This is a genomic window from Variovorax sp. Root473, assembly GCF_001426505.1.
GTDB lineage: Bacteria > Pseudomonadota > Gammaproteobacteria > Burkholderiales > Burkholderiaceae_C > Variovorax.
Genome location: NZ_LMEV01000015.1, coordinates 1 through 56,003 on the forward strand (window position 1 = coordinate 1; position 56,003 = coordinate 56,003).

At 69.2% G+C, this 56,003-nt stretch carries 48 protein-coding genes (1 of these 48 running past the window's edge); 21 read left to right on the top strand and 27 right to left on the bottom strand.

The genetic code is table 11. From position 1 onward, the window contains the following. Positions 1 to 279: 279 nt before the first annotated feature. Both ASD34_RS09600 and ASD34_RS09605 read left to right on the top strand, forming a co-directional pair. The gene (locus ASD34_RS09600; RefSeq protein WP_056576260.1) at positions 280 to 2,187 is read left to right on the top strand and encodes an ATP-binding cassette domain-containing protein; all 1,908 of its coding nucleotides are present in this window, start codon (positions 280 to 282) and stop codon (positions 2,185 to 2,187) included. A gap of 106 nt (positions 2,188 to 2,293) precedes the next feature. After that, positions 2,294 to 4,015 carry a phospholipase D family protein gene (locus tag ASD34_RS09605; protein ID WP_056576263.1) on the top strand — a complete coding sequence of 574 codons (1,722 nt, stop codon included), beginning with the start codon at positions 2,294 to 2,296 and terminating at the stop codon, positions 4,013 to 4,015. A gap of 32 nt (positions 4,016 to 4,047) precedes the next feature. Here ASD34_RS09605 and ASD34_RS28535 read toward each other — a convergent pair whose 3' ends face one another. The 4 genes from ASD34_RS28535 to ASD34_RS09625 all read right to left on the bottom strand — a co-directional run bounded on the left by ASD34_RS28535 (position 4,048) and on the right by ASD34_RS09625 (position 9,021). Then, positions 4,048 to 4,974 carry a copper chaperone PCu(A)C gene (locus tag ASD34_RS28535; RefSeq protein ID WP_056576266.1) on the bottom strand — a complete coding sequence of 309 codons (927 nt, stop codon included), beginning with the start codon at positions 4,972 to 4,974 and terminating at the stop codon, positions 4,048 to 4,050. Positions 4,975 to 5,006: 32 nt separating this feature from the next. Beyond that, entirely contained in the window at positions 5,007 to 7,292 is a 2,286-nt protein-coding gene (locus ASD34_RS09615) for a TonB-dependent receptor (RefSeq protein ID WP_056576269.1), read from the bottom strand. A gap of 119 nt (positions 7,293 to 7,411) precedes the next feature. Beyond that, positions 7,412 to 7,783 carry a DUF2946 family protein gene (locus tag ASD34_RS09620; RefSeq protein WP_056576271.1) on the bottom strand — a complete coding sequence of 124 codons (372 nt, stop codon included), beginning with the start codon at positions 7,781 to 7,783 and terminating at the stop codon, positions 7,412 to 7,414. Positions 7,784 to 7,794: 11 nt separating this feature from the next. Then, positions 7,795 to 9,021, bottom strand: coding sequence for a TraB/GumN family protein (locus ASD34_RS09625; protein ID WP_056577194.1), 1,227 nt, complete (start codon positions 9,019 to 9,021; stop codon positions 7,795 to 7,797). Positions 9,022 to 9,084: 63 nt separating this feature from the next. On the opposite strand from ASD34_RS09625, the gene ASD34_RS09630 reads away from it, so the two are divergent. Further along, on the top strand, positions 9,085 to 9,498 hold the full coding sequence (locus tag ASD34_RS09630) for a VOC family protein (RefSeq protein ID WP_056576274.1): 414 nt from the start codon (positions 9,085 to 9,087) through the stop codon (positions 9,496 to 9,498). Further along, positions 9,495 to 10,700 carry a toxin-antitoxin system YwqK family antitoxin gene (locus ASD34_RS09635; RefSeq protein WP_082548569.1) on the top strand — a complete coding sequence of 402 codons (1,206 nt, stop codon included), beginning with the start codon at positions 9,495 to 9,497 and terminating at the stop codon, positions 10,698 to 10,700. Before ASD34_RS09630 ends, ASD34_RS09635 begins: the two co-directional genes overlap by 4 nt. 114 nt (positions 10,701 to 10,814) lie before the next feature. Here the strand turns inward: ASD34_RS09635 and ASD34_RS09640 are convergent, their stop codons facing one another. Genes ASD34_RS09640 through ASD34_RS09650 form a run of 3 tightly spaced genes read right to left on the bottom strand, consistent with a single transcriptional unit; the run spans position 10,815 to position 13,787 of the window. Continuing rightward, the gene (locus tag ASD34_RS09640) at positions 10,815 to 11,789 is read right to left on the bottom strand and encodes a Bug family tripartite tricarboxylate transporter substrate binding protein (RefSeq protein WP_056576277.1); all 975 of its coding nucleotides are present in this window, start codon (positions 11,787 to 11,789) and stop codon (positions 10,815 to 10,817) included. A gap of 4 nt (positions 11,790 to 11,793) precedes the next feature. Next, positions 11,794 to 12,030 (bottom strand): hypothetical protein, encoded by a 237-nt coding sequence (locus tag ASD34_RS09645; RefSeq protein WP_056576281.1) that lies wholly within the window; start codon positions 12,028 to 12,030, stop codon positions 11,794 to 11,796. Beyond that, the gene (locus tag ASD34_RS09650) at positions 12,027 to 13,787 is read right to left on the bottom strand and encodes an FAD-dependent monooxygenase (RefSeq protein ID WP_056576284.1); all 1,761 of its coding nucleotides are present in this window, start codon (positions 13,785 to 13,787) and stop codon (positions 12,027 to 12,029) included. The genes ASD34_RS09645 and ASD34_RS09650 overlap by 4 nt, the downstream gene beginning before the upstream one ends. A gap of 84 nt (positions 13,788 to 13,871) precedes the next feature. Between ASD34_RS09650 and ASD34_RS09655 the strand changes: the two genes are divergently transcribed. Next, positions 13,872 to 14,669: a helix-turn-helix transcriptional regulator gene (locus ASD34_RS09655; RefSeq protein WP_056576287.1), complete on the top strand. Its 798-nt coding sequence runs from the start codon at positions 13,872 to 13,874 to the stop codon at positions 14,667 to 14,669. Here ASD34_RS09655 and ASD34_RS09660 read toward each other — a convergent pair. The 3 genes from ASD34_RS09660 to ASD34_RS09670 form a co-directional block, all read right to left on the bottom strand. Beyond that, positions 14,656 to 15,783: a zinc-dependent alcohol dehydrogenase family protein gene (locus ASD34_RS09660; RefSeq protein ID WP_056576290.1), complete on the bottom strand. Its 1,128-nt coding sequence runs from the start codon at positions 15,781 to 15,783 to the stop codon at positions 14,656 to 14,658. The two genes, ASD34_RS09655 and ASD34_RS09660, sit on opposite strands and share 14 nt — an antisense overlap. 27 nt (positions 15,784 to 15,810) lie before the next feature. Further along, complete coding sequence (locus ASD34_RS09665) at positions 15,811 to 17,037, bottom strand: ABC transporter substrate-binding protein (RefSeq protein WP_082548579.1); 1,227 nt, start codon at positions 17,035 to 17,037, stop codon at positions 15,811 to 15,813. A 130-nt stretch (positions 17,038 to 17,167) separates the two neighbouring features. Continuing rightward, positions 17,168 to 18,262 (bottom strand): fumarylacetoacetate hydrolase family protein, encoded by a 1,095-nt coding sequence (locus ASD34_RS09670; protein WP_056576295.1) that lies wholly within the window; start codon positions 18,260 to 18,262, stop codon positions 17,168 to 17,170. A 126-nt stretch (positions 18,263 to 18,388) separates the two neighbouring features. On the opposite strand from ASD34_RS09670, the gene ASD34_RS09675 reads away from it, so the two are divergent. Both ASD34_RS09675 and ASD34_RS09680 read left to right on the top strand, forming a co-directional pair. Beyond that, positions 18,389 to 19,570, top strand: a complete 1,182-nt coding sequence (locus ASD34_RS09675; RefSeq protein WP_056576298.1) for a DUF3108 domain-containing protein — start codon at positions 18,389 to 18,391, stop codon at positions 19,568 to 19,570. Positions 19,571 to 19,679: 109 nt separating this feature from the next. Next, positions 19,680 to 19,961, top strand: a complete 282-nt coding sequence (locus ASD34_RS09680) for a DUF3567 domain-containing protein (RefSeq protein ID WP_056577200.1) — start codon at positions 19,680 to 19,682, stop codon at positions 19,959 to 19,961. A 73-nt stretch (positions 19,962 to 20,034) separates the two neighbouring features. Here the strand turns inward: ASD34_RS09680 and ASD34_RS09685 are convergent, their stop codons facing one another. Continuing rightward, on the bottom strand, positions 20,035 to 21,090 hold the full coding sequence (locus ASD34_RS09685; RefSeq protein ID WP_056576301.1) for an AbrB family transcriptional regulator: 1,056 nt from the start codon (positions 21,088 to 21,090) through the stop codon (positions 20,035 to 20,037). Positions 21,091 to 21,154: 64 nt separating this feature from the next. Here ASD34_RS09685 and ASD34_RS09690 point away from each other — a divergent pair, with 64 nt between their 5' ends. Next, positions 21,155 to 21,973 carry a ChaN family lipoprotein gene (locus tag ASD34_RS09690; protein ID WP_056576304.1) on the top strand — a complete coding sequence of 273 codons (819 nt, stop codon included), beginning with the start codon at positions 21,155 to 21,157 and terminating at the stop codon, positions 21,971 to 21,973. Here ASD34_RS09690 and ASD34_RS09695 read toward each other — a convergent pair. After that, the gene (locus ASD34_RS09695) at positions 21,957 to 23,291 is read right to left on the bottom strand and encodes an aminotransferase class III-fold pyridoxal phosphate-dependent enzyme (RefSeq protein ID WP_056576306.1); all 1,335 of its coding nucleotides are present in this window, start codon (positions 23,289 to 23,291) and stop codon (positions 21,957 to 21,959) included. The two genes, ASD34_RS09690 and ASD34_RS09695, sit on opposite strands and share 17 nt — an antisense overlap. A 70-nt stretch (positions 23,292 to 23,361) precedes the next feature. On the opposite strand from ASD34_RS09695, the gene purU reads away from it, so the two are divergent. Beyond that, entirely contained in the window at positions 23,362 to 24,219 is an 858-nt protein-coding gene (gene purU, locus ASD34_RS09700; protein ID WP_056576309.1) for a formyltetrahydrofolate deformylase, read from the top strand. A gap of 22 nt (positions 24,220 to 24,241) precedes the next feature. Next, the gene (locus ASD34_RS09705) at positions 24,242 to 25,486 is read left to right on the top strand and encodes a S1 family peptidase (protein WP_056576312.1); all 1,245 of its coding nucleotides are present in this window, start codon (positions 24,242 to 24,244) and stop codon (positions 25,484 to 25,486) included. A 35-nt stretch (positions 25,487 to 25,521) separates the two neighbouring features. On the opposite strand, the gene ASD34_RS09710 is transcribed toward ASD34_RS09705, so the two are convergent. The 4 genes from ASD34_RS09710 to ASD34_RS09725 all read right to left on the bottom strand — a co-directional run bounded on the left by ASD34_RS09710 (position 25,522) and on the right by ASD34_RS09725 (position 32,536). Then, positions 25,522 to 25,896, bottom strand: coding sequence for a YXWGXW repeat-containing protein (locus ASD34_RS09710; RefSeq protein WP_056576316.1), 375 nt, complete (start codon positions 25,894 to 25,896; stop codon positions 25,522 to 25,524). 112 nt (positions 25,897 to 26,008) lie between these two features. Beyond that, positions 26,009 to 27,346, bottom strand: coding sequence for a GDSL-type esterase/lipase family protein (locus ASD34_RS09715; RefSeq protein WP_235510022.1), 1,338 nt, complete (start codon positions 27,344 to 27,346; stop codon positions 26,009 to 26,011). Positions 27,347 to 27,412: 66 nt separating this feature from the next. Next, positions 27,413 to 30,712, bottom strand: a complete 3,300-nt coding sequence (locus ASD34_RS09720; protein ID WP_056577207.1) for a carboxyl transferase domain-containing protein — start codon at positions 30,710 to 30,712, stop codon at positions 27,413 to 27,415. 189 nt (positions 30,713 to 30,901) lie between these two features. Beyond that, positions 30,902 to 32,536, bottom strand: coding sequence for an AMP-binding protein (locus ASD34_RS09725; RefSeq protein ID WP_235510023.1), 1,635 nt, complete (start codon positions 32,534 to 32,536; stop codon positions 30,902 to 30,904). Positions 32,537 to 32,621: 85 nt separating this feature from the next. On the opposite strand from ASD34_RS09725, the gene ASD34_RS09730 reads away from it, so the two are divergent. The 3 genes from ASD34_RS09730 (at position 32,622) to ASD34_RS09740 (ending at position 37,998) form a co-directional block, all read left to right on the top strand. Then, complete coding sequence (locus tag ASD34_RS09730; protein ID WP_056576319.1) at positions 32,622 to 33,311, top strand: TetR/AcrR family transcriptional regulator; 690 nt, start codon at positions 32,622 to 32,624, stop codon at positions 33,309 to 33,311. A 25-nt stretch (positions 33,312 to 33,336) separates the two neighbouring features. Beyond that, positions 33,337 to 34,602 (top strand): branched-chain amino acid ABC transporter substrate-binding protein, encoded by a 1,266-nt coding sequence (locus ASD34_RS09735; protein WP_056576322.1) that lies wholly within the window; start codon positions 33,337 to 33,339, stop codon positions 34,600 to 34,602. A gap of 177 nt (positions 34,603 to 34,779) precedes the next feature. Continuing rightward, positions 34,780 to 37,998: a bifunctional cytochrome P450/NADPH--P450 reductase gene (locus ASD34_RS09740; protein ID WP_056576326.1), complete on the top strand. Its 3,219-nt coding sequence runs from the start codon at positions 34,780 to 34,782 to the stop codon at positions 37,996 to 37,998. 78 nt (positions 37,999 to 38,076) lie between these two features. Here the strand turns inward: ASD34_RS09740 and ASD34_RS09745 are convergent, their stop codons facing one another. The 5 genes from ASD34_RS09745 to ASD34_RS09765 all read right to left on the bottom strand — a co-directional run bounded on the left by ASD34_RS09745 (position 38,077) and on the right by ASD34_RS09765 (position 42,546). Next, positions 38,077 to 38,850 carry an esterase/lipase family protein gene (locus ASD34_RS09745; RefSeq protein ID WP_056576332.1) on the bottom strand — a complete coding sequence of 258 codons (774 nt, stop codon included), beginning with the start codon at positions 38,848 to 38,850 and terminating at the stop codon, positions 38,077 to 38,079. Between the two features lie 84 nt (positions 38,851 to 38,934). Further along, the gene (locus ASD34_RS09750) at positions 38,935 to 39,570 is read right to left on the bottom strand and encodes a TetR/AcrR family transcriptional regulator (protein WP_056576337.1); all 636 of its coding nucleotides are present in this window, start codon (positions 39,568 to 39,570) and stop codon (positions 38,935 to 38,937) included. Positions 39,571 to 39,600: 30 nt separating this feature from the next. After that, entirely contained in the window at positions 39,601 to 40,062 is a 462-nt protein-coding gene (locus tag ASD34_RS09755) for a phasin family protein (RefSeq protein ID WP_235510024.1), read from the bottom strand. An 86-nt stretch (positions 40,063 to 40,148) separates the two neighbouring features. Beyond that, positions 40,149 to 40,703 carry a hypothetical protein gene (locus ASD34_RS09760; RefSeq protein ID WP_056576345.1) on the bottom strand — a complete coding sequence of 185 codons (555 nt, stop codon included), beginning with the start codon at positions 40,701 to 40,703 and terminating at the stop codon, positions 40,149 to 40,151. 145 nt (positions 40,704 to 40,848) lie between these two features. Then, positions 40,849 to 42,546 carry a WS/DGAT/MGAT family O-acyltransferase gene (locus tag ASD34_RS09765; protein ID WP_056576348.1) on the bottom strand — a complete coding sequence of 566 codons (1,698 nt, stop codon included), beginning with the start codon at positions 42,544 to 42,546 and terminating at the stop codon, positions 40,849 to 40,851. A 244-nt stretch (positions 42,547 to 42,790) separates the two neighbouring features. On the opposite strand from ASD34_RS09765, the gene ASD34_RS09770 reads away from it, so the two are divergent. Both ASD34_RS09770 and rocF read left to right on the top strand, forming a co-directional pair. Continuing rightward, positions 42,791 to 44,842 carry a prolyl oligopeptidase family serine peptidase gene (locus ASD34_RS09770; RefSeq protein WP_056576351.1) on the top strand — a complete coding sequence of 684 codons (2,052 nt, stop codon included), beginning with the start codon at positions 42,791 to 42,793 and terminating at the stop codon, positions 44,840 to 44,842. Next, positions 44,839 to 45,780 (top strand): arginase, encoded by a 942-nt coding sequence (rocF, locus tag ASD34_RS09775; protein ID WP_056576354.1) that lies wholly within the window; start codon positions 44,839 to 44,841, stop codon positions 45,778 to 45,780. Before ASD34_RS09770 ends, rocF begins: the two co-directional genes overlap by 4 nt. 4 nt (positions 45,781 to 45,784) lie before the next feature. Here the strand turns inward: rocF and ASD34_RS09780 are convergent, their stop codons facing one another. Together ASD34_RS09780 and ASD34_RS09785 are read right to left on the bottom strand one after the other, a co-directional pair. Beyond that, positions 45,785 to 46,471 carry a DUF2242 domain-containing protein gene (locus tag ASD34_RS09780; RefSeq protein ID WP_056576356.1) on the bottom strand — a complete coding sequence of 229 codons (687 nt, stop codon included), beginning with the start codon at positions 46,469 to 46,471 and terminating at the stop codon, positions 45,785 to 45,787. 104 nt (positions 46,472 to 46,575) lie between these two features. Continuing rightward, a complete protein-coding gene (locus tag ASD34_RS09785; RefSeq protein WP_056576359.1) occupies positions 46,576 to 47,850 on the bottom strand; it encodes a Glu/Leu/Phe/Val family dehydrogenase in 1,275 nt (424 codons plus the stop codon). Positions 47,851 to 48,094: 244 nt separating this feature from the next. Between ASD34_RS09785 and ASD34_RS09795 the strand changes: the two genes are divergently transcribed. Both ASD34_RS09795 and ASD34_RS09800 read left to right on the top strand, forming a co-directional pair. Further along, a complete protein-coding gene (locus ASD34_RS09795) occupies positions 48,095 to 48,550 on the top strand; it encodes a hypothetical protein (RefSeq protein ID WP_056576364.1) in 456 nt (151 codons plus the stop codon). Between the two features lie 144 nt (positions 48,551 to 48,694). Next, positions 48,695 to 49,162, top strand: a complete 468-nt coding sequence (locus ASD34_RS09800) for an Lrp/AsnC ligand binding domain-containing protein (protein ID WP_056576367.1) — start codon at positions 48,695 to 48,697, stop codon at positions 49,160 to 49,162. A gap of 6 nt (positions 49,163 to 49,168) precedes the next feature. On the opposite strand, the gene ASD34_RS09805 is transcribed toward ASD34_RS09800, so the two are convergent. Beyond that, entirely contained in the window at positions 49,169 to 49,870 is a 702-nt protein-coding gene (locus ASD34_RS09805; protein ID WP_056576371.1) for a YggS family pyridoxal phosphate-dependent enzyme, read from the bottom strand. A gap of 51 nt (positions 49,871 to 49,921) precedes the next feature. Here ASD34_RS09805 and ASD34_RS09810 point away from each other — a divergent pair, with 51 nt between their 5' ends. The 3 genes from ASD34_RS09810 to ASD34_RS09820 all read left to right on the top strand — a co-directional run bounded on the left by ASD34_RS09810 (position 49,922) and on the right by ASD34_RS09820 (position 53,097). Next, positions 49,922 to 50,965 (top strand): type IV pilus twitching motility protein PilT, encoded by a 1,044-nt coding sequence (locus ASD34_RS09810; RefSeq protein ID WP_056576373.1) that lies wholly within the window; start codon positions 49,922 to 49,924, stop codon positions 50,963 to 50,965. Positions 50,966 to 50,990: 25 nt separating this feature from the next. Continuing rightward, positions 50,991 to 52,127: a PilT/PilU family type 4a pilus ATPase gene (locus ASD34_RS09815; RefSeq protein WP_056576376.1), complete on the top strand. Its 1,137-nt coding sequence runs from the start codon at positions 50,991 to 50,993 to the stop codon at positions 52,125 to 52,127. A 61-nt stretch (positions 52,128 to 52,188) separates the two neighbouring features. Then, positions 52,189 to 53,097, top strand: a complete 909-nt coding sequence (locus ASD34_RS09820; RefSeq protein WP_056576379.1) for an NAD(P)-dependent oxidoreductase — start codon at positions 52,189 to 52,191, stop codon at positions 53,095 to 53,097. A 30-nt stretch (positions 53,098 to 53,127) separates the two neighbouring features. On the opposite strand, the gene ASD34_RS09825 is transcribed toward ASD34_RS09820, so the two are convergent. From ASD34_RS09825 to ASD34_RS09835, 3 genes are all read right to left on the bottom strand, one after another. Next, on the bottom strand, positions 53,128 to 53,922 hold the full coding sequence (locus tag ASD34_RS09825) for a BON domain-containing protein (protein ID WP_056576382.1): 795 nt from the start codon (positions 53,920 to 53,922) through the stop codon (positions 53,128 to 53,130). After that, complete coding sequence (locus ASD34_RS09830) at positions 53,919 to 54,569, bottom strand: SIS domain-containing protein (RefSeq protein ID WP_056576385.1); 651 nt, start codon at positions 54,567 to 54,569, stop codon at positions 53,919 to 53,921. The genes ASD34_RS09825 and ASD34_RS09830 overlap by 4 nt, the downstream gene beginning before the upstream one ends. Before the next feature lie 83 nt (positions 54,570 to 54,652). Further along, entirely contained in the window at positions 54,653 to 55,024 is a 372-nt protein-coding gene (locus tag ASD34_RS09835; RefSeq protein ID WP_056576389.1) for a YraN family protein, read from the bottom strand. 47 nt (positions 55,025 to 55,071) lie between these two features. On the opposite strand from ASD34_RS09835, the gene rsmI reads away from it, so the two are divergent. Then, positions 55,072 to 56,003: the 5' portion of a 16S rRNA (cytidine(1402)-2'-O)-methyltransferase gene (gene rsmI / locus ASD34_RS09840; RefSeq protein ID WP_056576391.1), read on the top strand. Its footprint extends 28 nt past the window's final position; only the first 932 of its 960 coding nucleotides appear in the window; it begins with the start codon at positions 55,072 to 55,074; its stop codon lies beyond the right edge, outside the window.

Sequence of the window (56,003 nt, forward strand, 5' to 3'; positions counted from 1 at the left end):
CACAACCAACACCCCTGAGAGCACCAGTCGCTTCGAACACCAGAGGTATTCAGTAGCGAAGCCCACGAGTATATGACAGATTTCGGCTCATGCACGCCAAGCCGAAAGAAACTTGAAGAAGACCTTTGCCGCCGCGCTCGCCGCCCGCTTCGCGCCTCTTCCCTGGCTGCCGGCATCTCTTCCAGGGGACTCCAGCCCCTTCCATATAGAGAGCCACAAAGAAGCCTTCTCCCCCGGCCGCCAGGCGCCGTCACCCGCCCCTCCGATAATCCGTGCCACATGGCACTCATCACACTCCTCGACGCGCAGCTCGCGTTCGGTCACGTCCCGCTGCTGGATCATGCGGACTTCTCTCTTCTCGAATCGGAGCGTATCGGCCTGATCGGCCGCAATGGCGCCGGCAAGTCGTCGATGCTCAAGATACTGGGCGGCCTGGAAAAGCCTGACGACGGCACGCTCCAGCTTCAGCAGAACCTTCGCGTGGCCTATGTGGCGCAGGAACCCGCGCTGGACATGGAAGCTGACGTCTTCACCGCCGCCAGCCAGGGCCTGGGCGAAGTCATCGCCATTCGCGACCTGTACCTCTCCGGCGCAGACGGCCTCGACCTGGACGCCTTGCAGTCCAAGATCGAAGCCTACGACGCCTGGAACTGGGAACAACGCGTCGAAGAAACGCTGCATCGCCTCCACCTCGACCGCAATGCGCGCGTCGGCTCTCTCTCGGGCGGCACGCGCAAACGGGTCGCCTTGGCCCAGGCCCTCGTGGCCGCGCCCGACGTGCTCTTGTTGGATGAGCCCACCAACCACCTGGACCTCGACTCCATCGAGTGGCTGGAACAGCTGCTGATCGACTTCAAGGGCAGCGTCGTCACCATCACCCACGACCGCAGCTTCCTGAACCGCGTCGCCACCCGCATCGTGGAGCTCGATCGGGGCAAGCTGAGTTCCTACCCGGGCAACTTCGAGCAGTACCTCGTCCAGAAGGAAGAGCAGCTCGCCCAGGAAGCGATCATCAGCGCCAAGGCCGACAAGCTGCTGGCGCAGGAAGAAATCTGGATCCGCAAGGGCGTCGAAGCGCGCCGCACGCGCAGCCAGAGCCGCATCACGCGGCTGCAGGAACTGCGCGCCAGCCGCGCCGCGCGCCGGGAGGTGCAGGGCAGCGTCAACATGGATGTCGCCTCGGGCCAGTCCAGCGGCAAGATCGTGGCCGAGCTCACCGACGCCACCAAGTCCTTCGGCGAGAAGACCGTGATCCGCAACTTCAGCGGCACCATCCTGCGCGGCGACAAGATCGGCCTGCTGGGCCCGAACGGCGCAGGCAAGACGACCCTGCTCAAGCTGATCCTGGGCGAACTCGAGCCCGACAGCGGCAAGATCCGCCGCGGCACCAACCAGCAGGTGGCGTACTTCGACCAGATGCGCGACAAGCTCGACCTCGACGCCACGCTGGAAGACTTCATCAGCCCCGGCAGCGAGTGGATCGAAATCGGCACGCAGAAAAAGCACGTCAAGAGCTACCTGTCGGACTTCCTGTTCTCCCCCGCGCGCGCCAACTCCCCCGTGCGCTCGCTCAGCGGCGGCGAACGCAACCGCCTGCTGCTGGCGCGCCTGTTCGCACGCCCGGCCAACGTGCTGGTGCTCGACGAGCCGACCAACGACCTGGACATCGACACGCTCGAACTGCTCGAAGGCCTGCTGCAGGACTACGACGGCACCGTGTTCCTCGTGAGCCATGACCGCACCTTCCTCGACAACGTGGTGACCAGCACGATCGCCTTCGAAGGCGATGGCCGCTGGCGCGAGTACGAAGGCAGCGTGGAAGACTGGCTGATCCAGTCCAAGCGCGCGCGCGAGATCGCCGAGCAGCGCCTCGCGTCGGCGCCACCGCCGCCTCCAGCCGCCGCACCCGCCCCGGCCCCCGCGGCTGCACCCGCCGCCGCCCCCGCGGGCGGGCCCCGCAAGAAGCTGTCTTACAAGGAGCAGCGCGAACTCGAAGCCCTGCCCGGGCAGATCGAAGCCCTCGAAGCCGAGCAGAAGCGCATCAGCGAGATGCTCGAACTCGACGGCGGCGCCATCTACGCGAGTGACGCCTCGCGCGCGGTCGAGCTGAGCGAGCGCCACGCCAAGATCGACGACGAGCTGCTCGCCGCGCTGGAGCGCCAGGAAGAGCTCGGCGCCGGGCGCTGAGCGCCGTCTTCCTGCGCCGGTTGGCCGCCCGTCCCACCCACGGCGAGCGCCAACTCGGCTATACATGCGGCACCGCCTTCCCCGGCCCCCGGAAAGACCCCGTCGCATGCCCCCTTCTTCCTTCCACGCGTTGGTCCGCCGCAGCGTCGCGCTGCTGGCCCTCCTGGTGCTCGGCGCCTGCGCGCAGTTGCCGAAGGCGGTGGACCGTCCCGTCTCGACCGCACTCGCTTCGCCCGACGGCACGGCGCTGGCGACCCTGCTGCGTGAGCGCCGGGCGGCCGACAAGGCACGCTTCGACTCGGGCTTCCTGCTGCTGGGTGGCCCGCAGGCCGCCTACGGCAGCCGGCTGGCGCTGATCGAGAACGCGCAGAAGACGCTGGACCTGCAGTACTACGCCATCCACGCCGACGCCAGCACCGGCCGGCTGGTGCGCGGGCTGCGGGCAGCGGCCGAGCGCGGCGTGCGGGTGCGCATCCTGCTGGACGACTTCCACACCATCGGCCGCGACGCGCTCGTGCTCGGCCTGGCCTTCGTTCCGAACATCGAAATGCGCCTGTTCAATCCGCTGGCGGGCTCGCGCGGCACCGGGTTCAATCGCATGCTCAACGCCGTCGGCGATGTCTCGCGGATCCAGCAGCGCATGCACAACAAGCTGTTTCTGGCCGACAACGTGATGGGCGTGACCGGCGGGCGCAACCTGGGCGACGCCTACTTCGGCAATGCCATCACCGGCAACTTCGTCGATGTCGACGTGCTGGCGGTCGGCCCTATCGTGCAGGATCTCTCGCGCAGCTTCGACAGCTACTGGAACAACGAACGCGCCTACCCCGTGCAATCGCTGGTCTCGCGCGAGGAGTTCCAGCGCATCCGCGAACGCGCACGGCGCGCCGACAAGGAACTCGACGACGAAGCGGCCGAAGCCCGCAACCGCCCGAAACCGCCGGACGGCGAGCCCCGACCCGGTGCGGCGCCCACCGCCGAACAGCGCGCGCGCGCCTGGGACGAGAAACCACTCGACCTGCGCAGCGCCGCCTTCGTCTGGGCCCCGGCGCTGATGCTGGCCGACGCGCCCGGCAAGATCCCGGCCGACCGCGGCCCCGGCGCGATGCGCAACCCCGACCTCGTCGTGAGCCGGCCTGCGCTGCCCTCGCGCAACGCTGCGGCGCTGGCCGACCTGGCATCCAGCGGTGACACAGTGGTCGAAGGCCTGCTGCACCTGATCGGCCAGGCGCGCTCCGACCTGCTGATCATCTCGCCCTACTTCGTACCCGGCCCCGACATGCAGCAGGCCTTTGCCGCGGCGCATGCCCGTGGCGTGCGCATCCGCGTGCTGACGAATTCACTGGCCTCGAACGACGCACCCATCGCCCACGTCGGCTATGCGCGCCACCGCAAGGCACTGCTGGCTGCAGGCGTCGAGCTGTACGAGTTGCGCAGCGAACAGACCGACTTCGGCAATGTGTTCGGCTCCTCGGGCGGCAGCGGCGTGAGCGGTGAATCGCGCGCCATGCTGCACTCCAAGGTGCTCGTGATGGATGGCCGGCTGCTGGTGGTCGGGTCCATGAACCTCGACCTGCGCTCGCAGCTGCAGAACACCGAGATCGCGCTGCTGATCCGCAGCAGCGAGCTCTCGCGCATGGCGGCCGAGCAGATCGAGCGTGGCATGCGCGAGCGCTCGTGGCATGTCGAGCTCGAGAAAGGCTCGCTGGTATGGCACGCGCCCGAAGGCAGCGGCCTGAAGGACACGGACACCGAGCCCGACGCCAGCGCCACGCTGCGCTTCTTGCTGCGGCTGTTCGGGCCGCTGGCGCCGGACCAGTTGCTCTGACGGTCCGGCCGATCCGGTTCGCGTCGACCGGGTCAGTGCTTGTGCTGGTGCGCACCACCCGCTGCGGGCGCAGCAGGAGCGGCGCCTTCCGGCGCACCGACCGGCAGTTTCAGTTCCAGCGTGGTCTTCCCGCCCTTGGCGTCCTCGAACTTCAGGGTCATCGGCACGGTCGCGCCCTTGGCCATCGCGCCCTTCAGGTCCATCAGCATCACGTGATAGCCGCCAGGCTTGAGCTCGACGGTCTTGCCGGCCGGCAGGTCGAGCCCGCCCGACAGTTCGCGCATGCGCATCGTGTCGCCTTCCATCTTCATCTCGTGCACCTCGGCCACGCCGGCGGCGGGCGTCGAGATGCCGACCAGCTTCGTGCCCGTGGGCGCGGTGAGCTTCATGAAGGCGCCCGTGCCGCTCTGGCCCGGCACCGACTGGCGCACCCAGGCGTCGCGCACGTCGACCGTGGCCACGCCCTGCGCGACCACATCGAGCTTGGCCGCGGGAGCCTTCAGGCCGGCCGTGGCGCTGCCCGACGCGGGCACTTCGGCCCAGTCGACGCTGCCGACGTCGCAGTCCTGGCGCACCTTGAACCACAGCGGGCCCGGCGTGGCGGGCACCTTGCCGCGCAGCACGAACTCGCCGCGCTCGGCGCCGGGCAGCGCGTTCTGCGGGGTCTCTGCCGTCCAGCGCACTTCGCCTTCGGCGCTGCCGGCCTTCGGCGCGTCGAGCTTCCAGCCCTTGCGCGCCTGCGCGTCGGTGAGCACGAAACCCTTGGGCAAACGCACCGCGAGGCCGGTGGTGGCCTTAGCGCCTTCGCAGGCGTGGCCGACGCGGAAGGCGGCGTTGTACTCGCTGCCGACGGTGGCGCCGCCCGGGGGCAGGCTCACATGGGCGCCGGCGGCGCTGGCACCGGCCAGCAGGGCGCAGGCGGCGAGGGTGTGGAACGCAGGGGTCGAAAGCTTCGTCATGGCGGGGGTCCTTGAATAGGAAAAAGTGAGGGTCAAAGGTCGAACTTGAGTTCGGCCACGAAGGTGCGTTGCGGGTACGGGTGGAAGGCCCAGTAGGTGCGGTTGTTGAGGTTGTCGATGCCCACGGCGGCGCTCCACTGGCGGTCGATGCGGTAGCGGATGCGCGCGTCGACCACGAAGAACTTCGAGAAGCCCATGAAGGCCATGCCGCTCGGATCGCTGTTGTCGAGCGTGCCGTACTGGCGGCCGCTGTAGCGTGCGCCGACGGTGTAGCTCCACCTGGCGTCGGGCCGGTAGGTGGCGAGCAGCGAGGCGCGCACCTTGGGCACGCGCGGCTGGTCGCGCCCGACGCTGGACGGGAAGCCGCTGTTGGCGGTGATCTTCGAATCTGTCAGCGTGAGGCTGCCGCCGAGGTCCAGCCCCTGGATGCCCGCGTCGACCGTGTTGACCGCCACCTCCAGCCCGCGCGTGCGGATGGCGTCGACGTTCTGCACGGTGCTCACGAGGTTGGTGAGCGCCTGGGTGTACAGCGCGTCCTTCGTGTGCTCGAAGAACAGCGTGGTGCGCAGCACGCCATCGAGCCCCCAACGCTTGAGGTCGCGCTCGGCGCTCAGCTCGGCGGTCCACGAACGCTCGGGGCGCAGGTTCGGGTTGGTGTTGACGATGCGGTTGCCCTCGATCGAGCCCTGGTAGAGCTCGCTCACGGTGGGCATGCGCACGGCGCGCCCCGTCGAGGCCTTGAGGAGCCAGTCGGGCGTGGCCTGCCAGGCGACGGCCGCCTTGGGCGAGACGAAACTGTTCTTGCGCGGCGCGAAATCGAGCAGCTTCGCCGCGTTGCCGAGTTGGCCGCCGTACGCTTCCCACCGCTCGTGGCGCAGGCCCAGCGTGGTCTTCCAGTCTTTGGCGAAGCGCCAGGTGTCCTGCACGTAGAGCGAGCGCAGCCGCGTGTTGCCGTTAAAAGCGGAGAACGGCGACACGGCCGGCCCGCTCATCCAGTCGCGCGTCGTACCGATGGCGCTGCGCAGCCGCGCGGTGTCTTGCTGCAAGCCGAAATCGACCACATGCGCGCCCACGCCTTCGGCCGAGCCGGTGGGCCGCCAGGTGCCCGCGGCCTTGAAGGTGTGCCAGCCGGTGCCGCCCATGTCGGTGATGCGACCCGGGCCACCGTAGAAAGCGCCCGGCAGCGCCACGGTCGGCGTGCGCGAAGTGTCCTTCGCGTAGTCGAACAGGCTCGCCGCCACCTCCCAGTCGAACACGCCGCCCGTGTGGCTCTTCACCGACAGGCCGTGCATGTAGTGCGTGAGCGCCGTTTCGGTCGGCGCGAAGGCGGCGGCCGGCGTGTCGAGGTTGTAGGTGCGTCCGCCGAGGTTCACGCGTCCGCCGTACACCGGCTGCCCGAGCGCATCGCGCAAGTAGCTGTCGGTGCTGCCGTGCGTGGTGTTGTGCCAGGCGCCCAGCGTGTAGGTGGCGCGCACCGAGGGCGAGAAGTCGTAGGCCAGCTTGAGCTTGGCCTGCTCCTGGGTCGTGTCGTAGGCGGTGGTGCCGCCCAGCAGCCACCACAGCTGGTTCGACGGGTTCATCCCCAGCACGGCACCGGTGACGGGCGTGCCCGCGTTGCCCACGGTGCCCGCGCTCACCAGCCGGTTGGCGAACGACAGCGACTGCCCCTTGCTGTGGGTGCGCGAGGCGCCGAGCCACCACGACCAGTCGCCGCTGCGGCTGCCCAGCGACAGGTCGAGCTGCTGGCCGCCTGGCGACGAATGGCTGTTGTACAGGTCGAAGTTCGAGGCGAAGCCGCTGAGCTTGACGTGCGCCTCGAGCTGCGTGGGCATGCGCGTCACGTAGTCGACCACGGCGCCCACCGAGTTGCCCGGGTAGGCGGCCGAGAACGGGCCGTAGAGCACGTCGACGCGCTCGATCTCGTCGGGCGACACCATGCCCCAGCGCGGCGCGAAGGTGGCGCCGTTGCCCAGCGGGTTCGACAGCATGATGCCGTCGGCATAGACCATCGCGCGCGCGCTGTTGCCCGTGCCCGAGGCGCGCGTGGCGAGCACCGCGTGGTTGAAGTCACCGATGTAGCGCTTGCGCACCAGCAGGCTCGGCAGGTACTTGAGCGCGTCTTCCGCGTCGGTCGCGTTGACCGTCTCGGCGATCTGCTCGGCGGTCACGCCTTCGATGGTGGTCGGTATCTGCGTCGGCAGCGAGGTCGGGCGGCCACCGCTGATGGTGACGGTGCCGAGCGCGCGGCCCGGCGCCGTGGCCTCAGGCGGCGATGGCTGCTGCTGCGCCCACACGGGCGCGCTGAGAGGAAATGCCATGGCGATCGCCAGGGCGCGGGAATGCTGTTTCAAGGGGAGCCGGCTCCACGAACTTCAAGCCAGAGGGACCGCCTGCGCGCACCCGGGGTGCGCCGACAGACAGCGAAGGGGCTGATCGCTCAGGCGGAACGCGGAGGCCCGCGGGCCGGCAATGGCGCGGCCGTGGCCACGGCATGGCGCGCGGCGGGAATCGACTGAAGCACGCGCCCCAGCGGCAGGGGCGCATCGAACACGGCGGCCACGGGCGGCGGGGGCGGTGCACCGGTCAGCACGCACAGCGGGCAGTCCAGGTGCGTGGCGCCCATGTCCTGCACGCCGTCTTGGGTATGGACCACCACCTTGATGGTGCCGACGCTGGCGCACACCAGTTCCATCGCCTGCGGATGCACCACGGGCGATGCCACCGCCGCGCCCAGCGACAGCACGAACCACAACAGCACCCACCGGCCGAGACGGCCGATCAGACGGGAGTGGGGGCGCAGCGTGTGCATGGCGGTCGCGATTATCGGCGCACTTTGCTGTTGGCGGCCTTGCCCTTGGACGTGGCTGCAGCCTTCGAGGCCGGCTTGGCCCCGCCCTTCGCGGTCGCCTTCTGGCCCTTGGCCGCCTTCTGCCCTTTGACGTTCTTGCCGCCACGCACCGCCTTGCGCGCCGGCGGCTCGGGCGCCGCGAGCGGTGGCATCGGCAGCGCCATCTGCGCCTTCGCCTCGGTGAGCACCGGCGTCACGGTGAAGCCGCGCGCCGCCATCAACGTGGGCAGGCCCTGCGCGCCGACCATGTGCAGCGCGCCGACCGCGGCGAAGGCGCTGCGCCCGCTCGCATGCAATCGCTCGATGCCGTCGGCCAGCCCGGGGTTGCGGTCGTCGAGCAGGCGCTTCATGAGGCGCTGTTCGGCCGGCGTGTTCAGGCACTCGCACCATTCGGGGTAGCGCGCCAGGCGGGCCGCGTCGCTGCGCGCCCAGATGTCGGCCAGCGTCTTGAGCTGGCCGCGCAGCCGGCCCGATTCCAGCTCGTCAAGCATGGCGTCGATCTGCTCGGCCTCCTCGGCTTCGGAGCCGTTGGTCAGCCAGCGCAGTTGGTCGGCCGCGTTCTCGAGCGCGACGATCGGCTTTTTGCTGTTGCGGGCCGAGACGGCCAGCGTCTCGTCAACGCCGAACTCCGCGTAGAGACCATCGGCGCGCGCCACCAGCGCGGCCAGCGCCGTGACCTGCAGGATGGGCGGCAGCCGCGCGTTCGATCCTGGCGGCACACAGGCCTCGGCGTTCTGGCGCTCGAGTCGGCGGGCGCGTTCGCCGTTGAGCACGCGCGCCACCGCGGCCGGATCGGCCGGCTGGCTCAGGGCGCGCACCGTGGCCTCGTCGCGCGAGTCGAGCTCCAGCGCGAGCGTGTCGCTCTGCGCCAGCGCCTTCTGCACGGTCGGGCCGGGGCGCACCCATTCGCCGCGCCCCAGGTGCATGGTGCCGTAGAGCCAGGAGGTGCGGCCGTCGCGCTCGAGGCGCCACAGCAGGCCACGGTCGACACCGTTGCGCAGGCCGATGCCGGGCTTCTCGAGACTCGCGATGGCCGAGGGCGGGCAGGTGGCGGCATGTGCCGCAACCGCGATGAAACAACCACCGACAGCCGCGAGGGTCTGGTGGGTCAGACGTGCAAGAAGGCGCTGGGGCGCCGGCCCGTCGGTGCCGCGCGACAGCAGGCGCAGCGGTGCGACGAGGGCTCGGAGTATCCGCAAGGCGAGCTCCATGAAGAAAGAAAGTCCGGCATTCTCACAGCACCGCTGCCCATAATCCAAAACATGCAAAGCATCTTTCACCTTGCCATTCACGTGCGTGACCTGGACGGCGCGCGCCGCTTCTACGGCGACGTGCTCGGCTGCGCCGAAGGCCGCAGCACCGACACCTGGGTCGACTTCGACTTCTTCGGCCACCAGATCTCGCTGCACCTGGGCGAGCCCTTCGCCACCACCCGCACCGGCCGCGTCGGCGACGCGATGGTGCCCATGCCGCACTTCGGCATCGTGCTCTCGCTGCCCGACTGGCAGGCGCTGGCCGGGCGCCTCGAGGCCGCCGGCACCGAGTTCGTGCTGAAGCCGCAGGTGCGTTTCGAAGGCCAGCCGGGCGAGCAGTGGACGATGTTCTTCTGCGACCCCTTCGGCAACCCGATCGAGGCCAAGGGCTTCCGTTCGCTCGACACGCTTTACGACAAGTGACCCCGCGCCCGCCCGTTCCCGCCCTTCGGGCGCCCTGGGCGGCCGCGTCCCTCTTCGGTCTGGCCGCGATCGCGTTGGGCGCGCTGCTGGGCGCCCCCGCCGTCCAGGCGCAGCAGGAGTGCGAACTCAACGGCCAGCGCGTGAGCCCGGCCGACGGCAACAGCACCGCCGGAAAAACCGGACTGATGCGCTGCAAGGACCGCGGCAGCGGCGAACTCCAGCGCGAGCAGCAGGTGCAGAACGGCGTGTTCATGGGCCTGGTGCGCTTCTACGAGAAGGGCAAGCTCGCGCGCGAACACACCGTCAACGCCAAGGGCAACATGCAGGGCCGCGCGCGCGAGTTCGCGCCCGGCGGCCAGGTGCTGCGCGACGCCACGTACGACGACGGCCAGGAGCGCGGCCTCGTGCGCAGCTTCTACCCCGGCGGCCAGCTGCGGCGCGCTACCTTCCATCCCGACCGCGGCAGCGAACGCGCCATGGTCGAGTTCACCCCGCGCGGCCAGATGTCGATGCTGCGCTGCGCCGAGGCGCCCGTGCTGGCGCCGGTGGCCGACGATGCCAAGCTGTGCGGCTTCACGGGCGGGCCGTCGAACGTCGACCTGTTCGACGCGCGCGGCACGCTGCGTTCGAAGCTCTCGTACCTGGCCGGCAAGCGCGTGCGCACGCAGGAGTTCTACGACAACGGCAAGCCGTCGGTGCTCGACGAGACCAGCGGCAACCGGCGCGTGGAGCGCAGCTTTTCCTCAGAAGGCGTGAAGCGGCGCGAAACCGTGTGGCTGCTGGTGGGTCGCTCGTCGATCCGCCAGCGCGAGCAGGAGTTTTCCGACCGCGGGGCGCTGGTGCGCGACCAGCGCTGGAACGCCTCGGGCGAACCCGTGAGCGACGACAGCTACCACCTCAACGGCCAGCCGCGCAGCAAGGCCGTGTACAGCGGCACCGGCAGCGAGCGCACGGTCGACGTGACCGAGTTTTACGACAGCGGCCAGCGCGCCGCACAGGGCCGCTACCTCGCGCCGGGGCGTGGCCGACAGGTGCCCGTGGGCACGCACCAGCGCTTCAATGAAAAGGGCGAGCTGCTGGCCGAGTCGAGCTTCGACGACAAGGGCCGTGTGACGCGCGAGCGCAGCTGGGACGAAAACGGCGAACTGCAGCAGGACGACGAAGTCTTCGAAGACGGCTCGCGCAAGGCCTTCGCCCGCTGACGCGCTCCATTCGCGAGACACCGCAGAACCGGCTTTGCCGGGCTGCAGGTGTCGCCCCCGGTAGGGGGTAGGAGAAGCGGTACGAAGTGCGCGCAGCCTGGGGCGAGCTTTTTTCTAGTCCAGCTTGATGCCCGCCTGCTTGATGATCGGGCCCCAGCGCTTCGACTCCGCGCGCGACAGCGCCGCGAACTGCGCCGGCGTGCCGGGCATCGCTTCCATGCCGAAGTCGTCAAACCGCTTTTGCACGGCCGGCGTGCTGAAGGCCTTGTTCAGGTCGCTGTTGAGCTTGTTCACCACGGCGGCGGGCAGGCCGGCCGGGCCGAGGATGCCCTGGAACGCGAACACCTCGGTGTTGGGCACGCCCACTTCGGCCAGCGTCGGCACGTCGGGCAGGCGCTTGCTGCGCGCGCCCGAGCCGATGGCCAGCACGCGCACCTTGTTGCCCTGCATGATCGGCAGGCCCGAAGCCAGGTCCAGGAACATGCACGGCACCTGGCCGCCCATCACGTCGGCCATGGCCGGCGCCGCGCCGCGGTACGGGATGTGGGTGATGAAGGTGCCGGTGCGCGCCTTGAACATCTCCATCGCCAGGTGGTGCGGCGAGCCGTTGCCGGGCGACGCGTAGTTGACCTTGCCCGGGTTGGCCTTCACGTAGGCCAGGAACTCCTTGAAGGTCTTCGCCGGGAAGTCGGGGTGCACCACCAGCGCCAGCGGGAACTTGCCGATGGCGCCGATGTACGTGAAGTCCTTTTCGGGGCTGAACGGCAGCTTGCTGAACAGGTGCTCGTTGAAGGCCAGCACGGCGTTGTCGGCCGAGAGAATCGTGTAGCCGTCGGGCTTGCTCTTGGCGACCAGGTCGGCGCCGATGTTGGTCGACGCGCCGGGGCGGTTGTCGACCACGATCTGCTGGCCCAGCGTCTGGCGCATGGCCTCGGCCAGCACGCGTGCGATCACGTCGGTGCCGCCGCCCGCGGGATACGGCACGACCCACTTGATGAGCTGCGAGGGGTAGTCCTGTGCGTGGGCGAAGGGGGTGGCGGCCACGGCGGCGCCGGAGGCGAGCGTGGCGAGAAGGGTGCGGCGATCCATGAGATCAATCTCCATGTTGTTGTTCGGAAGCGGACAGCGATGGTACGGGCAGCGCGCGCAACGCGTCGGCCAGTGCGGCGCGGCAGCGCGACTCGTCGCCGACCTGCTCGAACAGCAGCAGCGCGAGCCGTGCAAGGAACAGCGATTCGCGTTCGGCGCCGGCCTCGGTGATGGCGCGCGCGCACTCGGCGTACAGCCGGTCGCGGGCGTCGGGGTGGAGCGAGGAGGCGGAGGTCGTCATGCGGGAATGTCCTGTGAGGTGACGGCCGCGGCGACGGCGGCGCGGGCCAGCGCGGCGGGCAATGCGCCGGCCGGCAGACGGCGCCAGCGCGCGGCCACGTGGCCGTCGGGGCGCAGCAGGTAGATGGCGCCGTCGCTGGCGCCGAGTGCGGCAAGCACGGCGTCGGACGCCTGCGCATCGGCGCCCTCGCAGCCCAGGCCGGCGATGGTGCGCACCGCAAAAGGCAATGCGCCCTGCTCCGCCTGCGCGATGTCGACGGCGGGCAGCGACGCCACATCCGGCCTCAGCACCAGCAGCGTGAACACCGGGCCGATCCAGTCCGTCAGGTGGCCTTGCGCGAGCGGTTGCTCCGGCATCGCCTCGCCCGGCAGCGGCCCGGCGGGGAGCGTGTCGCCCGCGCTCGACAGCGCCGAATCGTCATAACGCACGGCCTGCGTCTGGCGCGGGTTGATGAGTTGCGCGATGCCCCGGTGCGCCTCGGACAGCGACAGCGCCGCCTCGCGCAGCAAATCGAAGCCGCGCGACGGCGGCGACATGAACTCGGTGCTGCGCATCGCGCTCTCGGCGTTGATGTGGAAGGCCGCGATGCGCTCCTGCGAGTACGCATCGAGCAGCGCCGCGCCCGACAGGCCCTGGGCCACGAAGGCCAGCTTCCAGGCCAGGTTGTCGGCATCGTCGAAACCCGAGTTGAGGCCGCGCACGCCGAAGATCGGCATCGCGTGCGCCGCGTTGCCCGCGAACACCACACGGCCGTGGCGGTAGCTGTCGAGCGTCATCGCGCCAGCGCGGTAGACCGAGGTCCACACCGTCTTCCACGGCAGGTGGCCTTCGCCGATGGCGTCGAGGTGGCGCTGCACGAACTCGGCCACGGCCTCGGGCTGCAGTGCGTCTTCGGTGCTTTGGCCGGCGCGCAGCTGGTAGTCGATGCGCCAGATGTCGTCGGGCTGGCGGTGCATCAGCACGGTCGAGCCGGGGTTCCACGGCGGATCGAACCAGGCGCGGCGCTCGGTCGGATGGCCGCTGTGCAGCTCGATGTCGATGATCACGTAGCGGCCTTCGTAGCCCGTGCCTTCCAGCGCCAGCCCGAGCGACTTGCGCACGAAGCTCTGGCCGCCGTCGCAGGCCGCGAGCCACTGGCCGCGCAGGCGGTAGGCGCCCAGGGCGTTGCGCACGTCGAGCGTCACGCCCTCCTCATCCTGCGCGAGCGCCGTGAGCTCGGTGCCCCAGCGGATGTCGACGAGCCCCGGCGTCGCCGCGTTGCGGCGCTCGATCTCGTCCAGCAGGTACTGCTCGATGTAGTACTGCTCCAGGTTGATCATGGGCGGCAGCTTCTGCTGCGCGTCCTGCGGCATCTCGAAGCGGAACACCTCGGCCGTCTTGTAGAAACTGCGGCCCACGCTCCACGGCAGGCCCTTGCCCAGGAAGGCCGGCAGCGCGCCCAGGCGCTCGACGATCTCCAGGCTGCGGCGCGAGATGCAGGCCGCGCGACTGCCCACGCAGACCGTGTCGTCGGCCTCGAGCACCACGCTGCGCACGCCGTGGTTGGCGAGCCCCAGCGCGAGCGCCATGCCCACGGGGCCGCCGCCCGCGATCACGACCGGATGACAGCCGGGCTCCATGCCGTCGACACCGAGCGACGGCAGCCGGGGCGCGAAGCGCGTGTAGCGGAAGGCGCCGACCGAGGGCGGCAGCGCGGTCGCGGAGGACGGCGGTGGCACGGGGCCGGTGGCGGCGTCGGCGGTACGGGTGGAGGTCATGGAACGGGATTGTCCCGATGCAGCGCCTGCGCCAATGTCATAACTTTGTAGGAGGTACTTACCCTATCCTTTTCTTCGATCCCCATGAAACGCTGGCGCCTCCACCCTGCCGCCGATGCGCAACTGTCGGCCGCCGTCGTCGGCGACGTGCTCGCGGGCATCGGCACGCCGCACCTGGCGGCCAGCTGCCTCGCGGCGATGCACCGCGTGATGCCCGTCACCTTCTGCACCGTGTTCGGCGTCGACGCCACCGGCCGCATCGAGACCGTCTCCGCCGCCAGCAGCTACGGCAGCACGGCCGAGCGCACCGCCGAACGCTACGTGGCGCAGCGCTTCGACCTGCTCGACCCCAACATGGCCTGGCTCGCCGCGCGCAAGCTGCCGAAACGCGCGCAACTGTGGATGGGCCACCAGCACGGCGACGAAGTAGCCGACCCCGCCTACCGCGCCGCCTGCTACGGCGACGTGGGCATCCGCGAACGCAGCTCGGTGCTGCTGCTGCGCCCCAGCGGCCAGCGCGTGGCCGTGAGCTTCTACCGCAGCCTGGCCCAGCCCGAGTTCGGCGAGGCCGACTTCACCGTCATCGCCGCCCACGCCACGCTGCTGGCCGACGCCGCCAGTGCCCACAGCCGCAGCGCCGCGGCCGTGCACGAAGCGGCCGCGCCCACCCTCGCCTCGCGGCTATTGACGCTGAGCCTGCGCGAACGCGAAGTCATCGGCCACCTGATGGCCGGGCGCACCGCGAAGGACACGGCGCGCGCGCTCGGCGTGGAGCTGAGCACGGTGCGCACACACCAGTACCGCGCGTTCCGGCGGTTGGGGATTCGGACGCAGAAGGAGTTGCTGCGCGGGGCGATGCCCGCGGCCGTCACGGCATCGTGACGATCTGCCGGATGGCCTCGCCGCGCTGCAGGCGGTCGAAGCCCTCGTTGATCTCCTCGAGCTTCAGGCGCCCGGTGAGCAGCCGGTCCACGGGCAGCTTGCCCTGGCGGTACAGCGCGATGAAGCGCCCCAGGTCGCGCCGCGGCACGCAGCTGCCGAGGTAGCTGCCCTTGAGCGTGCGTTCCTCGGCCACGAGGTGCCAGACCGGCGTGTTCAGCGTCTGGATGGCGGCGGGCAGGCCCACGGTCACGGTGGTGCCGCCGCGGCGCGTGACCTTGTAGGCGAACTCCAGCGCCTTGGCCGAACCCACCATCTCGAGCGCATGGTCGACGCCGCCCTCGGTCATGTCGCGCAGCCGCTTGGCCGCGTCGGGGTCGCTGGCGTTGACGCTGTCGGTGGCGCCCAGCGCGAGGGCGAAATCGAGCTTGTCCTGCGCCAGGTCGACCGCGATCACGCGCGCGGCGCCCGCCGCCAGCGCGCCCAGGAGCGCGGCCAGCCCCACGCCGCCGAGCCCCACCACGGCCACGGTCTGACCCGGCCGCACCTGCGAGGTGTTGACCACGGCGCCGACGCCGGTCACCACCGCGCAGCCGAACATGGCGGCGATCTCCAGCGGCAGCTCGCGGTCGATCTTGTGCAGCGAGCGGCGCGACACCGTCGCGTACTCGGCAAAGGCCGACACGCCCACGAAGTGGTCCATCGGCTCGCCGCGGTACGACAGCCGCCGCGCGCCGCCCAGCAGCGTGCCCGCCACGTTGGCCGCGCCGCCCGGCTCGCACAGCGCGGGCCGGCCCTCGGCGCACGGCGCGCAATGGCCGCAGCTCGGCACGAAGACCAGGATCACATGGTCGCCCGGCGCCAGGTCGGTCACGCCCTCGCCCAGCGCCTCGACCACGCCGGCCGCTTCATGGCCCAGCACGATCGGCGTGCGGCGCGGCCGGTCGCCGTTGAGGATGGACAGGTCCGAGTGGCACAGCCCCGCGGCCGCGATGCGCACCAGCACCTCGCCGGGGCCGGGCGGCGCCAGCTCGACCTCCTCGATCTCGAGCGGTCGGCTCTGGGCATAGGGCGCGGGGGCGCCGAGGCGCTGCAGGACGGCGGCACGGATTTTCATGGGGTCTCCTTGGGTTCGGTCAGGCGATCAGGACTTCGCTGCGGCCACCAGCGGGCACTTGCTCTTGGACAAGGGCTGGAAGGCCTTGTCGCCGGGGATCGAGGACAGCACCGTGTAGTAGTCCCACGGGTACTTCGACTCGGCGGGCTTCTTCACGCTCACCAGGTACATGTCGTGCACCATGCGGCCGTCGGCGCGGATCGTGCCGCCCTGCGCGAAGAAGTCGTTCACCGGCATCGCCTTCATCTCCGCGGCCACGGTGGCGCCGTCGTCGGTGCCCGCGGCCTGCACCGCCTTCAGGTAGTGCGTGACCGCCGAGTAGGCGCCGGCCTGGATCATCGAAGGCATCTTCTTCATGCGCTCGAAGTAGCGCCGCGCCCAGGCCCGCGACTCGGGCGTGCGGTCCCAGTAGAAGCCGGTGGCGAAGGTCATGCCCTGCGCCTGCGCCAGGCCCAGCGCATGCACGTCGTTGATGAACATCAGCATCGGCACCACGCGCTGCTTCGGCGACACGCCGAACTGCCGCGCCGCCTTGACGGCATTGACCGTGTCGCTGGTGGCGTTGGCCAGCGCGATGGTGTCGGCCCCCGAGGCCTGCGCCTGCAGCACGTACGACGAGAAGTCGCTCGCGTTGAGCGGGTGGAACACGCTGCCGATCACCTTGCCCTGCAGCTCGCCGACGAACTCGGTCATGTTGGCGGCCATGGCCTTGCCGAAGGCGTAGTCCACCCCGAGCAGGAACCAGGTCTTGCCGCCCTGGCGGCTCACGCCCTGCGCGGCGCCGTTGGCCAGCGCATAGGTGTCGTAGGTGTAGTGGACCGAGGTCGGCGCGCAGGCTTCGTTGGTGAGCGCCACCGAGGCGCCGCCGGTGTTGATCGACAGCTTCTGCCGCTCGCGCGCCAGGTTGACCACCGACAGCGCGACGGCCGAGTTGTTCATGTCGAAGATGGCATCGACGCCGTCGCGGTCGTACCAGGTGCGCGCCAGCGAGGCGCCGATGTCGGCCTTGTTCTGGTGGTCGCCCCAGACCAGCTCGATGGGCCGCCCGAGCACTTTGCCGCCGAAGTCCTCGATGGCCATGCGCGCGGCCTCGACCGAGCCGCGTCCCGCGGTGTCGGCATACAGGCCCGACATGTCCGACAGCACGCCCACGCGCACCTTGTCGTCGCTGAGCTTCTGGGCGGCGGCCTGCCCGGCCAGCGCCATGCCCATCACCCCCCATGCGCACAGCGCGCGCCCCGCCAGCTTCGGCATGCCCATGGACCTGTCTCCTTGCAGTGAACGGATCGCTGCATCCTAGGCAGCGCCCGCCACGCAGGGTTGGGCTTTGCGGAACGGGGGCTTCCGGCCAGCCGAACGGGGGGAAACCCCGACAGGGCCTGCGTCAGCCTTCGGCGGCGGGTTCCGGCGCGGTGCCGGTGTCGGTTCCGGCCTGCGGCTTGGTGAGCGACACCGGCGCCTCCACCGGCCGCCCCGCGGTCGACACGATCTCCTGGTCGATCGCGCCGAACAGCGAGCGTCCGTCCAGGCCCTTCATCTCGATGCGGATGGTGTCGCCGAACTTCATGAAGTCGGTGGCCGGCGCGCCGTCCTGGATGGTTTCGATGCAGCGCTTCTCGGCAATGCACGAGTAGCCCTTGGGCCATTCCATGCGGCCGTTCTTCTCGACGCCCTTGTTGCTCACGGTGCCGCTGCCCACGATGCTGCCGGCGCGCACGTTGCGGGTCTTGGCGATGTGGGCGATGAGCTGGCCGAAGTGGAAGGTCATCTCGGGACCGGCGTCGCACAGGCCGACCTTGCGGCCGTTCCAACTGCTTTGCAGTGCCAGGTGCACGCGGCCGTCCTGCCAGGCCGCGCCGATCTCGTCGAGCGTGACGGCCACGGGGCTGAAGGCGGTGGCGGGCTTGCTCTGGAAGAAGCCGAAGCCCTTGGCCAGTTCGGCCGGAATGAGGTTGCGCAGGCTCACGTCGTTGGCCAGCATCACGAGCCGGATGCCGTCCAGGGCCTGCTCGGGCGTGGCCCCCATCTTCACGTCGCCGGTGATGACGGCGATCTCGGCCTCGAAGTCGATGCCCATGGCCTCGCTGGGCACGATCACGTCGTCGACGGGGCCCAGGAAGTCGTCGCTGCCGCCCTGGTACATGAGCGGGTCGGTGTAGAAGCTCTCGGGCACCTCGGCGTTGCGCGCCTGGCGCACCAGCTCGACGTGGTTCAGGTAGGCCGAGCCGTCGGCCCACTGGTAGGCGCGCGGCAGCGGCGCCATGCACTGGGCGGGGTCGAACGGAAAGGCGTGGCGCGTACGGCCGTGGTTGAGGGCGTCGTACAGGTCCTGCAGCTGCGGGCTCATGAAGCCCCAGTCGTCCAACACCTGCTGCAGCCGATGGGCGATGCCGGTAGCGTAGTGGGCGAGCGTGAGGTCGCGCGAGACGACGACCAACTGGCCGTCGCGCGAGCCGTCCTTCAGGGTGGCGAGTTTCATGATGCGGGCGTGGGCTGGGGAGCAAGGGCGCGGCGGTGCGCCCCCTCCTACTAAACTGGTTGAACGGGCGGCAGTGTACCGAGTGGTCTTCGTGAACCTCGGCGCCGCGGCCCACTCCACACACCCATGTCGACGCACGTCGCGCCCCCACCGCTGTCCCTCGGCCTGCCCGGACGTCCGTCCTGGCGCGCGCTCGCCGGGCTGACGCTGATCGTGGCGCTGGCGCATCTGCTCGTGCTCGGCCTGGCGCCGATGGCCACGGGGCCGGAGCCCTCGCCGCTGGCCAGCAAATTCATCACCCGCACGATCGTGATCGCGCCGCCCGCGTCGCAGGCGCCCGCCGCACCGGCCGCCGCGCCGGTCGAGGCCAGGCCGCCGCCACCGCCCAAGCCCCGGCGCCCGCGCGAGGCATCCGTGCCCCGGGCCAAGCCGACGCCCAAGCCCGTACCGGACGCGCCAGCACAGACGCCCCCCGAGACCCCCACCGAAACGCCTGACCTGACGGCCCAAGCCGCTACAGATTCAGGAGCAACGGCACCCGAGACACCCGCCAGCGCCCCGGCCGCCGCCGCGGGCAGCACGGCCGGCGGAACGCCGGGCGGCACGGCAGCCGCCGGCAACGAAGCCTCGGGCACCATCGCCGGCACCCAGGCACTGCGGATTCCGGGCTCGGTCACGCTCGATTTCGAAGCCACGGGACAGACCGGCGCCTCGCCGCAGCGCGGCGTGTTCGGCGAGCTGGTCTGGCTGCAGGATGGCAGCCGCTACGACGGGCGGCTGACGCTCAAGGCGGTGTTCTTCACCCTGCTGAACTGGCACAGCACCGGCAAGATCGGCCCCTCGGGCCTGGAACCCGAGCGCTATTCGGAAAGCCGCAAGACCGAGGTTGCCTCGCATTTCGTGCGCGACCAGGGGCAGATCGTCTTCAGCAACAACGCGCCGCCCGTGCCCCTTCAGCCGGGCGCGCAGGACCGCATGAGCGTCATGATGCAACTGGGCGGCCTGCTGGCGGCCAGTCCGGCGCGGTACCCGGCCGGCACCCGGATCTCGATCCAGACCGTGGGCGTGCGCGACGGCGATGTCTGGGTCTTCGTGGTCGGCGACGAGGAGCAGCTGACGCTGCCGGCCGGCGACTACACCGCGCGCAAGCTCACCCGCACGCCCCGCAAGGAATTCGACCGGAAACTGGAACTCTGGCTGGCGCCGAAATACGGCTATTTGCCCGTTCGCATCCGGCAAACCGAGGCAAACGGCGATTTTGCTGACGCCCAATTGCGCAAAGCCCTACCCGAAGCGCCCGCCAACTGAGGCAAAAAGGTTCACATGTCAACGGCACGGCGACAACTGTTCTTGAAACTGGCGCGTTGATTGCTATCTACGTCCCATGAACGCCATCGACATCCTCACAGGGCCCGCCATGAACATGCTTTACGACTCCGAGTCCTTCGTCGTCGTGCACGTGCAGCCGAACGACGGCGACGAGCCGAGCACGAAGCCCAACGGCCCCGTGCTGGAGCGTCACGGGTTCGAGATCGTGGACAAGCGCTCCGGCAAGGAGGTCTACCTCGACGGTTCCTGGGCCGAGCTGTTCCAGCAGCAGATCGCCGCGTGGCAGCTCAACACGCCCACGCAGGAAGAGGTCGAGGACACGCTCGAAGGCTACGCCGAGCTGGCGCACACGCCGGTGCTGGTGCATTGACCAGGCACACGGCCTCGCCCGAACGAAACAAGCGCCCTGCGGGGCGCTTTTTCTTTGCCGATGCCCGCCGCCTTCAGCGCTCGGTCCAGCGGTACATCGGCCCCACGATCAGCAGCACCGCCACCAGCCGGCACACCTGGAAGGCCGTGACCACCGGCACGCCCAGTTGCAGCACCTTGGCGGTGATCGACATCTCGGCGATGCCGCCGGGCGAAGTGCCCAGGATCATCGTGGCCGGATGCAGCCCGGTCGCCCCCGCCAATAACCATGCCGCGCCGGCACACAGCACCAGCATGCCGACCGTGCCCAGCGCCACCGAGCCCAGCCAGCGCGGCGCCGTGTGCAGGAACTCGCGGCTGAAGCGCACGCCCAGGCTCACGGCAATCACCAGCTGCGCGGTGTTCGACAGCCAGCTCGGCACCGCCGACAGCGACTGCCCCGCGACGGTGAAACCCATCGCCACCAGCAGCGGCCCCATGAACCACGGATTCGTGCGGCCCAGCGCCCGCATCGCGAGCCCGCCGACGCCGGTGGCCAGTGCGAGCAGGGCCAGCCCGGCCGGGTTCACCTCGCGCACGCCGGGCGGGTTGATCTCCAGGCCGTGCAAACCGCTCCACTGCATCGCGAACGGGATCGTCACCGTCACCACCATCAGCCGAAGGCTGTGCGCGGCTGCCACCAGGTCGGTGCGCGCGCCGGCCGATTCGGCCAGCAGCGTCATCTCCGAAGCCCCGCCGATGGCGCCTGCGAAGTAAGTCGTGGCTCTCATGGATTTTTCCGGCACATGCGGCATGCGCGCCGCATGCACGCGGTGCAGCCAGCGCCCGAAGGCCCAGCCCAGCAGCAACGCCCAGCCGATGGCCAGCAGAATCGCCCACCACACGCCGGCCACGAGCGTCACCACCTGCGGTGTGAAATACAGGCCCAGCGCCGTGCCGATGGCCCATTGCCCCATGTTGCGCAGCGGCGTGTGGCTCGCCGTCGGCAGGCCTGCGATCGAGGCCAGCGACACCGCGAACAGCGGGCCGATCATCCAGGGCAGCGGGGTGCGCAGCGCGACACACACGAGGGCGGCGGCCAGCGCCAGCAGCAGCGTGGCCAGCACGCGAAGGGGAAAACGAAAGGACACGGGCAGAGAAAGCAGCGGAAAAGGACGACAGCCCGGTGCAGGGCGCCGGGCATAGTATGGCGGGATGCCTCCTCGCCCTTCCCGTGCTCCCCGGTTCCTCGCGCCCCTGGTCGCCGCCGCCCTGCTCGCCGGCTGCGCCGCGCTGTCCGCCGAGGCACCCGTCGCGCGCCGGGTCGCGGGGCTGCTGCCGGCCGATGCCCTGCTGCTCGGCGAACAGCACGACGCCCCCGAACACCACGCGCTCGAACGCGAGACCGTACAGGCCCTGGCCGAACGCGGCCAGCTCGCCGCGCTGGCGCTCGAAATGGCCGAGGAAGGCCGCAGCAGCGCCCGCCTGCCCGCCACCGCGACCGAAGCCCAGGTGCGGACGGCCCTCGGCTGGAACGACAAGGCCTGGCCCTGGAAGCACTACGGCCCCAGCGTGATGGCGGCCGTGCACGCCGGCGTGCCCGTGGTCGGCGCCAACCTGCCGCGTGCGCGCATGAAGGACGCGATGGCCGACGTGTCGCTGGACGTGCAGCTCAATGGCGAGGCCTACGCCATGCAGCAGGAAGCCGTGCGCGAAGGCCATTGCAAGCTGCTGCCCGAATCGCAGATCGGCCCCATGACGCGCATCCAGGTCGGACGCGACCGCGCCATGGCGCAGGCGGTGGTGAAGGCGCGCCAGCCGGGCAAGACCGTGCTGCTGATCGCAGGCGCCGGCCACGTCACCAAGGTGCTGGGCGTGCCGCAGCACCTGCCGACGGACGTGTCGGTGAAGACCGTCCGCCTGCAGGCCGGCGGCCCGGCCGAGGACGACACCGCCGCCTACGACGCCACCTGGCGCACGCCGGCGCTGCCGCCGGTGGACTACTGCGCGGGCGTGCTCAAGCGAACTTCTTGATCGAATCCGCCAGCGTGTTGACCAGCGTGTCGATGTGCTGCTTCTCGACGATGTAGGGCGGCGCGATCACGAGCACGTCGCCCGCGGCACGCACCAGCGCGCCCTTGTGGAAGCAGTCGAGGAAGACGTCGTACGCCCGCTTGCCCGGTGAGCCGGCGATGGGTGCCAGTTCCACCGCCGCCGCCAGGCCCAGGCTGCGGATGCCGATCACGTTCGGCAGGCCCTTGAAGGTGCTGTGGAAGGCATCGCCCAGCACCTTGCCCATTTCGCCGGCGCGTGCGAACAGGTTTTCTTCCTTGTAGAGATCGAGCGTGGCCACCGCCGCGGCGCAGGCCACCGGGTGGCCCGAATAGGTGTAGCCGTGGAAGAACTCGACCACGTGCTCGGGCGCGTCGGTCTTCATCATGGCGTCGTAGAGCTTGTCGCGGCAGATCACGCCGCCCAGCGGAATCACGCCGTTGGTCACGCACTTGGCGAAGTTCAGCATGTCGGGCACCACGCCGAAATAGTCCGACGCGAAGTTGGTGCCCATGCGCCCGAAGCCGGTGATGACCTCGTCGAAGATCAGCAGGATGCCGTGCTTGTCGCAGATTTCGCGCAGGCGCTTCAGGTAGCCCTGCGGTCCCAGGTACCAGCCGGCCGAGCCCGCCACGGGCTCCACGATGATCGCGGCGATGTTGCTCGGGTCGTGCAGCGGCAGGATGCGCGTCTCGAGTTCGACCAGCGGGTCTTCGGCCCACACCGGTTCCTGGTTGTGGATGTAGGCGTGGTTCACCGGGTCGTGGATGAAGCGCATGTGGTCCACGCGCGGCAGGAAGGCCGAGCCGAACACCTTGCGGTTGCCCGGAATGCCGCCCACCGACATGCCGCCGAAGCCCACGCCGTGGTAGCCTTTCTCGCGGCCAATGAACACGTTGCGGTGACCCTCGCCGCGCGCGCGGTGGTAGGCCAGCGCCACCTTCATCGAGGTGTCGGCGGCCTCGGAGCCCGAGTTGCAGAACAGCACCTTGTTCAGGTCGCCCGGGGCCAGCGCGGCGATCATCTCGGCCGCCTTGAAGGCCTTGTCGTTGCTGACCTGGAAAGCGGTGGCGTAGTCCAGCGTGTCCAGCTGCTTCTTGATCGCCTCGTTGATCGGCTTGCGGTTGTGGCCCGCGCCCACGCACCACAGCGACGAGATGCCGTCGATCACCTGCTTGCCGTCGTGCGTGGTGAACGTCATGCCGTCGGCTGCCACGAAGACCCGCGGGTCTTTCCTGAAATGGCGGTTGGGCGTGAAGGGCAACCACTGGTTGTCCATGTTGAAGTCCTGGAAGGCCATGTCTCGCTCCTGCGGTTATGTGGGGAGGGAAAATCGCGATTCTGGCACCCCTGCCACAATCCTGCCCCTGATGACGACCACTACGCCCGCCTACATCCTGAACCTCTCCTGTCCCGACCGGACGGGCATCGTGCACGCCGTTTCGGGCTTCCTGCTCGAGCGCGGCGCCAACATCGAAGAGGCCGCCCAATACAACGACCACGGCACCGGCCTGTTCTTCATGCGCGTGCGCTTCGCCTGCGGCGCGCACAGCGAAGCCGTGCTGCGCGAGGAGCTGAAGACCTTCGCCACCGGCTTCGGCATGAGCCTGCAGCTGCACGCCGCCGCCGAGCCGATGAAGACCGTGATCCTGGTCAGCAAGGAAGGCCACTGCCTGAACGACCTGCTGTTCCGCTGGAAGAGCGGCCTGCTGTCGATCGACGTGCGCGCCATCATCTCGAACCACCGCGACTTCTACCAGCTGGCCGCCAGCTACAACGTGCCCTTCCACCACATCCCGGTGACGGGTGCGACCAAGGCGCAGGCCGAGGCCAGGCAGCTGGAGATCATCGAGGCCGAGGGCGCCGAACTCGTGGTGCTCGCGCGCTACATGCAGATTTTGAGCAACGACCTGTGCAAGAGCCTGGCCGGCCGCGCGATCAACATCCACCACTCGTTCCTGCCCAGCTTCAAGGGCGCCAAGCCTTACTACCAGGCGCACGACCGCGGCGTGAAGCTGATCGGTGCCACCGCCCACTACGTCACGGCCGACCTCGACGAAGGCCCGATCATCGAGCAGGACGTGGCCCGCGCCGACCACACCGACACGGTCGAAGACCTCACGGCCCGTGGTCGCGACACCGAAAGCCAGGTGCTGGCGCGCGCCGTGAAATGGCACAGCGAACACCGCGTGCTGCTGAACGGGCACCGCACGGTCGTCTTCCGCTAACCCACGCCATCGCCGCTCCCATATGCGCCTGCAGCTCCCGCTTTTTGCCCTCGCTGCCGCTCTGGCAGCGCCCGCCACCTTCGCCCAGGACGCACGCGTCAGCAGCGCCCCGCTGGCGCCCGACGTGCTGTTCGCGCGCGTCTCGCCCAGCGTCTGGGTGGTCCAGGCCAGCGACGCCCAGGGCAAGCTCCTGGCGACCGGCAGCGCGGTCGCGACCGGCCCGGGCACGGCCGTCACCAGCTGCAAGCTGCTGGCCAGGGCGAGCGCCGTGGTGCTGCGCCGCGACAACGTGAGCTACGGCGCGGTGCTGGAACTGCCCGACGTCGAACGCGACCTGTGCCAGCTGCGCATCGCGAACCTCGTGTCGCCGACGCTGGGCGTCGTGCCCGCGGACGCACTGCAGGTCGGCGCCCCGCTGTACGTGATCGGATCGCCGCGCGGCCGTGAACTGACGCTCGGCGTGTCCCTGCTCGGCGGCGTGCGCCGCAATGCCGCAGGCGCGCTTGAATCGCTGCAGCTGGCCACGCCGACCGAAGCAGGCCTGGCCGGTGCCGGCCTGTTCGATGCACAAGGTCGCCTGGTGGGCCTGGTCGGCGGCTCGGCCCCGGCGACCCTCGCGCTGCCGGCCACGTGGATCGCGGAACTGCCGACGCGCGGGCAACGCGCCCTCGAGCGCCTGGCGGCACAGCCCGCGTCGACCTCGCTGCTGCGCCCGACCATCGTGGAGTACCGACTGCACGACCGCCTCACCAACACGTCCCGCAAGGTGATCTACCGCGCCGACGCGGCCACCACCACCGACGACCGCCTCAGCTTCAACAACGGCGGCTATGTCGAGAAGCCCGGCGGCGAAGTCGTCAGCGTCACGACGGCCGTGGCCGGCGAGTTCGACGGTGCGATGCCGCCCGGCGGCTGGGCCCGGCCGAGCCTGCAACCCGATGCGCCGTGGGCCTCGGAATACGACGCCACCATGGGCGGCACACGGATCAAGATGGACCTGCGCGCCACCGTGGTGGACGACGACGGCGACACGCTGCCGGTCAACGGCCGCGACGTGAAGGTGGTGAAGATCAACTACCGGGGCTACACCCAGCGCTATGCCAACGCGGGCGCCGTGGGCGGCAACCAGTACGGAACCTACCGCGCCAGCGTGTGGTTCTCGCCGGAGTTGGGCCGCGTCGTCCGCTTCGACGTGCAGACGCGCGGCGGCGCGAGCGGCGGCGCGTTCCAGGTCAGCGAAGTGCTCGATCTGGTGAGCATTCGCTGACCGGGCAGCGCGCCGCGCGCGCTATCCGTTATCGATCAATTGCGGTACGGGTTGTTCGGACGCCGGTCGTGGCGGTTCGGTACGCCGTCGCCGTCACGGTCCCAGCGGCCGCGGTTGTACTCCCAGCGGCCATTGTTCTCGCGCCATTGCGGCGGACGGTAGGCATAGCCCGGGCGGGCGCGCACGTACATGCCGCGCACCCACACATGGCGACCGCCCCGCCACTCATAGTGACCCGGCGACCACACGTAGCCGCGGCGCGGCGGCGGCACGCGCTCATAGCGCGGTGGGGGCGGCGGCCCCTGGATGGTGATCACCGCCTGCGCCTGCGCGGCCGTGGGAACGGTCAGGGCGCCCACGGACAGCAACGAGGCGGCACCGATGGAAAGAGCGACTGCGAGTGTTTTCATGAGAAAGCCCCATGGTTGTTGGAGGAGCTTTCATGCTGCCGGCGCCGTGTGAAGCGCCTGTAAGCGGCGCGCGAAATCTTGTGTAGAGCTGTTTCGCGACAGCGCGCGTGCTTTATTCCTGCAGTTCGCGCAGGTCGATGGCCGCGGCCATGGCCGCGTGGCCCGCGCGGTTGGGATGCAGGTGATCGCCGCTGTCGAACGTCGGATTCAGCTGACGCGGCACCGCGGGGTCGCGCAGCACCGCATCGAAGTCGACCACGCCGTCGACATCCTGGCGGCTGCGCACCCAGCGGTTCACGGCTTCGCGCATTGCCTCGTTGGCCTCGGTGCCGTAGGGCGAGTTGCCAAAGGGCGGCACGGTGCCCAGCAGCACCTTCACGCCCTTGGCGCGCGCCTGCTTCACCAGCTGCCCGAGGCCGCCGGTGATGCGCTCGGCCGTGGGCGCTTCGTGCGGTGCCACCTCGACGCCGGGCAGCCCGCCGAACGCGGCGCGGCCGATGTCGTTGGTGCCCAGCAGCACGATGGCGTGCGTCACGCCGCTCTGGCCGAGCACGTCGCGCGCGAAGCGCGACAGCCCATTGGGCCCGATGCTGTCCACCAGCAGGCGATTGCCGCCGATGCCGGCGTTGATCACCGACACCTCGTGTGCGGCCTGCGGGCTGTCGCGCAGGCGCGTGGCGAGCATGTCGGGGTAGGCGCCGGTGCCCGACTCGCCGCCGCCCGCGGTGATCGAATCGCCGAACGCGACCACGGTGCGCACGGGCTGCGCGGTGAGCACGTCGAGCCCGGTCACGATGTGGTTCATGGGCAGGGACGCGGCCTTCGGCAGCTTGGGTGCCATGACCGCGTTGCCCTTGGCCAGCCAACCGCCGCCAGCGCCCATCAGGTACATCGTGGCAAATGGCGTGGTGCGGTCCAGGTACAGGCTGACCGCCACCGACTGCCCGGCCTCGACCTTCAGCGCCACGCCGTCGCTCCAGGCCTCGGCGCCCGGCGCGATGGTGGCGGTGGTGCGCCCGCCGAAGCGCAAGGTGCGCAGCGAGGCCGGCGAGACGGCGTCCGTCCCCGTGCTCAGTGCCACGCTCGCCGCGGCGATGCGCAGCGGCGTCTTGCCGAAACGATTCGAGAAACGGATACGCACGCGCTCACCGTCGAGCGAGGGCTGCAGCACCTGGCGCAGCGTCTGCGCATGGAACGCGCGCATGTTCGGCGCACCGCCCATCGACGCCATGAAGGGGTTCGAAGCCAGCTCGCGGAAGTCGAGTGCCGCCACGGCCCAGCCCGCCACCCAGCGCGCCTCGGCCGGCTGGCGCGCCGCCTGCTCGGCCTGCCTCGCCCACACCGCCTGCACGCCCACGAGCAGCACCGCAAGGCCGAGAACGACCATCCAGTGTGCAGGGGAGAAGGCGGCGTCGCGCAGAACGGCGCGCCAGCGGGCAAAGAGGTTCATGCGTGCAAAAGCGGCCCAGTGTACGGAGCCGCCTTGCCCGCGCAGGTGACGAGGTCTAAGTCTGCGTTACCAAGTGTCGACGTACGCTGAGACTGCTTCCGCCGGCCGCGTGGCCGAGGCCAGGCCGCGCACCAGCCAGGTGCGCGTGTCGGCCGGATCGATCACCGCATCGATCTCCAGCGTCTGCGCCATGTGGATCGCCTCGCCGTTCGCGTACTGCTGCGCCACCAGCTGCTTGAAGAGCGCATCGCGTTCCGCGCCCTCGGGCACGGCCGCGAGCTCCTTGCGAAAGCCCAGCCGCACCGCGCCTTCCAGGCCCATCGCGCCGAACTCGCCGGTGGGCCAGGCCACGGTGAACACGGGCGCATCGAAGCCGCCAGCCGTCATGGCCTGCGCGCCCAGGCCGTAGCCCTTGCGCAGCACCACCGCGAAGAAAGGCACGCGCAGATGCGAGGCCACCATGAACATGCGGCACACGTGGCGCACCTGCGCCTGCGCCTCGACCTCGGGCCCGACCATGAAGCCGGGCGTGTCGCACAACGACACGATCGGTAACCCATGGGCATTGCACAGTTGCATGAAACGCGCGGATTTGTCGGCCGCCTCCACGTCGATCGCGCCGCCCAGGTGGTGCGGGTTGTTCGCCATGAGGCCGACCGGCTTGCCCTCGATGCGCGCCAGCGCCGTGACGATGCCCGCACCGAAGCCCGCACGCAGTTCGAGCAGCGAGCCCGTGTCGGCCACGCCGCGCATCGCGGCGCGCACGTCGTACACGCGCAACCGGTTCTCGGGCACCACGTGGCGCAGCGTGCGCGGGTCGGCGCATTGCCAGTCGCTCACCGAGCCCTGGAAGTACGACAGGTACTGCTTGGCCGCGGCGACTGCAGCAGCTTCGTCTTCCACCAGGATGTCGATCACGCCGTTGCGCGACTGCACGCTGCTCGGCCCGATCTGCTCGGGCGCGAAAGTGCCCAGGCCGCCGCCTTCGATCATCGCGGGGCCGCTCATGCCGATGTTGCTGCCCTTGGTGGCAATGATCACGTCGGCGCAGCCCAGCAGCGCCGCGTTGCCCGCGAAGCAGCGCCCGTGCACGATGCCGACCACAGGCACCTTGCCCGACAGCGCTGCAAACTGGCTGAAGGTGTGGTTGTTCAGGCCTGCGACGATCGGCATGTCGGTGTCGCCCGGCCGCCCGCCGCCGCCTTCCGCGAACAGCACGACCGGCAGCTTGAGCTGGTGCGCCACCGCGAGCAGCCGGTCGGTCTTGTGGTGGTTGCGCATGCCCTGCGTGCCGGCCAGCACCGTGTAGTCGTAGGCGAGCACGGCGCAGCGCGACTTCTCCGGACCAAACTGCTTCGCGTTGATGCTGCCCAGGCCGGTCACCATGCCGTCGGCCGGCGTGTTGGCGACGAGGTCTTCGAGCGAGCGACGGCGCGTCTGCGCGGCGATGGCGAGCGCGCCGTACTCGATGAAGCTGCCCGGGTCCTCGGCCGTGTCGCACAGATCGGCGATGTTCTCGCGCGCGGTGCGACCGCCCTGCGCATGCCGCTTGTCGACGGCCGCCTTGCGGTTCGCGTCGAGCGTGGGCGCATGGCGGTCGATGACCTTCTGCAGGTCGGGGCGGACCGCGTCGAGGTCGTGCGCGATGCCCGCCTGCGCCTGGACGCCCTGCGCATCGACGGCCTCCAGCCGCACCAGCGACTGACCTTCGACAAGGTAGTCGCCGGGCGCGGCCAGCAGCGCGAGCACGCGGCCGGCCACGGGCGCGTGCAGCAGGTGTTCCATCTTCATGGCTTCGAGCACGCCGAGCTGCGCGCCGGCGGGCAGCTCGTCGCCCACTGCGACCTCGAACTGCACCAGCTTCGCGGGCATCGGTGCCTTGACGGTGAGGCCGTCGTCTTCGTCCTCTTCTGGCGCGGCCTGCGCGCCGGAGGCGACGGGCGCGGTCACCTTCTTGGTGTGCTTTTCAAACGCCTTCGCCTCCGCGAGCAGATCGCCCAGGTGCGCTTCCACGAAGCGCGTGTGCACCGCCTGCGTGGCGAACTCGGGCCGCGCGGCAATGGCGCACAGCAGCGGCAGGTTGGTGGCGATGCCGTCGATGTGGCATTCGTCGAGTGCGCGCAGCGAGCGGCGCAGCGCATCCGCGAAACGCGACGACGGTGAATGCACGATGAGCTTGGCCAGCAGCGTGTCGTAGTGCGGCGAGGGCGCCAGGCCCGCGTAGCCGTGCGTGTCGACGCGCACGCCGGGGCCGGCCGGCAGGTCGAAGCGCGCGAGCGTGCCGCCCGCGGGGCGCGCATTGCCTTGCGCATCGAGCGTCTCGGCGTTGATGCGCCACTGCACCGCGAAGCCGCGCTGTGGCGCCGTGCGGTCGGCCTCCACGCCGAGCGCGCCCAGCGTGTCGCCCGAGGCGACGGCGATCTGCAGCTGCACGAGGTCCAGCCCCGTCACCGCTTCGGTCACCGTGTGCTCGACCTGCAGGCGCGGGTTCGCTTCAATGAAGACGAAAGGCAAGGTGGCCGATGCGGCATCGACCAGGAATTCAAAGGTGCCGAGCCCGCGATAGCCCACGGCCTTGGCCATGCGCAACGCCGCCTGCGTGACCTGCGCGCGCAATGGTTCGGGCAGCGAGGGGCTGGGCGCGATTTCCACCAGCTTCTGGAAGCGGCGCTGCAGCGTGCACTCGCGCTCGCCGAGGCTGGCCACGGCGCTGCCGTCGCCGAGCACCTGCACCTCGATGTGCCGCGCGTTGCGCATCAGGCGCTCGACGTACACGCCCTCGATGCCGAACGCGGCCTTGGCTTCGGACATGCAGCGCGCGTGCGCCTCGGGCAGCTCGTCGGCCGTGAGCACGGCGCGCATGCCGCGCCCACCGCCACCGCCGATGGCTTTCACCATCACGCCCGCGCCCTGCGCGTGCTGCTCGGCGAAGAAGGCCTGGGCCTGCGCGAGCGTCACCGCGCCCGTGCTGCCGGGCATCACGGGCACATCGCATTGCGCGGCCAGCTCGCGGGCGCGGGCCTTATCGCCGAACAGGCCCAGCTGCTCGGGTGTCGGGCCGATGAAGACCAGGCCCGCATCGGCGCAGGCCTGTGCGAAGTCGGCGCGCTCGCTGAGGAAGCCGTAGCCGGGATGCACCGCATCGCAGCCTTGCGCCTTCGCCACGGCGATCAACGCGGCCACGTCGAGGTAGGCCGAAGGGCCGGTCGCGTCGAGCGCCACCGCCACGTCGGCCAGTTGCACATGCAGCGCAGCGGCATCGTCGCGCGCATGCACCGCCACGCTGGCGATGCCCAGGTCGCGCAGCGCGCGCACCAGCCGCACGGCGATCTCGCCGCGGTTGGCTATCAGAACTTTGGAAAACACGGAAGAAATCCTTTCGAAGCCGTCGCGGTGCTCAAGGCACATCAAACCGCGCGGATTGCATGAGTCCAAGGGCCCGCTACTGCGAGGCCCGTTCGGGGGCACCCGCGGAACCGGCTTTGCCGGGCCGCTGGGTGCGCCCCCTTGAGGGGGTGTCTGAGCCACACGAAGTGGGCGAGGCTGGGGGAGGGCTCATTTCAGCAGGCGGCGCAGCACCTTGCCCGCGCCCGTGGTGGGCAACGCATCGATGAAGCTCACGGTGCGCGGCGCCTTGTAGCTCGCCATGTTCTCGCGCGCCCAGGCCACGAGTGCGTCGGCCTCCAGCGCGGCGCCGGGCTTGCGCACGATGAAGGCCTTCACGACCTCGCCCTTCTCGGGATCGGGCTGCGCAACGACCGCCGCCTGCGCCACCGCCGGATGCTTGATGAGGATGGTCTCGACCTCCTCGGGGAACACGCTGTAGCCCGAGACCTTGATCATCTCCTTGAAGCGGCCGATGAAGGTGAGGTAGCCGTCGGCGTCGAGCTTGCCCATGTCGCCCGTGTGCACCCAGCCGTTGCGCAGGGTGGCAGCCGTGGCCTCGGGCTTGTTCCAGTAACCCTTGAACGAGCCGGCGCTGGTGAGCACGATCTCGCCGACCTCGCCCACGGGCATGTCGGCCTGCGTCTCGGTGTCGATGATGCGGATGGTCACGCCCGGCACCGGCACGCCCTGCGTGCCCCAGCGCGGCGCTTCGTGCGGCGTGTAGGTGTCGCAGGTGTGGGTTTCGCTCAGGCCGTAGGCGGCCTCGAACGAGCTGCAGTGGTTGGCGTGCGAGCGCCACTGCGCCGCGAGCGACTCGGTGAAGGCGATGCCGAAGCTGGTCACCGGGTTCATCTTCAGGCTCGACAGGTCGAAGCGGGCGATGTCGGGCACCTGCATGCAGGCCACGTTCATCGGCGCGATGCTGTACCACCAGCTGACGTTGTAGCGATCGATGGCCTGCAGCGCGGTGCGCGGGTCGAAGCGGTGCATCAGCACCGAGGCGGCGCCGCTGAGCACGGGCACGTTGACGCCCATCAGCATGCCGGCGATGTGATACAGCGGCGCGATCGACAGCAGCACGTCGTCGGGGCCCACGCCGTTGCAATCGGCCGCAGCGCGCGTCTTGTAGAGCGCGTTGCCGTAGCTGAGCATCGCGCCCTTGGGCAGGCCGGTGGTGCCCGAGGTGTAGGTCATGAGCGCGATGTCGTCCATGTCGATGGCGACGGGCTGCGGCGTGGCGACGGCCTTCATCACGGCGAAGAAGTCTTCGCAGCCGTCGGGCACGCTGCGTTCGGCCATGCGCTCGGCGGCGAGTTCGGCCGGCAGGTCGAGCGTGGGCTCGGCGGGCAGCAGGTCGGCATAGTGCACCACGAACACATGCGCAAGTGCGCTCTCGGCCTGCACCTTGCGCACCACCGGCATGAGCGGCGCGGCCGCGACGATCACGCGCGCCTTCAGGTCGTTGACCTGGTAGGCCAGCTCGTGCTCCTTGTTGAGCGGCCCGCTCGGGCAGACGATGGCACCGATCTTCTGGATGCCGAAGTGGGCCACCAGGTACTGCGGGCAGTTGTTGAGGAACAGCACCACGGGCTCGCCCTTGGCCACGCCCAGGGCCTGCAGGCGTGCGGCGAAGGCGTCGCTCGCGCGGTCGAGCTCGGCCCAGCTCAGCGCCTGACCGTACCAGAGGCAGGCGGTGGCGTCGCCGCGCGTGCGTGCGTGGTCGCGCAGGTAGGCGTGCAGCGGCTGCTGCACGCGCGGCGGCAGTTCCTTCAGGCGTTGCGGGGTGGCGGGCGTTGTCTCCATGGCGTCACTTTCTCAGGGTTATCGATAGCCGCCTGCACAAGGCCGGCGCTTGCCAATGCGGCATCGTGCACGAACAATCCTACCCATGGGTATAACTTCCGCGACACCGAACAAACCCTCTGCCACGCACACGGCGCTCGCCGCGCAGCCGCACCTGCCGCAGGGCACGGGCCGCCAGCGCGCCGCCACGCAGGGCACCGACCTGCAGCGCGAGCGCATCCTGCAGGCCGCGGCGCAGCTGTTCGCGGCGCAGGGCTACGCCAACACGACCATGGCGCAGATCGTGCGCGAGCTGGGCGTGACCAAGCCCTTCGTGTACTACTACTTCCGCGACAAGCAGGAGATCTTCGAAACGCTGTCGTGGCGCCCCGCGGTCGACTGCTTCACCGCGCTCGACTTCGCCGCCACCGATCCGCGCCGCGCGAGCCAGAAGGTGATGCAAGGCATCGAGGGGCTGATCCGCGCCACCATCGCGCACCACCCGGTGGCCTTCTTCGCCTACCGCGAGCCGCAGGTGTACCGGCCCGAGTACCTCGAGGCGCAGAAGAAGCTCGCGCACCACTTCTACGACCTGCTGTGCCCGCTGCTCGAAGAAGCCCGGCGCGACGGCGACCTCGACTTCGACGAGACCAAGATCACCGCGCTCGCGGCCTGCAGCCTGCCGGGCTTTCTCTACAGCTGGTACCGCCCCAACGGGCGCCTCTCGCCCGACGAGGTGGTGGCGCAGCTCACGAAGCTGGCCAGCCGCGTGATCGGGCTGCGCGCGAAGAACTGATTCACACACCCTCCGGAGACACTTCATGAAGCTCACGCATGCGCCTTTGGCGCGGATCGCCCTTGCCTCTTTGCTTGCCATCGCCGGCACGGCGGCACAGGCGCAGGCCCCGCAGCCGACCTACAAGATCGCCTACATCGATCCGCTGTCGGGGCCCTTTGCCAACGTGGGCGAACTGATGCTGATGCACACGCAGTACGCCATCGAGGACATCAACGCCAAGGGCGGCGTTCTCGGCGGCACGAAACTGCAGCTGCTGCAGTTCGACAGCAAGCTCTCGGCACAGGAAAGCCAGAGCGCGCTGCAGGCGGCCATCGACCAGGGCGCCAAGGCCATCGTCACGGGCGGCTCGGGCTCGTCGGTGGTGACGGCGCTGGTGCTGGCCGTGGCGCGCTGGAACCAGCGCAACCCGGGCAAGGAACTCATCGTGCTGAACCACTCGTCGATCGACCCCGAGATGACCGGCAAGGGCTGCAGCTTCTGGCACTTCCAGACCGAGGCCAACACGGCGATGAAGATGAAGGCACTGGCCAACTACATCAAGAAGACGCCCGACGTGAAGAAGGTCTACCTGCTCAACCAGGACTACGCCCACGGCAAGCAGTGGGCCAGCTACGGCCGCCAGCTGGTGGGCCTGGCGCGCCCCGACATCCAGTTCGTCGGCGAAACGCTGCACCCGATCGGCCGCGTGAAAGACTTCGCGCCCTATATCGCCAACATCAGGCAAAGCGGCGCCGACTCGGTCATCACCGGCAACTGGGGCCAGGACATGACGCTGCTGCAGAAGTCCGCGGGCGACGCCGGCTACAACCTGCGTTACTTCAACCACAGCGCGGGCTCGGTGCCTGGCACCGTCACCGCCGTGTCGCAGGCCAGGACGGGGCAGCTGACGTGGGTGGCCGAATGGCATCCGGGCCAGGCCGACACGCCGAAGGTCGATGCGCTCGCCAAGGCCTACAAGGCCAAGACCGGCAAGGACTTCCTCGCGCCGCGCATCGACCTCACGCCGCGCCTGCTGGCCGCTGCGATCGCCAAGGCCGGCAGCGTCGACACCGTGAAGGTGGCGCGCGCCCTCGAAGACCTGAGCTTCGACTCGGTGGTGGGCCCGGTGCGCATGCGCGGCGAAGACCACCAGCTGCTGCTGCCGCAGGTGGTGAACACCATTGCTCCCGTGGACGGCAAGGCGGTGAAGGTGGGCTGGGAAGGCACCAACTACGGCTTCCGCACCGATGCGGTCTATACCGGGAACGAGCTGGCGCAAGGCACCGACTGCAAGATGGTCCGGCCCTGAGCGCTTTTGGGGGCCCGGCCCGGCGCACCGTGAACGGCGATCACGCAGGCTGTGTGAACGCCCCGGCCGCCTCCTAAGGGAAACCCCGTCCTGCCCGTCCCCTGTGCCGTCGGGATACTCCGGATTCGCATCCCGGACATCCGACGCGGGTCCCTACCCAGGCACAAGAAGGCACACATGGCAGGAAAGAACTCGCTCCATCCGATTCCCCACCCGGCGAAGAAACCCTTCGTCGGCAATCTGCTGTCCATCGGCTCCGATTCGCCGGTGCTCGACATGTGGAAGATCGCGCAAGACCTCGGCGGCATCTACTGGCTCGACATGCCGGGCATGCCGGTGATCGTGGTGTCGTCGCCCGCGCTGGTCGACGAGCTCTGCGAAGAGCCGCGCTTCGACAAGAGCACGCGCGGTGCGCTGCGCCGGCTGCGGGCTGCGTCGCACGGCCTCTTCACCTCCGACACGCACGAGGAGACGTGGTCGAAGCCACACAACATCCTGCTGGCCAACTTCAGCCAGCGCGCGATGCAGGCCTACCACCCGATGATGCTGGACATCGCGGGGCAGCTGGTCACCAAGTGGGAGCGCCTGAACTTCGATGAAGAGGTGGACGTGGTGCGCGACATGACCGCGCTCACGCTGGACACCATCGGCCTGTGCGGCTTCGGCTACCGCTTCAACTCCTTCTACCGAGAGGGCTTTCATCCCTTCGTCGATGCGATGGTGCGCACGCTCGAGACCGTGCAGAACCGCCGCGGCCTGCCGCTCGAGGAGCTGATGCTCAAGAAGGAGCTGGCGCAGCAGCGCAAGGACATCCGCTACATGCACAAGATGGTGGAAGACATCATCGAGGAGCGACGTGCCAGCGGTGCCGACATCGCCACCAAGCCCGACCTGCTGAGCTACATGATCGCGGGCGTGGACAAGAAGAGCGGCGAGAAGCTCACCGACAAGATGATCCGCGACGAGTGCATCGAATTTCTCATCGCGGGCCACGAGACCACCAGCGGCCTGCTGTCGTTCGCCATCTACTTCCTGCTGAACAACCCCGAGGCCATGGTCAAGGCGCAGGCCGAGGTCGACAGCGTGTTCGGCGGCGACACCACGCAAAAGCCCACCTACGCGCAGGTCAACCGGCTGCAGTACGTGATGCAGGTGCTGAAGGAGTCGCTGCGCCTGTACCCGACCGCGCCCGCGATCTCGATGCGCGCGAAGGAAGACACGAAGATCGGCGGCCAATACACGATCAAGAAGAACAACATGGTCATCATGCATGCGCTGGCGCTGCACCGTGACAAGGGCATCTGGGGCGAGAACGCCGACCAGTTCAACCCCGACCACTTCAGCCGCGAGGCCGAGCGCGAGCGGCCCGTGAATGCCTTCAAGCCCTTCGGCAACGGCCAGCGCGCCTGCATCGGGCGACAGTTCGCCCTGCAGGAGGCCGTGCTCACGCTGGGCATGATCCTGCAGCGCTTCACCCTCGTCGATCACACGGGCTACAAGCTCAAGATCAAGGAAGCGCTGACGATCAAGCCCGAGAACTTCAAGATCAAGGCGCTGCTGCGCGACCCGGCCTCGCGCCCGCGCGGCACCGTGGAGACAACGGCCACGCCCGACGCGCCGGCCAAGCCCGTCGCGCGCAAGCCGCAGGCCGCTCGCCACGGCACCTCGCTGCTGGTGCTGCAGGGCTCCAACCTCGGCACCGCCGAAGACCTGGCGCGCCAACTGGCCGAGGCCGGCGAGCTGCGCGGCTTCTCGACGCAGCTGGCCTCGCTCGACGACTATGCCGAGCGGCTGCCGGCCAACGGCGCGGTGGCGATCGTCTGCGCCTCGTACAACGGCGTGGCGCCCGACAACGCAGCCGAGTTCCACCGCTGGCTCGACAAGGCCGACGATGCACTCAACGGCGTGCGCTTCAGCGTGTTCGGATGCGGCAACACCGACTGGGCCGCCACCTACCAGGCCGTGCCGCGCCGCATCGACGAACGCCTGGAGGCACTGGGCGCCGATCGCGTGCACGCACGCGGCGAAGGCGATGCACGCGAAGACATGGACGGCGCCTTCCAGGACTGGAGCGACGCGCTGTGGCCCGCACTGGTGAAGGCCTTCGACATCAAGAACGGCGCCGACACGCCCGCCGAGGCCGAGCCGCTGTACACGCTCGAAGAACTGCCGCCGCCGCAGAAGAACGCGCTGGTCGATGCGCTGGGCGCGGTGCCGCTGCGCGTGATCGAGAACCGCGAGCTGCAAAGCGCCGGCGCCCACGGCGAGCCCGGCCGCTCCACGCGCCACGTCGAGCTGACGCTGCCCGAGGGCGTGAACTACGTGCCCGGCGACCACCTGAGCGTGGTGCCGCGCAACAGTCCCGCGCAGGTCGAGCGTGCGATGGCGCGCTTCGGCTTCGACCGCTCCGCCCATGTGCGGCTGCAGGCCGTGCCGGGCCGCAAGGCCGCGCTGCCGGTCGACCAGGTCATCGCGGTCGATCGCCTGCTGGGCGACTACGTCGAGCTGCAGGACGTGGCCACGCGCAAGCAGATCGCCACGCTGGCCGCCTACACCGAGTGTCCGTTCACCAGGCCCAGGTTGCAGGCCCTGTCGGGCAGCGACGAGGCCTCGCAGGCCGCGTACAAGGCCGAGGTGCTGCACAAGCGCAAGTCGCTGCTCGATCTGCTGGAGGAGCACCGCGCCTGCCAGGTGCCGTTCGCGGTGTTCCTGGAAATGCTGTCGCCGCTGTCGCCGCGCTACTACTCGATCTCTTCGTCGCCCACGATGACACCGGGGCGTTGCAGCGTGACGGTGGGCGTGGTGAGCGCGCCCGCGTTGTCGGGCAACGGCACCTTCGAGGGCGTGTGCTCCAACTTCCTGGCGCGCGCCGAGGCCGGCGACACGGTGCACGGCGTGATCCGCGAGACCACGGCCGAGGGCTTCCGCCTGCCGGACGATGCGAACCGACCACTCATCATGGTCGGCCCGGGCACCGGCCTGGCGCCGTTCCGCGGCTTCCTGCAGGAACGTGCGGCGCAGGTCGAACGCGGCGAGGCGCTGGGCGAGGCGATGCTGTTCTTCGGCTGCCGCCACCCCGAGCAGGACTTCATCTATGCCGAGGAGCTGCAGGCCTGGTCGCACCGCGGTTTGATGAAGCTGCACACGGCCTTCTCGCGCGCCGGCGAGCGCAAGGTCTACGTGCAGGACCTGATCCGCGAACAAGGCGCGGCCGTGTGGAGGCTGCTCGAAGCGGGTGCCGTGGTCTATGTGTGCGGCGACGGCTCGCGCATGGAACCCGACGTGCGCCGCACGCTCAGCGACCTCGCACGCGAGCACGGACAGGACAGCGCGGCGTGGATGGACCGGATGATTGCCGAGCAGCGCTATGTGCTCGACGTGTGGGCCGGGGCCTGAAGAACCCAGTCTGGAGCCCCCAAGAAGAAGACCGGCATTCGCCGGTCTTTTTTCATGGGGAGGGGTGTGGACCTCGGGTCAGATGTCGCGGTCCGGGTCCGGGTACACCAGCGGCCCGAGCAGGCCGCGGTTGAAAGGCTTCCACGCGCCCTCGGGCTGCGCCAGCCGGTCGGCCACCGCATAGAGCACGGCCGGGTGCGCGCCAAGCCCCAGGTGGCTTGCCACCACTTCGATGTTCTCGGACTGCGGACCGGTCTTCTCGAGGCTGCAGCGCCATGCGACGACGCCGTCGGTGCGGCTGAAGATCGAGGTCGTGGGCACGGGCGGCGTGGGTTCGACGAACTTCATGCGGCGCGGGTCGTGCGAGCTCTGGCCGCTCACGCCTTCGTACACGCGCCAGGCGTTGGTGGCGCGCGGGCTGCCCGAGAACGGGCTGCCGAGCGTGATCACGTTGCGGATGAGGTCCTTCTGCGCCGAGGCGAGCAGCCGTGCGTAGACGCCACCCAGGCTCCAGCCGATCACGCTGACCTTCTGGCCACTCTTGTCGGCCAGGGTCTTGAGCAGTTCGACCATGCCGTCTTCGACGCCGGCGCGCGGGCCCAGGTTGCGACCCTGGCCCCAGCCGTGCGCGTCGTAGCCGCGGCTGCACAGGTAGCGGCGCAGCAGCAGCGTGGACATGTCGCCGGCCACCAGGCCCGGCAGCACGAGCACGGGATGCCCGTCGCCGCGCGGCGCGAGCTGCAGCAAGGGCCACATGGCGAGGCCGGCGCCGGTTTCCCAGAGGGCACGTGCCTCCGCCAGCAAGAGCAGGCGCGACGGCGGCGCGATGGGGTCGTGGGTGGCGGTGGACATGATGGCGGCTTCCTTTCTGTTCTTTCTTCTGCAAGACGAAGATGGGGCTGCGAAGTTGCATTCCCCGTCGGACGACGACTTCATTTATCCGAGGTATTTGCCCCTCAGGTAATCAAGATAAGCCCTCGATTCGCTGGAAACATACGGAGAAACCAGCGTGAGCGTGTAGAAAGCCGCCAAACCGGGATCGGCCTGCGCCAGCGCGTCGCGCCCCGGCACCAGCCGCTCGAACGAGAGCCAGCAGGTGGTGGTGAAGACCATCTGCAGCGCCAGGATGCGCGCTTGCTCGGCACTGGTCTCGATCACGCCCGACGCCACCAGCCCTTCGCACAGCGTCTGGGCGGCGAGCAGGTTCTGCGCGGTCATGGCCTGGGCGCGCTGCCCCAGGGCCGGGTATTCGCTGGCCAGGAAGGCCATGTCGCGGTAGATGAAGCGGTATTCGTCGATGGCCTCGAAGCGCAGGTGCAGCGCGAGCCACAGGTCGTCGATGGCAGCAATGGAGGCCGAGGAGCCGTTGAGCACCTCGAGCCGCTGCTCGAAGCGCCGGAACAGCCATTCGACGATCAGCTGCTTGGCCTTGAAGTGGTAGTGCAGGTTGCCCGGGCTCATGCCGAGTTCGGCCGCGATCTTGTGCGTGGACACGGCCGGAAGGCCTTGTGCATTGAACAGCGCGAGGCTGGCCTGCAGGATGCGATCGCGCGTGGTGTTGGAGCTGGCCACAAGCGGCGTGGTGCGTGCGTTGCGTGCCGCTCAGCGCTTGCCGCCGGAGCCGCTTGTACTGGCGCGGGGGCCGGACGGTTTCTCGAGTTTCGCAAGGCGTTCGCGCAACTGCGCCACCTCGTCGCGCAGGGCCTGCACCTCGTCGGCGCTGGGCATGCCCAGGCGTTGCAGGGCGGTGGCGACACGCTGGTCGAACACGTCCTCGAACTTGCGGATGCCGAAGGTGTCCAGGCCGGGGAAGCCGCGCGTCAGCGCCGCCTTGGCACCCGCCGCATCGGCCTTGCCCTGCCCGATGCCGAGCAGGCCTTCGATCACGTTGGCCTGTCGCTTGGCGACGTCGTTGCGCACGTTGTCCAGGGCCTTGAGGCCGGCACGCAGCAGCGCTTCGGCCTTGTTGCGGCCGGCCGCAGTGTCTGCCGGCGCCGCCTTGCGGGGCGCAGCTTTCTTCTTCGCCGCCGGAGCCTTCCTGGCAGGCGCCGCCCTCTTCTTCAACTTTGCAGTGTCATCGAGACGGGTCGCCATGCGGTGGGTGCTCCAGGGGCGTGAAAAAGGAAAAGGGCGTGGTCAGCGCCCCAGGATCATGCCGCCTTGCGGGCAGCGCGGCGAACCGGCTTCTTGGCCGCAGCGACCTTGGCCTTCACGGTGCGCACGGAGGCGGCGGCTTCTTCGGCGCCGCTCACACGGGCTTCGATCTGCTTGGTGCCGGCGACGATGCGGTCGGCGATCTGCACCGACACGGTGGCGAAAGGCTGGTTCACGGCCGACAGGGCGTTGAACACGGTGGTGGCAGCGGGCGACTCGATCTGCGCGACACGGTTGGCGACGGTTTCGATGCCGCTGGTGGTGCCGGCAGCGACGCGGTCCATCACGTTCACGATGCGGCTCGTGTCGATGTCCAGGCGATTGGCCAGGAAACCATGCACCTTTTCTTGCGCGCCGATCAGGTTGGCCTTGATCTGCTCGCTCACCAGCGGGATCTGGCGGTTGCCGAGGAACTCGCTGTAACGCGAAGCGGCACCGCCCAGCAGGCGCTGCACGCCGGTGCGGTAGGCACCGACCAGGGTCTTGCCGGCGTCGTTGTACTGGCCGACGACGTGGATGGCGGCGGAAGCGATGTTGGTTTGCGTGGACATGTGAGATTTCCTTGAAGTTGAATGGCTCGCGGGGAATCGCGATGGGCCAATCATCTTCCGCAGGGCCTAGGCCTGGAAAACTAGAACGGTCGGAAAACTAGTCCAACTGCCCCAATTCTTTGTCCACGCCGGGCCCGCCTGTCGATCATGCCGCAGCAGCGCGGGGGGATGCAGCGGCCTTGCGGGCCGCAGGCCGGGGTGCCGCCTTCTTCGCCGCCGCCTTCTTGGCTGGGGCCTTCTTCGCTGCGGCCGCCTTCACCGGCACGGCCTTGGCGGGCGCCTTTTTCTTGGCGGCGACGGCCTTCACCGGCGCCTTCTTGCGTGTGGCCGGCTTGCGGGCCGGTGCTACAGCCTTGGCCTCTTCTTTCTCCTGCGGCGCAGGCGCGGCCACGGGCTTGGGCGCAGCGGTTGCGCCGGCGGCGGCCGGGTGCTTCTCGGTGAGCGCCATCAGCAGCTTGTGCTCGGCCAGCAGGTAGTCGCCGATCTCGGTGATGTCGGGCACGGCGCGGCGGCAGGCGATGAGGCCGTAGTCCATGCGGCCGTTGTAGCTCTGCACCGTGACGTTGAGCGCCGTGCCGTGGCTGGCGATCGACACCGGGTAGTAGCAGGTGACCAGCGCGCCCGCGAAGTACATCGGGAATGGCGCGCCCGCCACGTTCGAGACGGCCACGTTGGCCGCCGGCGGCAGCAGGTTGACGATGCCCGAGCGCCCCACCATCGACGCAATGCCCGACATCAGCCAGGGCGCGGCAAAGGTCGGGAAGTCGTCCAGGATCACGGCCTTGAAGCGCTTCATCGTCGACTTCGAGGCGTTCGACGAGGTGTTGATCGCCTTCAGCCGCTGCACCGGATCGGTGATGTCGGTGGCCAGGCTCACGAGGATCATGCTGGCCTGGTTGTTGGCGGTCTGGTCGCCGGCTTCGCGCAGGCTCACGGGCACCCCGGCCACCAGCGGCTTGGCCGGCAGTTCGTTGTTGTCGGCCAGGTAGTGGCGCAGCGCGCCGGCCACGGTGCCCAGCACCACGTCGTTGAGCGACACGCCGAAGTGCTTGGCGATGTGCTTGGTCTCGGCCAGCGAGATGGTGCGGCCCGCGAAGGTGCGCTGGTTGGTGATCGACACGTTGAGCGAGGTGCGCGGCGCGAAGAGGTTGAACTTCTTCGGTGCGGCGGCCGCAGCCTTGTCGGCCGCCTTCTCGTCGGGCTTGGCCAGGCCGCCGATGGCACGCGCGATGGCCGGCGCCATCTTGAAGAGCTTGACATACTGCTGCGCGGTGTTGCGCAGCGCGGCGGTGGCGAGCTCGGCCATGCCCAGCTGGTAGCCGTTGCTGCGCGGACGCGAACGCGGCGGCTTGACCACGCGGCCCGTGGCCTCCAGGTCGAAGATGGCCTTGCCCACTTCGACGCCGGCCTGCCCGTCGATGCCCGCATGGTGCACCTTGGTATACAGCGCCACCTGACCGCTTTGCAGGCCGTCGATGATGAAGAACTCCCACATCGGGCGGCTGCGGTCGATGAGCGTGGAATGCAGCCGTGCCACGTACTGCTGCAACTGCCGGTTGGTGCCGGGCTTGGGCAGCGTGATGTGGCGCACGTGGTAGTCGATGTCGATGTCGTCGTCGTCCACCCACACGGGGTTGGACATGTCGAAGGGCATCAGCGCGAGCTTGCGCGTGAACACGTCGGCCAGGTGGATGCGACTGGCCATGAAAGCCTTGGCGTCTTCGTAGAAGTCGCCCTTGTAGCCCTTGGGCAGATCCAGCACGTTGAGAGAACCCACGTGCATCGGCATCTCGGGGGTTTCCAGGTGAAGGAAGGTGGCATCAAGACCGCTCAGGTGTTTCATGTGTGGTTCTCCTCGTTGGGGCAAGCGCCGTTCGGCAGGATACCGTGGGCATGGCGTCCGTGGGCCTTCGCTTCTTCAGTGTTTCCACTGGGGGGAAGGCACGCGCGAGACGGGGGTTTGTCCCAAGGGGTCGGGATGCGCGGCCACTTGCGATGAAAAAACCCACGTGCCTTGCAGGCCGTCACCAGGCCGCAACAACTGCTCACAGCCAGCGCGGTCACGGGGGCTTCGTACACTGTGCCGCATGACCTCTGCGCACGACAACGACGACAACCTCTGGCTCGAAGACATCGACGGCGAAGCCACTCTGGACTGGGCTCGCCAGCAGAATGCACGCACCGTTCACACCTATGCGAGGTCGCCCGACTTCCAGGCGATCGAGCAGGGCCTGCTCGAAGTGCTCGATTCCGACGCGCGCATTCCGATGGTCAGCAAGATCGGCCCGCTCTACTACAACTTCTGGCGCGACAAGGCGCACCCCAAGGGCCTATGGCGCCGGACCACGCGCGCCGAATACCGCACGGCCGAGCCCGACTGGGAGACGGTGCTCGACCTCGACGCGCTGGCCGCGCAGGACGGCGAGAACTGGGTTTGGCACGGCGCCGACTGCCTGGAGCCGGACTACCAACGCTGTCTCATCTCGCTGTCGCGCGGCGGCGCCGATGCCGACGTGGTACGCGAGTTCGACCTCGTGAACCTGCGCTTCGTCGAAGGCGGATTCGCGCTGCCCGAGGCCAAGAACCACGTCACCTGGAAAGACATCGATCACCTGTACGTGGGCACCGATTTCGGCCCCGGCTCCATGACCAGCTCGAGCTACCCGCGCCTGGTGAAGCAATGGCGGCGCGGCACGCCGCTGGCCGAAGCTGTCACCGTGTACGAGGGCGCGCACGAAGACATGTCGGTGAGCGCCTGGAGCGACCACACGCCCGGCTTCGAGCGCGACTTCGTCTCGCGCCAGATCGACTTCTACGACAGCGAGACCTGGCTGCGCGCACCCGACGGCACGCTCGCCAAGATCGACGTGCCCGACGACGCCAACACCGGCGTCACGCGCGAGTGGCTGCTGATCGAGCCGCGCGAAGACTGGACCGTGGCCGGCCACACCTACGTCGCCGGCTCGCTGCTGGCCGCACGCTTCGACGACTACATGGCCGGCGCGCGCGAACTCACGTTGCTGTTCGAGCCCGACGACACCACCGCGCTCGACGACTACTCATGGACGCGGCACCACCTCATCCTCAACGTGATGCACGACGTGGTGAACCGGCTGGAGGTGCTCACGCCGCCGGCGGACGGCACCGCCGAGTGGGCCCGCGAAAGCCTGGGCGGCGCGCCCGCGCTCTCCTGCGTGGCGGCCGGCGGCATCGACGAGACCGAGAACGACGACTACTTCCTGACCGTGAGCGGCTTCCTGCAGCCGACCACGCTGTACATCGGCACCCTCGGCCAGGGCGAGCCGCAGCCGCTGAAGCACAGCCCGGGCTTCTTCGATGCGTCGCGCTTTCGCGTGAGCCAGCATTTCGCGACCTCGGCGGACGGCACGCGCGTGCCCTACTTCGAGATCGCCGCGAAAGACCTCGTGGCCGACGGCACCCACCCCACGCTGCAGTACGCCTACGGCGGCTTCGAGATCTCGCTGGAGCCGAGCTACAGCGGCGGCATCGGCCGCGCCTGGCTCGAACGCGGCGGCGTGTACGTGGTGGCGAACATCCGCGGCGGCGGCGAGTACGGCCCGCGCTGGCACCAGGCCGCGCTGCAGGAGAACCGGCTGCGCACCTGCGAGGACTTCGCGGCCGTGTCGCAAGACCTCATCGCGCGCGGCATCACCTCGCCCGCGCACCTGGGCGCCATGGGCGGCAGCAACGGCGGGCTGCTGATGGGCAACATGCTCACGCTGTACCCGCAGCTGTACGGCGCCATCGTGAGCGAGGTGGCGCTGCTCGACATGAAGCGCTACACGCAGCTGTCGGCCGGCGCGTCGTGGATCGCGGAGTACGGCGACCCGGAACAGCCCGACGAATGGGAATTCATCCGGACCTTCTCGCCCTACGAGAACGCGAAGGCCGGCACGCCCTACCCGCCGGCGCTTTTCACCACCTCCACACGCGACGACCGTGTGGGCCCCGTGCATGCGCGCAAGATGCACGCGAAGCTGCTTGCGCTGGGGCACGACAGCAGCTTCTACGAAAACATGGAAGGCGGCCACAGCGCCGCCGCGGACAACAAGGCGTCCGCCTTCATGGATGCGCTCGGCTACGCCTACCTCTGGCATCACATCGGGAGACCGGCATGAACAGCAGCAGCACCGCCGCCACCGTTACCGTCACCACCCTCGAACTGATCGGCGCGCCGACCGACATCGGCGCCAGCGTGCGCGGCGCGGGCATGGGGCCCGACGCGCTGCGCGTGGCGGGCGTGGCCGAGGCGCTGGCGGGCCAGGGCTTCGCGGTGCTCGACCGCGGCAACCTCGCGGGCCCGGCCACGCCGTGGGCACCGCCCGCCAACGGGCTGCGCCACCTCGCCGAGGTGATCGCGTGGAACCAATCGGTCTTTGCCGCCGTCGACACTGCGCTGGGCGCCGGCCATGTGCCGGTGATGCTCGGCGGCGACCACTGCCTGGCGATCGGCTCGATCAGCGCGGTGGCCTGGCATGCGCGCCAGCGCGGCAAGAAGCTGCGCGTGCTGTGGCTCGATGCGCACGCCGACGTCAACACCGAGACCACGAGCCCCAGCGGCAACCTGCACGGCATGCCCGTGTCGTGCCTGCTGGGCCACGGCCCGGCAGATCTCACGGGCTGGAGCGGCGAGCCCGCGGCACTCGCGCCCGACGCCATCCGCTTCATCGGCATCCGCAGCGTGGACGACGACGAGAAGAAGGCGATCCGCACGCTCGGGCTGCACGTGTTCGACATGCGCCACATCGACGAGCACGGTATGCGCACCACCATGACCGAGGCGCTTCAAGATGTGGACGAAGACACCCACCTGCACGTGAGCTTCGACCTCGATTGTCTCGACCCGGCCGACGCGCCCGGCGTGGGCACGGGCGTGCGCGGCGGACCGACCTACCGCGAGATGCAGCTGTGCATGGAAATGATTGCCGACACCGGCCGGCTCGGCTCGGTCGACGTGGTGGAACTCAACCCCGCGCTCGACGTGCGCAACCAGACGGCCGAAGTGGCGGTGGAGCTGATCGAGAGCCTGTTCGGCAAGTCGACGCTGGTACGGTGAGAAATCAGCCGCGGTTCGGCGACGGCGGCACGGGGAAGGTGGTGGCAGCGGGGCGCGTGGATGGCTTCGCCGCGTCGTCGGCGGGCGCAGCATCGGCGGGCATGTCGGGGCCGCCGCCCTGCAGGAAGCGCTCGACCAGCGTGAAGAAGCGGTCGTAGAAACGTTCGTCGGTGAGCGTCTCGCTCGCCACCTTGACCATCGCCTCGTTGCTGCCACCGAAGGGCAGCGAGAGCGAACCGATGGCGCCCACGCCCAGGCTGGCCGAGTTGCTGCCCTTCTTGAGGCCGTAGCGGTCCTGCAATGCGGTCGCGAAGGCCACGGTGCTGCGTCCGGCCGAGGCGCTGCCCACGCCCATCTCGCGTGCGCAGACCACGCGGAACTCGACCTCGACGTGCGTCTCGGCCGCGGGCTGGAAGCTCTTGCGCGCGGTCACCAGGTCGGCATTGGCGGCCGTGACCATGTAGCCCTGGCTCAGCAGCGCGCGCCGCGCCGCCTCGCAGGTCTGCGCCTCGCTGGCGGCGTAGTTGCGCGTGTGGGTGGTGGTGGAATCGAAGTCTTCGGGCTCGTAGGCCTGGCGCGCGCCGAGGCCGCCACAGCCGGCCAGCACGAGCACCGACAGCAGGCTCGGGAACAGAAACGCCGGCACACGGGCCGGCGAAAAGAAGAAAGCAGCAGAAGAGGTGGGGGGCATGGCAGGGCGGGAAGGACACCGGATGCTAACCAACCGGCGGCCTCGCTTCGAGCCCCCCGCAGGCCGGGGGTTCCCGAAGGGCCCTGAAAGCCCCGGAGATCGCGTCAGGGATAGAGGCCGCGTTCCTGGCGCGCCATCAGGATGCGCTCGCAGGCCACCGCATACGTGGCCGTGCGCAGCGAGATCTTGTGCTTGTCGGCCGTGTCCCAGATCTGGTTGAGCGCGTTCATCATGATGCGGTCCAGGCGCACGTTGATCTCGTCCTCGTCCCAGAAGAAGGACGAGAAGTCCTGCACCCATTCGAAGTACGAGACCGTCACGCCGCCGGCGTTGCAGATCACGTCGGGCACGACCAGCACGCCGCGCTCGGCCAGGATGTCGTCGGCCTCGGGCACCGTCGGGCCGTTGGCGCCTTCGAGCACCAGCTTGGCGGTGGTCTTCTTGGCGCGTTCGGCCGTGAGCTGGCCTTCGAGGGCGGCCGGGATCAGGATGTCGCAGGCCACGTCCCAGAAGTCTTCGTTCGGCACGATGTCGCCGCCGGCCTTGAAGCCGACCACGCCGTCGGTGCGCGAGATGGGCACGAGCTTGGCCAGGTCGAGGCCGTTGGTGTTCACGATGGTGCCGGTGTGGTCCTGCACCGCGACGATCTTGGCGCCCGCTTCGGCGAAGAGTTCGGCCGCGACCGAGCCCACGTTGCCGAAGCCCTGCACCGCGATGCGCGCGCCGCGCAGGTCCAGGCCCAGGCGGCGGGCCGCTTCACGGCCGGTGACGAACACGCCGCGGCCGGTGGCCTTCACGCGGCCCAGCGAACCGCCCAGGTGCAGCGGCTTGCCGGTGACCACGCCGGTGGCGGTGCCGCCGACGTTCATCGAGTAGGTGTCCATCATCCACGCCATGATCTGCGCGTTGGTGTTGACGTCGGGCGCGGGGATGTCGGTGTGCGGGCCGATGATGATGCCGATCTCGCTGGTGTAGCGACGCGTGACCTTCTCCAGCTCCTGCAGCGACAGCTTCTTGGGGTCGACGCGGATGCCGCCCTTGGCACCGCCGTAGGGCAGGTTGACCGCGGCGGTCTTGATGGTCATCCAGGCCGACAGCGCCATCACTTCCTCGAGCGTGACGTCGGGGTGGAAGCGCACGCCGCCCTTGCCCGGGCCGCGGCTCATGTTGTGCTGCACGCGGTAGCCCTCGAAGTGGGCGATGGTGCCGTCGTCCATCTCGATCGGCACGTCGACGATCAGCGCGCGCTTGGGGCGCTTGAGGGTTTCGACCCAGCGCGCCAGCGGGCCGAGGTACGGCACGACGCGATCAACCTGCGACAGGTAGGTGCCCCAGGGGCTGTTGGCCGTCGGATTGACGAAGGAGAGTTTCTCGCTCATGGAAGATCCCTTGGTTGGAATGGATGGGCGCAACGATATGCCGACTGCGGGCGGTGCGCCATGGCTTATGCATGCCGCGATGGCGGTTATGCAAGAGAAGTTGGAAGGCGCCTTTCGGTCCCTCGAGGCGCGGCCCGACGCAGGTCGATACGCACATGACAAAACCGTCATCCAACCGTTATCGCTCGCGTGGATGCGCTTCATACAGTCGTTCTCACCAACCACCCTCTAGGAGCTAACGCACATGACGCTGTCTTCCACCACCCGCCTGCTGAACACCGCCGCCGTCGCCGCCCTGCTCGGCCTTGCAGCCGCACCGAGCTTTGCCGGCAACTACGCCGAAGGCGATCCGCGTCCCGCGCCGTTCGCGTCGTCGACGACGCGCGCTGCCGTGACGGCCGACGCCCAGCAGTGGCTGAAGACCGCGCCCACCCAGGGCTACAACGAGACTATGGGCCAGGCACCGGTCGTGGTCTCGGCCAACAGCCGCGCCGCCGTGGCGGCCGACACGCAACTGTGGATTCGCTCGGGTCTCGCCGCCCAGCAGTCGGGCGAAGCTGGCGCCGACATGTCGCGCCCCGGCTACCGCGAAGCCCAGGCCGCCTACACCAGGCTGCGCGAAGGCCCGGCCTACGGCGCGCTGGTCGATCAGCTCTCGGGCCGCCAGGCCGCCGCGCCCGGCACGACCACGGTGCGCTGAACGTCGGTGCATCCACGGTTTTCGGTAGTTTTGATCACCTAAAAAGGGTAGTCCAACGGTATTCCTTGGTTCTATCTCCTACGGCCTGAACAAATAGGCCGAATTTCTCGCAGTCGATCGATGCGGGCGCCGGATAATTCTCGAATGCTTGATCTGGACCGCATCGATCTGCGCCTGCTGAAGATCCTTCAGGAAGACGGGCGCATCACCAATCTCAAGCTGGCGGAGGCCGTGGCGCTCTCCCCCACGGCGGTGCTGGCGCGCGTGCAGCGCCTCACGCGCGACGGCTTCATCCTGGGTTACGAGGCCCGGCTCGACCCCTACAAGCTGGAGCGCGGCTTCACCGTCTTCGTCGAGGTGCTGCTCGACCGCACCACCGCCAACGTCTTCGACCAATTCAAGGCCGCCGTACAGGTGCGCGACGAGATCATGGAATGCCACATGGTCGCCGGCGGCTTCGACTACCTCCTCAAGACCCGCATGGCCGACATGGCCGCCTACCGGGAATTCGCCGGCACGGTGCTGTGGCAGCTGCCGGGCGTGCGCGAGACGCGCACCTACGCCGTCATGGAAGAGGTGAAGAGCAGCGCGCGCTTGCCGCTGGGGGTCTGACCGGCTTCAGGCGGACTTGCGCACCCTGCCACCGAAGATCGCCGTGCCGATGCGCACCATCGTGCTGCCGGCACTGACCGCCGCTTCGAGGTCGCCGCTCATGCCCAGCGACAGCGTGTCCAGCGCAATGCCCGCCGCGCGGATCGATTCGAATACCGCATGCGCGCGCAGGCACAGTTCGCGTTGTGCCGCGAAATCGGGCGCCGGTTCGGGGATTGCCATGAGTCCGCGCAGCTGCAGCTGTGGCAAGGCCGCCACAGCGCGCGCGAGGGCCAGGGCCTCTTCCGGTGGCACGCCGGACTTGTTCGCGCCGCCATCCACGTTGACCTGCAGGCACACCTGCAGCGGTGGCAGATGGGTTGGTCGCTGGGCCGACAGGCGCTCAGCGATCTTCAGGCGCTCGATGCTGTGGACCCAGTCGAACTGCTCGGCCACGGGCCGCGTCTTGTTGCTCTGCAGAGGGCCGATGCAGTGCCATTCGAGCCCCGCGCGCAGGTCGGCCAGCGCGGCGATCTTGTCCAGCCCCTCCTGCACGTAGTTCTCGCCGAACGCCGCCTGGCCCGCCGCGTGCGCCTCGCGCACGGCCTGCGGCCCGAAGGTCTTGGACACCGCCAGCAGGCGCACCGCCGACGGGTCGCGCCCGGCGTCTGCACAGGCCTGGTCGATTCGGGCCCTTACTTGCTGGAGGTCGTCGCCAATCATCGTCATAATCTTCCGAATTCGTATCAAAACGTCACCAAAGCCTGCCTGAGGAGCCCCGTGGACATCACCCAACTGCTGGCGTTCAGCGTCAAGAACAAAGCCTCCGACCTGCACCTGTCGGCCGGCCTGCCGCCGATGATCCGCGTGAACGGCGACGTGCGCCGCATCAACGTCGATGCGCTGGACCACAAGGCGGTGCACGCCATGGTGTACGACATCATGAGCGACACGCACCGCAAGCACTACGAAGAGTTCCTGGAGGTCGACTTCTCGTTCGAGATCGACGGCCTCGCGCGCTTTCGCGTGAACGCCTTCAACCAGGCACGCGGCGCGGCGGCGGTGTTCCGGACCATTCCTTCGAAGATCCTCACGCTCGAGCAGCTCAACGCCCCGAAGATTTTCGGCGAACTCGCACTCAAGCCGCGCGGGCTGGTGCTGGTGACGGGCCCCACGGGCTCGGGCAAGTCGACCACGCTGGCGGCGATGGTCAACTACCTCAACGAGAACGAGTACGGCCACATCCTCACGGTGGAAGACCCGATCGAGTTCGTGCACGAGTCGAAGAAGTGTCTGATCAACCAGCGCGAGGTAGGGCCGATGACGCTGTCGTTCTCGAACGCCTTGCGCTCCGCGCTGCGCGAAGACCCGGACGCCATTCTGGTGGGCGAGCTGCGCGACCTCGAAACCATCCGCCTCGCGATGACAGCAGCCGAAACGGGCCACCTGGTGTTCGGCACGCTGCACACCTCGTCGGCCGCCAAGACCATCGACCGGATCATCGACGTGTTCCCGGGCGAGGAAAAGGAAATGATCCGCGCGATGCTGTCGGAATCGCTGCAGGCGGTGATCTCGCAGACGCTGTGCAAGACCAAGGACGGCCAGGGCCGCGTGGCGGCGCACGAGATCATGCTGGGCACGCCGGCCATCCGCAACCTGATCCGCGAAGCCAAGGTGGCGCAGATGTACTCCACCATCCAGACCGGCCAGGGCTCGGGCATGCAGACGCTCGACCAGAACCTGACGGAACTGGTGCGCCGCAACACGATCTCTGCCGCCGAAGCGCGCGGCAAGGCCAAGATCCCAGAAAACTTCCCCGGCTGATCACAGCCCGCACAGGACCGACATCATGGAACGCGATCAAGCCAGCCAGTTCATCAACGACCTGCTCAAGCTCATGGTGAGCCGCAACGGCAGCGACCTGTTCATCACCGCCGACTTCCCGCCGGCCATCAAGGTCGACGGCAAGGTCACCAAGGTGTCGCAGCAGGCGCTGGGCGCGCAGCACACGCTGGCGCTCACGCGCTCGATCATGAACGACCGCCAGACGGCCGAGTTCGAGCGCACGAAAGAGTGCAACTTCGCGATCTCGCCGACGGGCATCGGGCGCTTTCGCGTCAACGCGTTCGTGCAGCAGGGCAAGGTCGGCATGGTGCTGCGGACCATTCCCGCCAAGCTGCCGACCATCGATGGCCTGGGCATGCCGCAGGTGCTCAAGGACGTGTCGATGACCAAGCGCGGCCTGTGCATCCTGGTGGGCGCCACGGGCTCCGGCAAGTCGACCACGCTGGCCGCGATGATCGACTGGCGCAACGAAAACTCGTACGGCCACATCGTCACGGTGGAAGACCCGGTCGAGTTCGTGCACCCGCACAAGAACTGCGTGGTGACGCAGCGCGAAGTGGGCATCGACACCGACAGCTGGGAAGCGGCGCTGAAGAACACGCTGCGCCAGGCGCCCGACGTGATCCTGATGGGTGAAATCCGCGACCGCGAGACCATGGAGCATGCCGTGGCCTTCGCCGAAACCGGCCACCTGTGCATGGCCACGCTGCACGCCAACAGCGCCAACCAGGCGCTGGACCGCATCATCAACTTCTTCCCCGAAGAGCGCCGCGCGCAGTTGCTGATGGACCTGTCGCTGAACCTGCGTTCGCTGGTGTCGCAGCGGCTGGTGCCCACCGAAGACGGCCAAGGCCGCGTGGCCGCCGTCGAAATCCTGCTGAACACCCCGCTGATCTCCGACCTGATCTTCAAGGGCGAAGTGGGCGAGATCAAGGAGGTCATGAAGAAGAGCCGCAACCTGGGCATGCAGACCTTCGACCAGGCGCTGTTCGACCTGTTCGAAGGCAACGCCATCAACTTCGAAGAAGCGATCCGCAACGCCGACTCGGCCAACGACCTGCGCCTGCAGATCAAGCTCAACAGCCAGCGCGCGCGCAGCACCGACCTGGCGGCCGGCACCGAGCACTTCGCGATCGTCTGAGGCCGCCTGCCGGGGTGTCCGGACGTGCCGGCTTTCTTTCTTTGGCTTTAAGCTGTCGGCCATGAGCAGCATCAACCCCCGCACCTACGAATCCGTTCCCGCCCAGACGGTGGCCTTCCTCGGCCTCGGCGTCATGGGCGGGCCCATGGCCGGGCACCTGGCCAGGGCCGGCCACACGGTCACGGTCTACAACCGCACACCCGCCAAGTCGCAGGCCTGGGTCGCCGAGTTCGGCGCGCCGGGCCGCCACGCCCCCACACCGCGCGAAGCGGCGGCCGGCGCGGACATCGTGTTCTGCTGCGTCGGCAACGACGACGACCTGCGCTCGGTGGTGCTGGGCGACGACGGCGCCCTGGCCGGCATGAAGCCCGGCGCTGTGCTGGTCGACCACACCACGGCCTCGGCCGACGTGGCGCGCGAGCTGTCGAAGGCGGCGCTGGCGCGCGGCCTGCACTTCATCGACGCGCCCGTGTCGGGCGGCCAGGCGGGCGCGCAGAACGGTGCGCTCACCGTGATGTGCGGCGGCGACGCGGCGGTGTTCGAACGCATCAAGCCGGTGGCCATGGCCTTCTCGCGCGCGGTCACGCTGCTGGGCGACAGCGGCGCGGGCCAGCTCGCGAAGATGGTCAACCAGATCGCCATCGCGGGGCTGGTGCAGGGCCTGTCGGAAGCCATCGCCTTCGGCCAGCGCGCCGGGCTCGACATGGAAGCCGTGCTCGGCGTCATCGGCAAGGGCGCCGCCCAGAGCTGGCAGATGGACAACCGCGGCAAGACCATGATCGAAGGCAAGTTCGACTACGGCTTTGCCGTCGACTGGATGCGCAAGGACCTGGGCCTGGTGCTCGACGAAGCCAAGCGCAACGGCGCGCGCGTGCCGGTGACGGCGCTGGTCGACCAGTTCTATGCCGACGTGCAGCAGGCGGGCGGCAGGCGCTGGGACACGTCGAGCCTCATCACTCGGCTCAAATGAAAAAAGCCCGCGGAAGCGGGCTTTTTGATTTCAGCGGACCGGCGAGGTGGTCGCACCGCCGGCCGGCGCCGGCAGCGGTTCCATCGGCGGCAGCGGCACGCGCGAACCCGAGGACGCAGCCGGTGCCGACGGCGTTGCGTTGCTGACCGGCGCGGGCCCCGTGCCGCCGCGCTGCGCGGCAGCCTGGTTCGCCGCCTGGCTCGCCGCGAGGTCGGCCTCGCTCACCACCTCGACCACGCGCACGACCTTGGCCACGCCGGTCACGCCGCGCGTGATTTCGGTGGCGCGGTCGGTCTCGCGGCGGGTGGCGATGCCCATCAGGTAGACCGTGCCACGCTCGGTCACGACCTTGAAGGAGTTGGCGAAGATGTCCTTGGCATCGAGCAGCGAGGCCTTCACCTTGCCGGTGATGTACAGGTCGTTCGAGCGGTCCTGGAAGGTGCTTGGCGCGCCGATGGTGAGTTCGTTGACCACCGAGCGCACGTTGACGACACGGCTCACCTCGTCTTCCACACGGCGGCGGTCGGCGTCGCTGCCGACGGCGCCGGTCAGCAACACCTGGCGGTTGTAGCTGGTGACGCTCACGTACATGTTGTCGTTGGCGATGTCGCGCACGCGAGCCGCAGCACGCAGCTCGATGCCCTGGTCGTCGAGCTGGGCGCCCGAGCTGCGGCGGTCGGTCGCCACCATGCCCACGCCCACCACCGCGGCGCCGCCCACGACGAGCGGCACGCAGGCGGACAAGCCGCCCACCAGAGCAGCACCGAGGGTGAGCGCGAGAGCGAAACGTTGGGTCGAGGCCTTGGTCAGGGTCGTCATGGTCATGAGGAAACTTCCTGTTCTCCGAGTAACTGGGCATCCACGCCGTCGCACAGGCAATGCAGCGCGAGCAGGTGGATTTCGTGGATGCGTGCCGCACGCTCGTGCGGCACGCTGATCTGGACGTCGGTTTCACGCAGCGCGCGCCCGATGGTGCCGCCAGTGCCGCCCGTGGCTGGGGCACCTGACGCGGCCGCCGCCAAGCCGGTCGCGGCGTTGCCGAGCAGCGCAACCACCGTCATGTCGCGCTCATGCGCAGCGAGCACGGCGGCCAGCACCGCGGCCGAATGACCGCTGGCGCTGAGCACCAGCAGCACGTCGCCGGCCTGGCCGAGCGCGCGAACCTGGCGCGCGAAGCGGTCGGCATCGGCGGCCTGCGGGCTGTCGGCCGCCGGGTCGGTGGTGTCGCCGGGCAGCGCGATGGCGCCCAGCTCGGGCCGCTCGCGTTCGAAGCGGCCCACGAAATTCGAGGCGAACTGCGCGGCGAGCAAACCCGACACGCCGGCCCCGCAGGCCAGCACCTTGCCGCCGCTGGTCACGCAGGCCAGCAGGGCCTGCATCGCCTGGGAGATGGGTTTGCTGAGGACCGGTCCGGTCTGGTATTTGAGATCGGCACTGTCGATGAAGTGCTGCTGAATCCGTTGCTCGAGCATGGGGCGCGATGATAACTGGGGGTCGTGAAACAAGACGTGAGTGGTGGAGCCTTCCGGAAGGCTTCAGTTCCCTGGCGGGCGCGTCAGCCAGCATCGAAGGCGGCTTTCAGCCAGGTGATTTTCTCCTCGATCAGCACCACGTCGAACCGGCACGGCGGCAGCGACCGCAACCGGCCCAGGTAATGCCGCGCAGCCAGCACGATGCGTCGCTGCTTGCGCGCCGTGATGCTGCCGCCCGCGCCACCGTGCGAGGCCGCGCTGCGCTGGCGCACCTCGACAAACACCAGCGTGCCGTCGCGCGGATCGCGCATGATCAGGTCGACCTCGCCGCCGCCGCGCCCCGGCGTTCGATAATTGCGCGCGACCGGCACGAGGCCGGCCCGGCGAAGGTGGTCGAGCGCGGCGTCTTCCGCCGCATCGCCGCGATGCTTCGTCGTCGTGATGCTTGTCGTCATGGCTCCCTGCCCTGTTTTTTGTTTTCGCTGCCCTACGGAGAAACCTCTTGGCTTCACTCGCCCCTGCTTCCTTCGGCGCGGCCCTGCCGGCCGCGCACGACGCCGCGGGCGCGCAGCATTATCCGCAGGGCACGCTGTATGTCGTCGCCACGCCGATCGGCAACCTGGCCGACATCACGCTGCGCGCACTGCATGTGCTGCAGCTGGTGGACGTCATCGCCTGCGAGGACACGCGCCACACGCAGACCCTGCTGCGCGCCTACGGCATCGACCGCCCCGGCGCGCGGCTGCTCGCGGTGCACCAGCACAACGAAGCCGAGGCCGCGCAGGCCGTGGTCGCGCGCCTTGCGCAGGGCGAACGCATCGCCTACGTGAGCGACGCCGGCACGCCCGGCGTGAGCGACCCCGGCGCGCGCCTGGCCGCCGCCGTGCGCGCGGCCGGCCAGCGCGTGCTGCCGCTGCCTGGCGCCAGCAGCGTCGTCACGCTCATGAGCGCCGCCGGGCTCGTGGCCGACGGAGGCGAGAGCAACGCGCACAACAGCAGCGCCTTCGTGTTCGCGGGCTTCCTGCCGACCAAGGCCGGCGAGCGCGACACTGCCGTGCAGGCGCTCATGCAAGAACCGCGCGCCGTGGTGTTGCTGGAAGCGCCGCACCGCATCGAAACGCTGGCCCGCGCACTCGCCATGCTGGGCGAACGCCGCATCACCGTGGGCCGCGAGCTCACCAAGCAGTTCGAGGAGATCGCCACCGTGGCGGCCAGCGCGCTGCCCGACTGGTTCGGCGCCGACCGCGACCGCATGCGCGGCGAGTTCGCCCTCGTGCTGCACCCCGTGGCCGTGAGCGGCGACGGCGGCGCGGAAGGCGAACGCGTGCTGCGCCTGTTGCTGGCGGAACTGCCGGTGAAGACGGCCGTGAAGCTGGCCGCAGAGATCAGCGGCGCGCCGCGCAACACGCTGTATGACCTGGCACTGCGCATCCG

Excerpts from the sequence above, each read along its gene's own strand:
- ASD34_RS09600 (WP_056576260.1), top strand. The coding sequence starts at position 280 with ATGGCACTCATCACACTCCTCGACGCGCAGCTCGCGTTCGGTCACGTC.
- ASD34_RS09605 (WP_056576263.1), top strand. The coding sequence starts at position 2,294 with ATGCCCCCTTCTTCCTTCCACGCGTTGGTCCGCCGCAGCGTCGCGCTG.
- ASD34_RS28535 (WP_056576266.1), bottom strand. The coding sequence starts at position 4,974 with ATGACGAAGCTTTCGACCCCTGCGTTCCACACCCTCGCCGCCTGCGCC.
- ASD34_RS09615 (WP_056576269.1), bottom strand. The coding sequence starts at position 7,292 with ATGGCATTTCCTCTCAGCGCGCCCGTGTGGGCGCAGCAGCAGCCATCG.
- ASD34_RS09620 (WP_056576271.1), bottom strand. The coding sequence starts at position 7,783 with ATGCACACGCTGCGCCCCCACTCCCGTCTGATCGGCCGTCTCGGCCGG.
- ASD34_RS09630 (WP_056576274.1), top strand. The coding sequence starts at position 9,085 with ATGCAAAGCATCTTTCACCTTGCCATTCACGTGCGTGACCTGGACGGC.
- ASD34_RS09640 (WP_056576277.1), bottom strand. The coding sequence starts at position 11,789 with ATGGATCGCCGCACCCTTCTCGCCACGCTCGCCTCCGGCGCCGCCGTG.
- ASD34_RS09645 (WP_056576281.1), bottom strand. The coding sequence starts at position 12,030 with ATGACGACCTCCGCCTCCTCGCTCCACCCCGACGCCCGCGACCGGCTG.
- ASD34_RS09650 (WP_056576284.1), bottom strand. The coding sequence starts at position 13,787 with ATGACCTCCACCCGTACCGCCGACGCCGCCACCGGCCCCGTGCCACCG.
- ASD34_RS09655 (WP_056576287.1), top strand. The coding sequence starts at position 13,872 with ATGAAACGCTGGCGCCTCCACCCTGCCGCCGATGCGCAACTGTCGGCC.
- ASD34_RS09660 (WP_056576290.1), bottom strand. The coding sequence starts at position 15,783 with ATGAAAATCCGTGCCGCCGTCCTGCAGCGCCTCGGCGCCCCCGCGCCC.
- ASD34_RS09665 (WP_082548579.1), bottom strand. The coding sequence starts at position 17,037 with ATGCCGAAGCTGGCGGGGCGCGCGCTGTGCGCATGGGGGGTGATGGGC.
- ASD34_RS09670 (WP_056576295.1), bottom strand. The coding sequence starts at position 18,262 with ATGAAACTCGCCACCCTGAAGGACGGCTCGCGCGACGGCCAGTTGGTC.
- ASD34_RS09675 (WP_056576298.1), top strand. The coding sequence starts at position 18,389 with ATGTCGACGCACGTCGCGCCCCCACCGCTGTCCCTCGGCCTGCCCGGA.
- ASD34_RS09680 (WP_056577200.1), top strand. The coding sequence starts at position 19,680 with ATGAACATGCTTTACGACTCCGAGTCCTTCGTCGTCGTGCACGTGCAG.
- ASD34_RS09690 (WP_056576304.1), top strand. The coding sequence starts at position 21,155 with ATGCCTCCTCGCCCTTCCCGTGCTCCCCGGTTCCTCGCGCCCCTGGTC.
- ASD34_RS09695 (WP_056576306.1), bottom strand. The coding sequence starts at position 23,291 with ATGGCCTTCCAGGACTTCAACATGGACAACCAGTGGTTGCCCTTCACG.
- purU (WP_056576309.1), top strand. The coding sequence starts at position 23,362 with ATGACGACCACTACGCCCGCCTACATCCTGAACCTCTCCTGTCCCGAC.
- ASD34_RS09705 (WP_056576312.1), top strand. The coding sequence starts at position 24,242 with ATGCGCCTGCAGCTCCCGCTTTTTGCCCTCGCTGCCGCTCTGGCAGCG.
- ASD34_RS09710 (WP_056576316.1), bottom strand. The coding sequence starts at position 25,896 with ATGAAAACACTCGCAGTCGCTCTTTCCATCGGTGCCGCCTCGTTGCTG.
- ASD34_RS09715 (WP_235510022.1), bottom strand. The coding sequence starts at position 27,346 with ATGAACCTCTTTGCCCGCTGGCGCGCCGTTCTGCGCGACGCCGCCTTC.
- ASD34_RS09725 (WP_235510023.1), bottom strand. The coding sequence starts at position 32,536 with ATGGAGACAACGCCCGCCACCCCGCAACGCCTGAAGGAACTGCCGCCG.
- ASD34_RS09730 (WP_056576319.1), top strand. The coding sequence starts at position 32,622 with ATGGGTATAACTTCCGCGACACCGAACAAACCCTCTGCCACGCACACG.
- ASD34_RS09735 (WP_056576322.1), top strand. The coding sequence starts at position 33,337 with ATGAAGCTCACGCATGCGCCTTTGGCGCGGATCGCCCTTGCCTCTTTG.
- ASD34_RS09740 (WP_056576326.1), top strand. The coding sequence starts at position 34,780 with ATGGCAGGAAAGAACTCGCTCCATCCGATTCCCCACCCGGCGAAGAAA.
- ASD34_RS09745 (WP_056576332.1), bottom strand. The coding sequence starts at position 38,850 with ATGTCCACCGCCACCCACGACCCCATCGCGCCGCCGTCGCGCCTGCTC.
- ASD34_RS09760 (WP_056576345.1), bottom strand. The coding sequence starts at position 40,703 with ATGTCCACGCAAACCAACATCGCTTCCGCCGCCATCCACGTCGTCGGC.
- ASD34_RS09765 (WP_056576348.1), bottom strand. The coding sequence starts at position 42,546 with ATGAAACACCTGAGCGGTCTTGATGCCACCTTCCTTCACCTGGAAACC.
- ASD34_RS09770 (WP_056576351.1), top strand. The coding sequence starts at position 42,791 with ATGACCTCTGCGCACGACAACGACGACAACCTCTGGCTCGAAGACATC.
- rocF (WP_056576354.1), top strand. The coding sequence starts at position 44,839 with ATGAACAGCAGCAGCACCGCCGCCACCGTTACCGTCACCACCCTCGAA.
- ASD34_RS09780 (WP_056576356.1), bottom strand. The coding sequence starts at position 46,471 with ATGCCCCCCACCTCTTCTGCTGCTTTCTTCTTTTCGCCGGCCCGTGTG.
- ASD34_RS09785 (WP_056576359.1), bottom strand. The coding sequence starts at position 47,850 with ATGAGCGAGAAACTCTCCTTCGTCAATCCGACGGCCAACAGCCCCTGG.
- ASD34_RS09795 (WP_056576364.1), top strand. The coding sequence starts at position 48,095 with ATGACGCTGTCTTCCACCACCCGCCTGCTGAACACCGCCGCCGTCGCC.
- ASD34_RS09800 (WP_056576367.1), top strand. The coding sequence starts at position 48,695 with ATGCTTGATCTGGACCGCATCGATCTGCGCCTGCTGAAGATCCTTCAG.
- ASD34_RS09805 (WP_056576371.1), bottom strand. The coding sequence starts at position 49,870 with ATGACGATGATTGGCGACGACCTCCAGCAAGTAAGGGCCCGAATCGAC.
- ASD34_RS09815 (WP_056576376.1), top strand. The coding sequence starts at position 50,991 with ATGGAACGCGATCAAGCCAGCCAGTTCATCAACGACCTGCTCAAGCTC.
- ASD34_RS09820 (WP_056576379.1), top strand. The coding sequence starts at position 52,189 with ATGAGCAGCATCAACCCCCGCACCTACGAATCCGTTCCCGCCCAGACG.
- ASD34_RS09825 (WP_056576382.1), bottom strand. The coding sequence starts at position 53,922 with ATGACCATGACGACCCTGACCAAGGCCTCGACCCAACGTTTCGCTCTC.
- ASD34_RS09830 (WP_056576385.1), bottom strand. The coding sequence starts at position 54,569 with ATGCTCGAGCAACGGATTCAGCAGCACTTCATCGACAGTGCCGATCTC.
- ASD34_RS09835 (WP_056576389.1), bottom strand. The coding sequence starts at position 55,024 with ATGACGACAAGCATCACGACGACGAAGCATCGCGGCGATGCGGCGGAA.